General features: G+C 73.3%; 50 protein-coding genes, 1 pseudogene and 1 riboswitch (2 of these 52 cut by a window edge). Of the genes and pseudogenes, 14 read left to right on the top strand and 37 right to left on the bottom strand.

Features of this window, described 5'->3' with window-relative positions; all coding sequences use genetic code 11:
• Nucleotides 1-1,349 carry the 5' portion of a gamma-aminobutyraldehyde dehydrogenase gene (locus ABZ920_RS17155; RefSeq protein ID WP_361504839.1) on the bottom strand. Its footprint begins 190 nt before the window's first position, so only the first 1,349 of its 1,539 coding nucleotides appear in the window; its start codon is at nt 1,347-1,349; the stop codon falls past the left edge of the window.
• A gap of 212 nt (nt 1,350-1,561) precedes the next feature.
• Here ABZ920_RS17155 and ABZ920_RS17150 point away from each other — a divergent pair, with 212 nt between their 5' ends.
• Nucleotides 1,562-2,164, top strand: a complete 603-nt coding sequence (locus tag ABZ920_RS17150) for an NADAR family protein (RefSeq protein ID WP_361504836.1) — start codon at nt 1,562-1,564, stop codon at nt 2,162-2,164.
• Between the two features lie 52 nt (nt 2,165-2,216).
• Here the strand turns inward: ABZ920_RS17150 and ABZ920_RS17145 are convergent, their stop codons facing one another.
• A complete protein-coding gene (locus ABZ920_RS17145) occupies nt 2,217-2,675 on the bottom strand; it encodes a DUF4190 domain-containing protein (RefSeq protein WP_361504834.1) in 459 nt (152 codons plus the stop codon).
• Nucleotides 2,676-2,850: 175 nt separating this feature from the next.
• Nucleotides 2,851-3,606: a DUF4190 domain-containing protein gene (locus ABZ920_RS17140; RefSeq protein WP_361504831.1), complete on the bottom strand. Its 756-nt coding sequence runs from the start codon at nt 3,604-3,606 to the stop codon at nt 2,851-2,853.
• Nucleotides 3,607-3,884: 278 nt separating this feature from the next.
• Here ABZ920_RS17140 and ABZ920_RS17135 point away from each other — a divergent pair.
• Both ABZ920_RS17135 and ABZ920_RS17130 read left to right on the top strand, forming a co-directional pair.
• Nucleotides 3,885-5,014, top strand: a pseudogene (locus tag ABZ920_RS17135) (adenosine deaminase).
• A gap of 71 nt (nt 5,015-5,085) precedes the next feature.
• On the top strand, nt 5,086-5,769 hold the full coding sequence (locus ABZ920_RS17130; protein WP_361504828.1) for a glycerophosphodiester phosphodiesterase: 684 nt from the start codon (nt 5,086-5,088) through the stop codon (nt 5,767-5,769).
• A 751-nt stretch (nt 5,770-6,520) separates the two neighbouring features.
• Here ABZ920_RS17130 and ABZ920_RS17125 read toward each other — a convergent pair.
• Nucleotides 6,521-7,960, bottom strand: coding sequence for a gamma-aminobutyraldehyde dehydrogenase (locus ABZ920_RS17125; RefSeq protein ID WP_361504825.1), 1,440 nt, complete (start codon nt 7,958-7,960; stop codon nt 6,521-6,523).
• A gap of 204 nt (nt 7,961-8,164) precedes the next feature.
• Between ABZ920_RS17125 and ABZ920_RS17120 the strand changes: the two genes are divergently transcribed.
• The 6 genes from ABZ920_RS17120 to ABZ920_RS17095 all read left to right on the top strand — a co-directional run bounded on the left by ABZ920_RS17120 (nt 8,165) and on the right by ABZ920_RS17095 (nt 14,269).
• Entirely contained in the window at nt 8,165-8,680 is a 516-nt protein-coding gene (locus tag ABZ920_RS17120) for an Lrp/AsnC family transcriptional regulator (RefSeq protein WP_361504822.1), read from the top strand.
• Nucleotides 8,665-10,047, top strand: a complete 1,383-nt coding sequence (locus tag ABZ920_RS17115) for an aspartate aminotransferase family protein (RefSeq protein WP_361504819.1) — start codon at nt 8,665-8,667, stop codon at nt 10,045-10,047. Before ABZ920_RS17120 ends, ABZ920_RS17115 begins: the two co-directional genes overlap by 16 nt.
• 355 nt (nt 10,048-10,402) lie before the next feature.
• Entirely contained in the window at nt 10,403-11,143 is a 741-nt protein-coding gene (locus ABZ920_RS17110; protein ID WP_361504817.1) for an ATP-binding cassette domain-containing protein, read from the top strand.
• Complete coding sequence (locus tag ABZ920_RS17105) at nt 11,125-12,612, top strand: hypothetical protein (protein ID WP_361504814.1); 1,488 nt, start codon at nt 11,125-11,127, stop codon at nt 12,610-12,612. The genes ABZ920_RS17110 and ABZ920_RS17105 overlap by 19 nt, the downstream gene beginning before the upstream one ends.
• 141 nt (nt 12,613-12,753) lie before the next feature.
• Nucleotides 12,754-13,161, top strand: a complete 408-nt coding sequence (locus ABZ920_RS17100) for a VOC family protein (RefSeq protein WP_361504812.1) — start codon at nt 12,754-12,756, stop codon at nt 13,159-13,161.
• Nucleotides 13,162-13,531: 370 nt separating this feature from the next.
• Nucleotides 13,532-14,269, top strand: coding sequence for an LAETG motif-containing sortase-dependent surface protein (locus tag ABZ920_RS17095; protein ID WP_361504809.1), 738 nt, complete (start codon nt 13,532-13,534; stop codon nt 14,267-14,269).
• 497 nt (nt 14,270-14,766) lie between these two features.
• Here the strand turns inward: ABZ920_RS17095 and ABZ920_RS17090 are convergent, their stop codons facing one another.
• The 4 genes from ABZ920_RS17090 to rlmN form a co-directional block, all read right to left on the bottom strand.
• Complete coding sequence (locus tag ABZ920_RS17090; RefSeq protein WP_361504806.1) at nt 14,767-15,786, bottom strand: ABC transporter ATP-binding protein; 1,020 nt, start codon at nt 15,784-15,786, stop codon at nt 14,767-14,769.
• Nucleotides 15,787-17,493, bottom strand: coding sequence for an iron ABC transporter permease (locus ABZ920_RS17085; RefSeq protein ID WP_361504803.1), 1,707 nt, complete (start codon nt 17,491-17,493; stop codon nt 15,787-15,789).
• Nucleotides 17,469-18,566, bottom strand: coding sequence for a thiamine ABC transporter substrate-binding protein (locus ABZ920_RS17080; protein WP_361504800.1), 1,098 nt, complete (start codon nt 18,564-18,566; stop codon nt 17,469-17,471). The genes ABZ920_RS17085 and ABZ920_RS17080 overlap by 25 nt, the downstream gene beginning before the upstream one ends.
• A gap of 90 nt (nt 18,567-18,656) precedes the next feature.
• A riboswitch (TPP riboswitch) is annotated at nt 18,657-18,764 on the bottom strand.
• Between the two features lie 55 nt (nt 18,765-18,819).
• Nucleotides 18,820-19,926 (bottom strand): 23S rRNA (adenine(2503)-C(2))-methyltransferase RlmN, encoded by a 1,107-nt coding sequence (gene rlmN / locus ABZ920_RS17075; protein ID WP_361504796.1) that lies wholly within the window; start codon nt 19,924-19,926, stop codon nt 18,820-18,822.
• Between the two features lie 415 nt (nt 19,927-20,341).
• On the opposite strand from rlmN, the gene ABZ920_RS17070 reads away from it, so the two are divergent.
• Nucleotides 20,342-21,544, top strand: coding sequence for a PP2C family protein-serine/threonine phosphatase (locus ABZ920_RS17070; protein WP_361504793.1), 1,203 nt, complete (start codon nt 20,342-20,344; stop codon nt 21,542-21,544).
• 126 nt (nt 21,545-21,670) lie between these two features.
• Here ABZ920_RS17070 and ABZ920_RS17065 read toward each other — a convergent pair whose 3' ends face one another.
• From ABZ920_RS17065 to rpsB, 5 genes are all read right to left on the bottom strand, one after another.
• Nucleotides 21,671-22,891, bottom strand: coding sequence for a phosphatidate cytidylyltransferase (locus ABZ920_RS17065; RefSeq protein WP_361504790.1), 1,221 nt, complete (start codon nt 22,889-22,891; stop codon nt 21,671-21,673).
• Nucleotides 22,891-23,448, bottom strand: coding sequence for a ribosome recycling factor (gene frr, locus ABZ920_RS17060; RefSeq protein WP_361504787.1), 558 nt, complete (start codon nt 23,446-23,448; stop codon nt 22,891-22,893). The genes ABZ920_RS17065 and frr overlap by 1 nt, the downstream gene beginning before the upstream one ends.
• Nucleotides 23,449-23,629: 181 nt before the next feature.
• Nucleotides 23,630-24,388, bottom strand: a complete 759-nt coding sequence (gene pyrH / locus ABZ920_RS17055) for a UMP kinase (protein WP_361504784.1) — start codon at nt 24,386-24,388, stop codon at nt 23,630-23,632.
• Between the two features lie 200 nt (nt 24,389-24,588).
• The gene (gene tsf, locus ABZ920_RS17050) at nt 24,589-25,425 is read right to left on the bottom strand and encodes a translation elongation factor Ts (RefSeq protein WP_361504781.1); all 837 of its coding nucleotides are present in this window, start codon (nt 25,423-25,425) and stop codon (nt 24,589-24,591) included.
• A 155-nt stretch (nt 25,426-25,580) separates the two neighbouring features.
• On the bottom strand, nt 25,581-26,483 hold the full coding sequence (rpsB, locus tag ABZ920_RS17045; RefSeq protein ID WP_361504778.1) for a 30S ribosomal protein S2: 903 nt from the start codon (nt 26,481-26,483) through the stop codon (nt 25,581-25,583).
• Between the two features lie 493 nt (nt 26,484-26,976).
• Between rpsB and ABZ920_RS17040 the strand changes: the two genes are divergently transcribed.
• A complete protein-coding gene (locus tag ABZ920_RS17040) occupies nt 26,977-27,480 on the top strand; it encodes a M23 family metallopeptidase (protein WP_361504884.1) in 504 nt (167 codons plus the stop codon).
• Between the two features lie 278 nt (nt 27,481-27,758).
• Here the strand turns inward: ABZ920_RS17040 and ABZ920_RS17035 are convergent, their stop codons facing one another.
• The 17 genes from ABZ920_RS17035 to ABZ920_RS16955 form a co-directional block, all read right to left on the bottom strand.
• Nucleotides 27,759-28,316 carry a helix-turn-helix domain-containing protein gene (locus ABZ920_RS17035; protein ID WP_361504881.1) on the bottom strand — a complete coding sequence of 186 codons (558 nt, stop codon included), beginning with the start codon at nt 28,314-28,316 and terminating at the stop codon, nt 27,759-27,761.
• Between the two features lie 172 nt (nt 28,317-28,488).
• The gene (gene whiG, locus ABZ920_RS17030; RefSeq protein WP_361504775.1) at nt 28,489-29,331 is read right to left on the bottom strand and encodes an RNA polymerase sigma factor WhiG; all 843 of its coding nucleotides are present in this window, start codon (nt 29,329-29,331) and stop codon (nt 28,489-28,491) included.
• A 271-nt stretch (nt 29,332-29,602) separates the two neighbouring features.
• Nucleotides 29,603-30,754: a DNA-processing protein DprA gene (gene dprA, locus ABZ920_RS17025; protein ID WP_361504773.1), complete on the bottom strand. Its 1,152-nt coding sequence runs from the start codon at nt 30,752-30,754 to the stop codon at nt 29,603-29,605.
• Between the two features lie 416 nt (nt 30,755-31,170).
• Nucleotides 31,171-32,796, bottom strand: a complete 1,626-nt coding sequence (locus ABZ920_RS17020) for a YifB family Mg chelatase-like AAA ATPase (protein WP_361504770.1) — start codon at nt 32,794-32,796, stop codon at nt 31,171-31,173.
• Nucleotides 32,796-33,188 carry a YraN family protein gene (locus tag ABZ920_RS17015; protein WP_361504767.1) on the bottom strand — a complete coding sequence of 131 codons (393 nt, stop codon included), beginning with the start codon at nt 33,186-33,188 and terminating at the stop codon, nt 32,796-32,798. The genes ABZ920_RS17020 and ABZ920_RS17015 overlap by 1 nt, the downstream gene beginning before the upstream one ends.
• Nucleotides 33,189-33,287: 99 nt before the next feature.
• Nucleotides 33,288-33,596 carry a DUF2469 domain-containing protein gene (locus ABZ920_RS17010; protein WP_056791138.1) on the bottom strand — a complete coding sequence of 103 codons (309 nt, stop codon included), beginning with the start codon at nt 33,594-33,596 and terminating at the stop codon, nt 33,288-33,290.
• Nucleotides 33,597-33,652: 56 nt separating this feature from the next.
• Nucleotides 33,653-34,186: an NUDIX hydrolase gene (locus ABZ920_RS17005; protein ID WP_361504764.1), complete on the bottom strand. Its 534-nt coding sequence runs from the start codon at nt 34,184-34,186 to the stop codon at nt 33,653-33,655.
• The gene (gene lepB, locus ABZ920_RS17000; RefSeq protein ID WP_361504761.1) at nt 34,176-34,949 is read right to left on the bottom strand and encodes a signal peptidase I; all 774 of its coding nucleotides are present in this window, start codon (nt 34,947-34,949) and stop codon (nt 34,176-34,178) included. Before lepB (ABZ920_RS17000) ends, ABZ920_RS17005 begins: the two co-directional genes overlap by 11 nt.
• A 133-nt stretch (nt 34,950-35,082) precedes the next feature.
• Nucleotides 35,083-35,997, bottom strand: coding sequence for a signal peptidase I (lepB, locus tag ABZ920_RS16995; RefSeq protein ID WP_361504758.1), 915 nt, complete (start codon nt 35,995-35,997; stop codon nt 35,083-35,085).
• A complete protein-coding gene (gene lepB, locus ABZ920_RS16990) occupies nt 35,930-37,072 on the bottom strand; it encodes a signal peptidase I (protein ID WP_361504755.1) in 1,143 nt (380 codons plus the stop codon). Before lepB (ABZ920_RS16990) ends, lepB (ABZ920_RS16995) begins: the two co-directional genes overlap by 68 nt.
• A complete protein-coding gene (gene lepB, locus ABZ920_RS16985) occupies nt 37,065-37,805 on the bottom strand; it encodes a signal peptidase I (RefSeq protein ID WP_361504752.1) in 741 nt (246 codons plus the stop codon). Before lepB (ABZ920_RS16985) ends, lepB (ABZ920_RS16990) begins: the two co-directional genes overlap by 8 nt.
• Nucleotides 37,806-37,850: 45 nt before the next feature.
• Nucleotides 37,851-38,201 carry a 50S ribosomal protein L19 gene (gene rplS, locus ABZ920_RS16980; protein ID WP_086730257.1) on the bottom strand — a complete coding sequence of 117 codons (351 nt, stop codon included), beginning with the start codon at nt 38,199-38,201 and terminating at the stop codon, nt 37,851-37,853.
• Between the two features lie 137 nt (nt 38,202-38,338).
• Nucleotides 38,339-39,172, bottom strand: a complete 834-nt coding sequence (gene trmD / locus ABZ920_RS16975) for a tRNA (guanosine(37)-N1)-methyltransferase TrmD (protein ID WP_361504749.1) — start codon at nt 39,170-39,172, stop codon at nt 38,339-38,341.
• Nucleotides 39,173-39,829 carry a ribosome maturation factor RimM gene (gene rimM, locus ABZ920_RS16970; RefSeq protein WP_361504746.1) on the bottom strand — a complete coding sequence of 219 codons (657 nt, stop codon included), beginning with the start codon at nt 39,827-39,829 and terminating at the stop codon, nt 39,173-39,175.
• 119 nt (nt 39,830-39,948) lie between these two features.
• Nucleotides 39,949-40,188, bottom strand: coding sequence for an RNA-binding protein (locus ABZ920_RS16965; protein ID WP_030612780.1), 240 nt, complete (start codon nt 40,186-40,188; stop codon nt 39,949-39,951).
• A 4-nt stretch (nt 40,189-40,192) separates the two neighbouring features.
• Nucleotides 40,193-40,612, bottom strand: coding sequence for a 30S ribosomal protein S16 (gene rpsP, locus ABZ920_RS16960; protein ID WP_361504743.1), 420 nt, complete (start codon nt 40,610-40,612; stop codon nt 40,193-40,195).
• 322 nt (nt 40,613-40,934) lie between these two features.
• A complete protein-coding gene (locus ABZ920_RS16955; protein WP_361504740.1) occupies nt 40,935-41,531 on the bottom strand; it encodes a hypothetical protein in 597 nt (198 codons plus the stop codon).
• Nucleotides 41,532-42,331: 800 nt separating this feature from the next.
• On the opposite strand from ABZ920_RS16955, the gene ABZ920_RS16950 reads away from it, so the two are divergent.
• Nucleotides 42,332-43,273: an SAM-dependent methyltransferase gene (locus ABZ920_RS16950; RefSeq protein WP_361504737.1), complete on the top strand. Its 942-nt coding sequence runs from the start codon at nt 42,332-42,334 to the stop codon at nt 43,271-43,273.
• A gap of 43 nt (nt 43,274-43,316) precedes the next feature.
• On the opposite strand, the gene ftsH is transcribed toward ABZ920_RS16950, so the two are convergent.
• From ftsH to ABZ920_RS16920, 6 genes are all read right to left on the bottom strand, one after another.
• Complete coding sequence (gene ftsH, locus ABZ920_RS16945) at nt 43,317-45,257, bottom strand: ATP-dependent zinc metalloprotease FtsH (RefSeq protein WP_361504734.1); 1,941 nt, start codon at nt 45,255-45,257, stop codon at nt 43,317-43,319.
• Between the two features lie 92 nt (nt 45,258-45,349).
• Entirely contained in the window at nt 45,350-46,900 is a 1,551-nt protein-coding gene (gene ffh / locus ABZ920_RS16940; protein WP_361504731.1) for a signal recognition particle protein, read from the bottom strand.
• Between the two features lie 361 nt (nt 46,901-47,261).
• The gene (locus tag ABZ920_RS16935) at nt 47,262-49,715 is read right to left on the bottom strand and encodes a [protein-PII] uridylyltransferase (protein ID WP_361504728.1); all 2,454 of its coding nucleotides are present in this window, start codon (nt 49,713-49,715) and stop codon (nt 47,262-47,264) included.
• Nucleotides 49,716-49,737: 22 nt separating this feature from the next.
• Nucleotides 49,738-50,076 (bottom strand): P-II family nitrogen regulator, encoded by a 339-nt coding sequence (locus tag ABZ920_RS16930; RefSeq protein WP_361504725.1) that lies wholly within the window; start codon nt 50,074-50,076, stop codon nt 49,738-49,740.
• Entirely contained in the window at nt 50,073-51,413 is a 1,341-nt protein-coding gene (locus ABZ920_RS16925; protein ID WP_361504722.1) for an ammonium transporter, read from the bottom strand. Before ABZ920_RS16925 ends, ABZ920_RS16930 begins: the two co-directional genes overlap by 4 nt.
• A 344-nt stretch (nt 51,414-51,757) precedes the next feature.
• A complete protein-coding gene (locus tag ABZ920_RS16920) occupies nt 51,758-53,233 on the bottom strand; it encodes a hypothetical protein (RefSeq protein ID WP_361504719.1) in 1,476 nt (491 codons plus the stop codon).
• Between the two features lie 447 nt (nt 53,234-53,680).
• Between ABZ920_RS16920 and ABZ920_RS16915 the strand changes: the two genes are divergently transcribed.
• Nucleotides 53,681-54,343, top strand: coding sequence for a bifunctional DNA primase/polymerase (locus ABZ920_RS16915; RefSeq protein ID WP_361504716.1), 663 nt, complete (start codon nt 53,681-53,683; stop codon nt 54,341-54,343).
• 233 nt (nt 54,344-54,576) lie between these two features.
• On the opposite strand, the gene ftsY is transcribed toward ABZ920_RS16915, so the two are convergent.
• Nucleotides 54,577-55,788: a signal recognition particle-docking protein FtsY gene (gene ftsY / locus ABZ920_RS16910; RefSeq protein WP_361504713.1), complete on the bottom strand. Its 1,212-nt coding sequence runs from the start codon at nt 55,786-55,788 to the stop codon at nt 54,577-54,579.
• A gap of 215 nt (nt 55,789-56,003) precedes the next feature.
• On the opposite strand from ftsY, the gene ABZ920_RS16905 reads away from it, so the two are divergent.
• On the top strand, nt 56,004-57,434 hold the 5' portion of the coding sequence (locus ABZ920_RS16905; RefSeq protein WP_361504710.1) for a cytosine permease. The gene runs 45 nt beyond the window's last position; the window shows 1,431 of its 1,476 coding nt (coding positions 1-1,431); it begins with the start codon at nt 56,004-56,006; its stop codon lies off the right edge, out of view.

Here is a 57,434-nt window from a genome sequence, read left to right as displayed (position 1 = left end):
CAGCCCGCCTTGATCTCGCGGGTGGCACGGTTGGCCCGGTAGACGTCGCGGCTCCAGGCCGAGGCCGCCAGGCCGTACGGGGTGTCGTTGGCCAGCCGGATGCCCTCGTCGTCGGTGTCGAACGGCAGGACGGCCAGCACCGGGCCGAAGATCTCCGACTGGACGATCTCGCTGTCCTGCGCGGCGTCGGCGATCAGGGTGGGCCGGTAGTAGGCGCCGCGCGTCAGCTCGCCCCCGGGAGCCTCGCCGCCGGTGACCACGCGCGCGTAGCCGCGGGCCCGGTCGACGAAGTCCGCCACCCTCTCGCGCTGCGCGTGCGAGACCAGCGGGCCGAGGTCGGTGCCGGGGGCGAAGGGGTCGCCGAGCCGGACGGTGTCCATCAGGGCGGCGGTCCGCGCGACGAACTCCTCGTACAGAGGCCGCTGCACGTAGGCGCGCGTCGCGGCCGTGCAGTCCTGCCCGGTGTTGATGAGCGCGCCCGCGACCGCGCCGTGGACGGCGGCCTCCAGGTCGGCGTCGTCGAAGACCACGAACGGCGCCTTGCCGCCGAGCTCCAGGTGGAGGCGCTTGACGGTGGCGGTGGCGATCTCGGCGACGCGCCGGCCGACGGCGGTGGAGCCGGTGAACGAGGTCATGGCCACGTCGGGGTGACCGACCAGGTGCTCCCCGGCCTCCCGGCCGGCACCCGTGACGATGTTGACCACGCCGTCCGGGATCCCGGCGTCGGTGGCGGCCTGCGCGAACATCAGCGAGGTCAGCGGGGTCAGCTCGGCGGGCTTCAGCACGACGGTGTTGCCCGCGGCGATCGCCGGGAGGATCTTCCAGGCGGCCATCTGCAGGGGGTAGTTCCACGGCGCGACGGAGCCGACGACGCCGATCGGCTCGCGGCGCACGTACGAGGTGTGGTCGCCGGAGTACTCGCCCGCGGACTGCCCCGCCAGGTGCCGGGCGGCGCCCGCGAAGAAGGAGGTGTTGTCGATCGTGCCCGGCACGTCGAACTCCCGGGTCAGCTTCAGCGGCTTGCCGCACTGGAGCGACTCGGCGCGGGCGAAGTCCTCGGCGCGCCCGGCGAGTACGGCGGCGAAGCGGTGCAGCGCCTCCGAACGCTCCACGGGCGTGGCGCCCGACCAGCCTGGGAACGCCTCGCGCGCGGCGGCGACCGCCGCGTCCACGTCCTGGGGTCCGGCCAGCTCGTAGGTGTACACCTCCTCGCCGTTGGCGGGGTCCACGACCGCGTGGGCGCGGCCGGAGGTGCCCTGGCGCAGACGGCCGGCGATGTACTGCGCGCCGTCCGCGAAGCGCGCCTGTGCGGGGAACCGTTCCGGGGTGGCGTTGCCCGGGTTGTGCATGTCGCTCTCCTCCGCCGTCAGCCCGCCGTGAACGGGGTGGATGGCGTAGCTCCAGCTCGATGTGAGTGCCGATCCTGACAGAGCAAGTGCACTCCAACAAGGGATTCCGTTGTTTCCTTTTGGTTACGCGACGGAATCTGTCGACCGAGTGTCGAGCCGGAGCGGAAAAGAGCCGGGACGGCTGTCGGTGGTGCGTGCCAGACTCGCCCGCCATGGGGACGAGCGATTCGCGGGAGGCCCTGATCAGGGCGGTCCGCGCGGGGGCGAGGATCAGGTATCTGTATTTCTGGGGGCACCGCCCGCGGCCGGACGGCCGGGTGGGCGCGAGCTGTCTGAGCCAGTGGTGGCCGTCGCCGTTCACGGTGGACGGGGTGACCTACGCGACCGCCGAGCACTGGATGATGGCCGGCAAGGCGCGGCTGTTCGGGGACGCCGAGGCGGAGCGGCGGGTGCTGGAGGCCGGGCATCCGGCCGAGGCGAAGAAGGCCGGGCGGCTGGTGCGCGGCTTCGACGAGCCGACGTGGGAGCGGGAGCGCTTCCGGATCGTGGTCGAGGGCAGTGTCCACAAGTTCGCGGCGCACTCCGGGCTGCGCGCGTTCCTGCTGAACAGCGGTGAGCGGAACAAGGTGGGGGTCCCCCCGGCCGAGGGCTGGGGGAGGGTGCTGGTGGAGGCCAGCCCGGTGGACCGTGTGTGGGGCATCGGCCTGGCCGCGAGCGACGAGGCCGCGGCGGACCCGGAGCGCTGGCGGGGCCTGAACCTGCTGGGGTTCGCGCTGATGGAGGCCCGGGAGCGGCTGCGGACGGGCGCGGGGTGAGGGAAGGGGCCGGGCTCCCGCCCGGCCCCTCGCCCGCTGCCGCGCACCCCGCTCAGAACGTGCTGGCGCTGCCCATGAGGCCGGCGAAGACCAGCAGGCCCAGCAGCGGCAGCACCACGGTGGCCAGGATGCCGCAGACCAGGCCGCCGGTCGCCGCGCCCTTGTTGGTGGCCTCGCCGCGGTTGGCCTTGCCCAGCCCGACGGCGCCGAAGATGATCGCGAGGATGCCCAGGACGACGCCGAAGATCCACAGGAAGAGGGTCAGGCTGCACACCAGGCCGATGATGCCCAGCACCAGGCCCGTGGTGCCCATGCCGTTGCTCGGCTGCATCGGCATCGCGTAGCCGGGGGCCTGCGGATAGGCCACGGGAGGCGCGACCGGATGGGCCGGGGGGGTCTGCGGGTAGCCGTAGCCCGGGCCGGCCTGCGGATACCCGTACCCCGGCGCCGGCTGCTGCGGCGGCTGGGACGGCGGCCCGAACCCGCCGGGGGCGGGATGGGTGTCGGACATGAAGTGTTCTCCCCTCCGTTGACGTGCAGCAGCGTAGTGGCCCGGACGCCCGGGGGGAGGCGGTCCCGGCAAGCCGCCGCGGGACCGGACACGTCGTCCGGGCCGGGCCGGGGCGGGCCGGAGGGATGCGGCCCGGACGGGAGCGGGCTGTGCGGGCCGGCGGGCGGCGGTGGGGTCAGCGCTCGGCCAGGACGCTCACCGACGTACCGGTGGCGCCGTAGTACGGGTCCTCGTCCGTCTGCCGGTTGCGCTCGTCGTTGATGGCGAACGTGATGCCGACGGCGATCAGGATCAGCACCACCACGCCGAGGATGAGGCCGATGACGCCGGTGATCAGCCCGGCCTGGGCCTGCCCGTGGTTGTCCGCCTCGCCCCGCTCGGCCTTCCGGCGCCCCTTGACGCCGAAGACGATGGCGAGGATGCCGAGCACCACGGAGACCACGCCGTACAGGCAGAACAGGCAGCAGGACAGGATGCCGAGCACCATCGCCGCCGTGCCCATGCCGTTCTGCCGGGCCATCGGCATGCCGGGCCAGCCGTAGCCCTGGGGATAAGCGGGGTAGCCGTACCCGCCGGGGGCGGCGGGACCGGTGGGGGCGATGGGCGGGGGCGGCACGGCGGACTCCCCAGCGGGCGCTCCGAAGGCCGGCGGCGGGAAGCCGGCCGTCGATATCGAGGCCATCGTGGCCTGGTCGTGCACGGACGGCGGCGGGAACGCGGGCGGCTGGTCCTGCGCCGGCGGCTGCGCGGGGGCGGACGGCTGGTCCCACGCCGGGGGCTGCTGGGGCGGGGGCGGCGCCTGGTACTGCGGCGCCGACGGCCGGGGCGCGGGCTGCCGCGGGTTCTTGGCGAGCGAGGGGCGGCTCTCGGGCGGGGCCCAGGGGTTGTCGCCGGCCCCGGCGTCGCCGGCCGACTGCGTTCCGTCCGTCATGTCGCGCTCCCCCTCATCGATCGTCCCGCCATGCTAAAGCGTGGTCGTCGCGGCCCCTCCGCCCGGTCCGCCACAGCAGCCACCGCGCCGGGGTCGGGCCCCGGACCCGCCGGTGCGTCCCGCCCGCCGTCCGCCCGGACCCGCCGGTGCGTCCCGCCCGCCGTCCGCCCGGCCTCCCCGGCGATCACCGTCCCACCGCCCCGCCGCCCTCCCCCCGGCCCGCCCGGCCGCCGGGACGGTGGCGGGCGACGGCCGGCGCGGTGGACCGGCCGCCTACGATGTGCGTGCCACTCGATCAGCCGATCACCCGCGCCGCGCCCCGAGCGGCCCGCGGCGCCGTTCCCGGGGAGGGATCCCTTTGACCGACCAGCGCGCACCCCGCGATCTGCACGCCTTCATCGCCGGACTGCCCAAGGCCGAACTGCACGTGCACCACGTCGGCTCCGCCTCTCCCCGCATCGTGTCCGAACTGGCCGCCCGCCACCCCGACTCGAAGGTCCCGACCGACCCCGAGGCCCTGGCCGACTACTTCACGTTCACGGACTTCGCGCACTTCGTCGAGGTGTACCTGTCGGTCGTCGACCTGGTCCGCACCCCCGAGGACGTGCGGCTGCTGACGTACGAGGTGGCCCGTGACATGGCCCGGCAGCAAGTCCGCTACGCCGAGCTGACGATCACGCCGTTCTCGTCCACCCGCCGCGGCATCGACGAGCGTGCCTTCATGGACGCGATCGAGGACGCCCGCAAGTCGGCGGAGGCGGAGTTCGGCACCGTGCTGCGCTGGTGCTTCGACATCCCCGGCGAGGCGGGCCTCGAAGCGGCGGAGGAGACGGCGCGGCTGGCCACCGACGACCGGCTGCGGCCCGAGGGGCTCGTGTCGTTCGGCCTCGGCGGGCCCGAGATCGGCGTGCCCCGGCCCCAGTTCAAGCCGTACTTCGACCGGGCGCTGGCGGCCGGGCTGCGGTCGGTGCCGCACGCGGGCGAGACGACCGGCCCGGAGACCGTCTGGGACGCGCTGAACGACCTGCGCGCCGAGCGCATCGGGCACGGCACCAGCTCCGCCCGGGACCCGAAGCTGCTGGCGCACCTCGCCGAGCGCCGGATCCCGCTGGAGGTGTGCCCCACCTCCAACATCGCCACCCGCGCGGTCCGCACCCTGGACGAGCACCCCCTGCGGGAGTTCGTGCGGGCCGGGGTCGTCGTCACGATCAACTCCGACGACCCGCCGATGTTCGGGACCGACCTCAACAACGAGTACGCCGTGGCCGCCCGTCTGCTGGACCTGGACGAGCGGGGCCTGGCCGAGCTGGCCAGGAACGCCGTGCGGAGCTCCTTCCTCGACGAGGCCGGCAAGGCGCGCATCGCGGACGAGATCGACGCCTACACCGCGGCGTGGCTCGCGCCCTGACCCCGTCCGCCCCCGGCACCGGGCTTGCGGCTCCCGGTCGGCCGCCGGACGCGCTGAAGCACAATGAGGCCATGCAGACCCTGACGGCCGTGGCGCACCGCGGCGATCCCTACCGCGTCCGCGAGAACACGATCGGCTCGCTGCGTTCCGCGCTCGACCAGGGTGCGGACGCCGTGGAGATCGACGTCCGGCTCACCCGGGACGGGGTGCCCGTGCTGCTGCACGACGACACGCTGGGCCGGCTGTGGGAGCACGACCGGCCGCTGCGGTCGCTGTCGGCGGACGAGGTGCGCGGACTGACGGCCGGTCAGGTGCCCACGTTGGAGGACGCCCTGGCCGCGACCGACGGCAGCCGGGTCATGGTCGACCTTCCGGGCGGGCCCGGCCTGCCTGCGGTGCGGCGGATCGTCGGAGTGGTCCGGGACTGCGGGGCACAGGACCGCGTGTACTACTGCGCGGGTCCGGAGACGATGCTCGCGGTGCGCGCGGCCGACGCGTCCGCCGAGATCGCGCTGACCTGGACGACCCTCGCCCCGCCGCGCGCCGGTCTGCTGGCCGCCGTCCGCCCGCGCTGGCTCAACTACCGCTTCGGCCTGGTGACCCGGGACCTGGCGGCCCGGGTCCACCGCGACGGGTACCTGCTGTCGGCCTGGACGCCCGACACGCGCCGCTCGATGCGGCGCCTGATCGAGGCCGGTGTGGACTCGATCACCACCAACCGTGTGGACGCATTGTGCGCGGTCCGCGGCCACTGAGGCGGGACGTGGGCCCCCGCCGGTGACGGGGCAAGCCGTGCCCGCCGCGGCCGGCCGGGGGTGCGTCCCGGCTGCGTCGGTCACGGCCGTGGCCGCGTCCCCGGTCCGCCGGGCGCCCCGGTGGAGGCCGTGGACTCCGTCGACAGCGGGCGAGGGCCTGCCGGGGCCGTCGCCGCGGGGCGTGGCCACCGTTCCGCGTGGTGGGGCGTGGCCGCGCCCCGCGTGCCCGCGCGACAGCCGGGGCTTCCCCGGACTGCCCCGCAGGGCTCAGCGCCGCGCACGACCGCTACCCCGCGGTGCCGCCGCGCCGACCACGGGCCGACCGGTGCGCGGCCGCCGCACCCCCGGCTGGCGCACGGGTGTGCGCTACGGCCGCGTCCGGCTCGGGAACGCGGTGTCGGCCCCGGGCCGCGACTGCGACCGCTGCTCCGGCGGCGACACCGGCGTCGCCGACCGCTCCCGGGTGGGAACGGCCGGGCTGCTCGTCAACCAGCGCACCGCGAGCCACCGATCGGCCGCCCGCACACGGCGGCTTGGGCAGCCCGCACACGGCGGCAGCCGGCGGCCCGGACGCACCGCGGCCCCGGACGGTGTGGTCACCGTCCGGGGCCGCGAAGGGAGACGGGTCGCCGGCCCGGGGGAGCGCACCCCTGTCGCCCGGCGCGCCGCGACCGCGTGGGGCATCGCGCGGGTGCCGCGCGAGGCATCGCGCGGGTGCCGCGCGGCAGAGGCCGCGCGGCACCCCCGCGCGTCACGCGTCCAGCGACGTCATCACGTGCTTGATGCGGGTGTAGTCCTCGAAGCCGTACGCCGACAGGTCCTTGCCGTAGCCGGACTTCTTGAAGCCGCCGTGCGGCATCTCGGCGACCAGCGGGATGTGGGTGTTGATCCACACGCAGCCGAAGTCGAGCTTCTTGGACATCCGCATGGCGCGGCCGTGGTCCTTGGTCCACACCGAGGACGCGAGGGCGTAGTCGACGCCGTTGGCCCACTCCACGGCCTGGTCCTCGTCGCGGAAGGACTGCACGGTGATGACCGGGCCGAAGACCTCGTTCTGGATGATCTCGTCGTCCTGCTTCAGGCCCGAGACCACGGTCGGGGCGTAGAAGTACCCCTGGTCGCCGACCTGGTGGCCGCCGGCCTCCACCTTGGCGTGCGCGGGCAGCCGCTCGATGAAGCCGGCGACCTGCTTGAGCTGGCTGGGGTTGTTCAGCGGGCCGTACAGGACGTCCTCGTCGTCCGGCCGCCCGGTCTTGGTCCCGGCGGCGGCCTTGGCGAGCGCGGAGACGAACTCGTCGTGGATGGACTCGTGGACGAGGACGCGGGTGGCGGCCGTGCAGTCCTGGCCGGCGTTGAAGAAGCCGGCGACCGAGATGTCCTCGACGGCCTTGTCGATGTCGGTGTCCTCGAAGACCACGACGGGGGCCTTGCCGCCGAGCTCCAGGTGGACGCGCTTGAGGTCCTTGGAGGCGGACTCGGCGACCGACATGCCCGCGCGCACGGAGCCGGTGATGGACGCCATCGCCGGCGTGGGGTGCTCGACCATCAGGCGGCCGGTGTCGCGGTCGCCGCAGATGACGTTGAAGACGCCCTTGGGCAGGATCGAGCCGATGATGTCGGCGATCAGGACGGTGGACGCCGGGGTGGTGTCCGACGGCTTCAGGACGACCGTGTTGCCCGCGGCGAGCGCCGGGGCGAACTTCCACACGGCCATCATCATCGGGTAGTTCCAGGGCGCCACCTGCGCGCAGACGCCGATCGGCTCGCGGCGGATGATCGAGGTCATCCCGTCCATGTACTCGCCGGCCGACCGGCCCTCGAGCATCCGCGCCGCGCCCGCGAAGAAGCGGATCTGGTCGACCATCGGCGGGATCTCCTCGGAGCGGGTCAGCCCGATCGGCTTGCCCGTGTTCTCCACCTCGGCCGCGATGAGCTCCTCGGCGCGCTCCTCGAACGCGTCCGCGATCTTCAGCAGGGCCTTCTGGCGCTCGGCCGGGGTGGTGTCGCGCCAGCCCGGGAAGGCCGCGGCGGCGGCCGCCATGGCGGCGTCCACGTCCGCCTGCCCGGACAGCGGCGCGGTCGCGTACGCCTCGCCCGTCACGGGGTTGACCACCTCGGTGGTCCGTCCGTCGGCGGCGTCCCGGAACTCACCGTCGATGTAGTTGCGCAGACGACGCAGCTCGGTGCTCACTGCCGGCCCTCCTGTCAGGTTCTGGCTGCTTGTGAAGGTCTCTCGGGCGGGTTCGGGGTGTCCACGCACTGAGACATGCCCACCCTAGTCGGCCGGCCGACGTTTTCAACACCCCCACTCGGACTCGGGCTGCGAAATCCGCAGGTCTCACTATCGTAAACAACGAATTTCATCGCCGCCGCCTTGCGGAACTATCGATACGTCGTGCACAGTGAGGTGGTGGCCAGTCGAAGCGCAGACCAGAGGGACCTCCGCGAGTCCAGGCACGGCAACCCCCATCTGGACGCCGTCTCCCTCGCGATCATCGAGCAGCTCCAGGAGGACGGCCGCCGGCCGTACGCCGCGATCGGCAAGGCCGTCGGCCTGTCGGAGGCGGCCGTGCGCCAGCGCGTGCAGAAGCTGCTCGACCAGGGCGTGATGCAGATCGTCGCCGTCACGGACCCGCTCACCGTGGGTTTCCGCCGGCAGGCGATGGTCGGCGTCAACGTCGAGGGCGACGTGGAGTCCGTGGCCGACGCGCTGACCGGCATGTCGGAAGTCGAGTACGTGGTGATGACCGCGGGCTCGTTCGACATCCTCGCCGAGATCGTCTGCGAGGACGACGACCACCTGCTGGACGTCATCAACAAACGCATCCGGGCCCTGCCCGGCGTGCGCTCCACCGAGAGCTTCGTCTACCTCAAGCTCAAGAAGCAGACCTACATGTGGGGAACCCGATAACCGTGAGTACCAAGGACCTCAGCCGTACCGCGTACGACCACCTGTGGATGCACTTCACCCGGATGTCCTCGTACGAGAACTCCCCCGTGCCGACGATCGTCCGGGGCGAGGGCACCTACATCTACGACGACAAGGGCAAGCGCTACCTCGACGGTCTCGCGGGCCTGTTCGTGGTCCAGGCCGGGCACGGGCGCACGGAGCTCGCCGAGACCGCGTACAAGCAGGCGCAGGAGCTGGCGTTCTTCCCGGTGTGGTCCTACGCCCACCCCAAGGCCGTGGAGCTCGCGGAGCGGCTGGCCCACCACGCGCCGGGCGACCTGAACAAGGTCTTCTTCACCACCGGCGGCGGCGAGGCGGTCGAGACCGCCTGGAAGCTCGCGAAGCAGTACTTCAAGCTGGTCGGCAAGCCCACCAAGCACAAGGTGATCTCCCGCGCGGTCGCCTACCACGGTACCCCGCAGGGCGCCCTGTCCATCACCGGCCTGCCGGCCCTGAAGGCCCCGTTCGAGCCGCTGGTGCCGGGCGCGCACAAGGTCGCCAACACCAATATCTACCGCGCCCCGATCTTCGGCGACGACCCGGAGGCCTTCGGCCGCTGGGCCGCCGACCAGATCGAGCAGCAGATCCTCTTCGAGGGCCCCGACACGGTCGCCGCGGTCTTCCTGGAGCCGGTGCAGAACGCCGGCGGCTGCTTCCCGCCGCCCCCCGGCTACTTCCAGCGGGTCCGCGAGATCTGCGACCGGTACGACGTGCTGCTCGTGTCCGACGAGGTCATCTGCGCCTTCGGCCGCCTCGGCACGATGTTCGCCTGCGACAAGTTCGGCTACGTCCCGGACATGATCACCTGCGCCAAGGGCATGACCTCGGGCTACTCCCCGATCGGCGCCTGCATCATCTCCGACCGCCTGGCCGAGCCGTTCTACAAGGGCGACAACACCTTCCTGCACGGCTACACCTTCGGCGGCCACCCCGTCTCGGCCGCGGTGGGCCTGGCCAACCTCGACCTGTTCGAGCGCGAGGGCCTGAACCAGCACGTGCTCGACAACGAGTCCGCCTTCCTGCAGACGCTGCAGAAGCTGCACGACCTGCCGATCGTCGGCGACGTCCGCGGCAACGGCTTCTTCTACGGCATCGAGCTCGTGAAGGACAAGAACACCAAGGAGTCCTTCAACGAGGAGGAGACCGAGCGCGTCCTGTACGGCTTCCTGTCCAAGGCCCTGTTCGACAACGGCCTGTACTGCCGTGCCGACGACCGCGGCGACCCGGTCGTCCAGCTCGCCCCGCCGCTGATCTCGAACCAGGAGACCTTCGACGAGATCGAGCAGATCCTGCGCGCGACGCTGACGGAGGCCTGGACCAAGCTGTGACACCCCGGCGGGTGACCGGCCCGGCGTGACGCGCGCGCCGGGCCTCGCACGGCGCCTGGGCAGTCGGCGGCCTCCCGCCGGCCGTTCTGGCGGCGGCCTCCCGCCGCGGCCCGCGCGCCGGCCGCACGGTCATCGCCGGCGGCCGCACGGAGGGGCATACCTCCGATCAGATGATCAATACCGGCCCCGGAGCCGCCCGTTCGAGTGAGAAACGGGCACCCGGGGCCGCGTGCTTCTCGGCCCCCGGCCCTCGGCTGCCTAGCGTGCAGTGACCGATCGGCTTCGCCTTCGTTCCCCCGGATGGGGGAATTCGCGGATCGCGCACGGCATTTCCGATGTGAACGAGGTGTACGCCATGGTGGCCCCGCCGGACAGCGACGTGCTCTGGGCACGCGCCCTGCACTTCACCCACAACGACGGCTCGCCCGCGCTCAGCGGTGTCTCGCTCGGCGTCCGCCAGGGCGAGATCCTCGCCGTCGGCGGCCCGAGCGGCAGCGGCAAGACGACCCTGCTGCGGTGCCTGTCCGGACTGGTGCGCATCCGGCGCGGCGAGGTGTGGTTCAACAGCACGGCGGTCCACACCATGGGCCCCCTCGCCCGGGAACGGCTGCGTCGCGACCGCTTCTGCTGGATCGATCCTGCTCCCGTGCTCGTCCCCGAGCTGAACGTCTGGGAGAACACGGCCCTGCCCCTGATGCTGCGCGGCACCGACCGGCGGCGGGCCCGCAGAGCGGCCCAGGAGTGGCTGGAACGCCTCGACATCGGGGACCTCGCCCGCCGCCGCCCGCACCAGCTCCGCCAGGCCGAACGGCAGCGGGTCTGCATCGCCCGCGCGCTCGCGCCCGCCCCGACGGTGCTGTTCGCCGACGAGCCCACCGCGCCCCTGCACCGTGCCGACCGCGCCCACGTCCTGCGCACGCTCACCACGGCGGCCCGCTCGCACGGCATCACCGTCGTGCTCGCCACCCACGACGCCGAGACCGCGGCGCTCGCCGACCGCACGGTGTCCCTGCTCGACGGGCGGTGCGTGAAGACGGTGCACCTGCCCCCGGTGGGAGACACGGAAGGCCGGCCGGCGTGCTCGCTCTCCGTCTGACCCGCCTCGCCCGGCCCGCCGTCCAGCTGCGCCGGCTGACGGTCTGCGCGGCCTCGGCGGGCACGGGCTTCCTGCTGCTGTGCGCCCTCGGCTACGCCCTCGCGCACCCCGCCATGCCCGCCGCCGCCGTGCTGCGCCTGTGCTGGTGCGCGGTGCCGCTGGCCGCCACCGTCTACCTGGCGGTCGCCGTGGCCCGCACCGATCCCGGCACCCGGCCCCGCCCGGGCCTGTCCGCGGTCGGTCTCGGCCCGGGCCGGCTGCTGGCCGTCTCGGCGGCCACGACGGCGCTGAGCTGCGGCTTCGGCTCGGTGGCGGCGCTGATCGCCTTCCTGCGCCTGCGCGGCGACCTCGGGGGCGGGCCACTCACCGGCACGAGCGCGGAGTTCCTGGCGCCCGGCGGGCCGCTGCCGGTCCCGGCGATGCTGACCCTGCTCTGCCTGGTGCCGGCGGCCGCCTCCCTGGCGGTGGCCGTGGCGCTGCGGCCCCGGGACCCCCGGCCGCCCGCGGCGACGCGGGCAGCGGGGCGCGGGTACGGACGCTTCGGGGCGTACCCGCGCACCGGGGCGCGGGAGACGTTCGGGGCGTACGGGCGCTTCGGGGCACGGTGGAAGGCCGTGGCCCGCCCGGAGCCGTCCGACGGGCCGGACGGCGGCGCCGGCCGGCCGGCACCGCGGACGGCCGGCGCGCGGGCCGCGGCCGGCGCCGGGGACCGTCAGGGGGCCGCGACGTCGCGGGTGCCGGGCCACCCGGCCGGTGCGCGGGCGGCGGCCGGTGCCCTGGCCACCGCGGAGGAGCGGCCCGACCCCCGTACCGGCCCCGGGCAGGAGCGGGACGGCCTCGATCCGGACCGCCCGCCGGCGCCCCGCAAGACTCCCGGCGGCCTGCCCTGGGGCATCGCCGTCCTGGCCGCCGGGCTCGCCGCCGAGGCGTACGCGAGCCGCACCGCCCCTGCCTCCTCGCCCGCCCTGCCCGGTGGCCTCGCGGTCGGCTCGGCCGCCGTCCTCGTCGGCTGGCTGCTCACCGCCGTCGGCCTGGCACTGGCCGGGCCCGGCCTCACCCATCTGTGCGGGCGCGTGCTCCAGTCGGTGGGTCCGGGCGCGCTGCGCCTCCTGGCCGGCCGGGTCCTGATGGAGGAGGCGGGCCGTATCGGCCGCCCCCTGGGGCTGCTCTGCGCGGTGGCCTCGGGGACGTACGCCATGCTCACGCTGTCCGGCGGCGCTCCCGACGTCGGCCCGCTGACCTCCCTCGGCACGCTCCTGGTGGCCGGCTGCGCGCTGGCCACGCTGCTGACGACCGCCGTGGAGGCGCGGCAGGCACGCGCCGAGACCGTCGCGGCCCTGCTGCGGCTGGGCGCGCCCGCGACGATGCTGCTGGCCGCCGCCGCCCTGCGCGTCACGGCCGTGCTGGTCCTGTTCACCCCGCTGACCCTGGCGGTCGCCCACCTCGCCGCCCTGCCGCTCACCGGCTGACCCGGCACGGGCGGCGGCTGCCCGGACGCACGGGGCCGGCCCGCGGGACCGGGCGGGGAAACGGCCGCCGTTCGCCCGATGAGTTCCGCGCGGCCCCGGGGTCTATTCCCCCGAACGCACCGACCCGATGGGAGACAGCGCATGTACCAGCAGATGATCTTCGTGAACCTGGCCGTCGGCGACGTCGACGCCTCGAAGAAGTTCTTCACCGAGCTCGGCTACACGATCAACCCGCAGTTCACGACCGACGACTGCGCCTGTGTCGTCATCAGCGACACGATCGTCGCCATGCTGCTCTCCCGGCAGCGCTACGCCGACTTCACGAAGAAGGAGATCGCGGACCCCACGAGGACCAGCGAGGTCCTGCTGTGCCTGAGCGCCGAGAGCCGCGAGAAGGTCGACGAACTGGTCGACCGGGCGATCGCGGCGGGCGGTTCGGCGACCGGCGAGCCCCAGGACCACGGCTTCATGTACGGGCGCGCCTTCGACGACCTCGACGGCCACACCTGGGAGATCATGTGGATGGACCCGGCGGCGGTGCAGGGCTGAGCCCGTCGCGGTCGGCCGCCCCGCACGGCGCGGGCGGGTGCGCCCGCGCCCGCACCGTGCCGTGCGCGGGTCCCGGCCGCGGGACCGCGCCGCCCCCGGCGCGTGCGGGACGCCGTCCCCGCGCCAGCCCGCTTCCACGCCGGGCCATTGAGGTGACGGGGGCTCTGACGCTCCGTCCGAGGCGTTGAAACCTCCGGCCGGTTAACGAGTGTGCAAAGTCAACACCCCTGGGCCGCCAGTGCGTTGACACTTCTTATGGAACGCTTATAGACCTGTGATTCACCCGGGGGTGCTGGGGTGTGCTTTCGTCGTCGCCCCAACTCCCCCGCCACCCCCCGCACTGCACATCCCGAAGGGCACAGTGTCCATCTTGTCGATATCACGCCGTACCGCCCGAACCACGCGCGTCCTCGGTGTCGCCTCCGCCTCGGCCGCACTCGCGATCGGTGTCGCGGGCAACGCGCTCGCCTGCAGCATCAAGGATTTCTCCGCCGAAGCCAAGTGCGACGGGAACAAGGGCGTCATCGTCGTCACCGACGTCGACCCCGCCGGCACCCCGGCCGAGGTCACCGTGTTCCTCGAGAACAACGGCGCCGACGCCAAGCAGGTCGGCAAGCAGACGGTCGCGGGCACCCGCGAGGGCGCCACGGCCACCTTCGTCGAGGACTGGCAGCCGAACGCCGTCTACCGCGTCCACGTCAAGGCCACCAAGAAGACCGGTACCAAGGTCAAGGTCCTCAACGCCGACATCACGCCCAACCTGACCACGCCCTCCACGGCCTGCTCGGCGGAGGCGAGCCCGAGCCCGTCGGCCGGCGCGTCCTCGCCCGCCACCTCGCCGGCGCCGACGGAATCCGGCACTCCGGCACCGTCCGCCTCGCAGAGCAGCACCGCTCCGGAGGGCAGCACCGCCCCGGCGGGCACCTCCGCCCCGGCGGGCGCCCCGAGCAACGCCCCGTCGCCCGCGGCCGGCGAGTCGAACCTCGCCGAGACCGGCGCGGGCTCCAGCACCGGCCTGATCGCCGGTGCCGCGGTGGCCCTGGTCGTGGCCGGCGGTGCCGCGGTCGTCTTCGGCCTGCGCCGCCGCGGGGCGAACGGCCGCCGCTGACACCTCCGTACCCACCGCGGGGCCCGTCCTCGCACCGGGGCCCGTCCCTGCTCCGGGGGCGGGCCCCGGTGCGCGCCGGGCGCCTGTGAGCGGCCCGCGCGGAGCGACCGCCGCCCGCTCGCGCCGCGGCAACCGGCCCGGCCAGACGCCCGGTGCGCACCGGGCGCCACCTCGGGGTCCGTTCTCGAAAGCGTCCGGGCCCAGCGTGCGTCAGATCCGCCGCAGCCGGCGGACCGCGAGGGCGTCCGGCCGTCCCCGGCTCGGTCGCACGACGCTCACGCCGGAGCAGGCACTTCGGCTGGTCCCGCTCGCCCCTCCCCCGACGTCACACGCCCCGCACGGGCATCCGTCCGGGCAGGACGAGCGGCACGGAGGGGAGCGGCCCGCGCGGAGCGACCGCCGCCCGCGCGCGATCCTCGGCGGCCTCGACGACCTCCCCGCCTCCGGTGCCGGACGTGCCCGAGCAGGTCGTACCGCTCACGCCGAACGGGCGGCCATCAGCCCAGGAGGACGACGTCGGCCACGTCGAACACCACGCCGGCCTCGGCGCCGACCTCCGGTGCCGCCCCGAGCACGCAGGCCGCCTCCAGCGGCGGCGCGTCCTGCGGGCGGAGGCGGACGGCGACGTGGGTGCCCTTGAAGGTGCGGGCGGCCACCCGGCACCGCAGGCCCTCGTCGGCGCCGACCAGGCGGACCCCGGCGGGCCGGACGAGGAGCGTGCGGGTGCCCTGCGGCGCGCCGTCGGGCACCGGCACCTTGCCCCAGGGCGTGACCGCGGTGTCGCCGTCGACGGTCGCCTCGACCACGTTCTCGAAGCCGAGGAAGCGGGCGACGAAGGCGTCGGCCGGGCGCTGCCACACCTCGAGCGGCGTTCCGGACTGGGCGATGCGCCCGTCGCGCATCACCACCACCCGGTCGGCCAGCGCGAACGCCTCGCCCTGGTCGTGGGTGACGGCGAGGACGGTGGTCCCGAGCCGCCCGAAGAGCTCCCGCAGCTCGACGACCAGCCGCTCCCGCAGCGCACGGTCCAGCTGACCGAGCGGCTCGTCCAGCATCAGCAGCCGGGGCCGCGGCGCCAGCGCCCGGGCCAGCGCCACCCGCTGCTGCTCGCCGCCGGAGAGGGCGACCACGGGCCGGGGCCCGGCGCCGGGCAGCCCGACCAGGTCGAGCAACTCGCCCACCCGCTCGGCCCGTTCATCCTTGGGGGTGCCGTGCATGCGCAGCCCGAACGCGACGTTGCCGGCCACGTCCCGGTGCGGGAAGAGCTGGTGGTCCTGGAACATCAACCCGACCTCGCGCCGGTGCGGCGGCACTCCCGCCTGGTCCCGCCCGTCGAGCAGCACCCGGCCGGAGTCGACCGGCTGGAGCCCGGCCACCGCCCGCAGCAGCGTCGACTTGCCGCTGCCGCTGGGTCCGAGGACGCACACGATCTCGTGCTCGGCGACCTCCAGGTCGACGGCGTCGAGCACGGCCCGTCCGTCGAAGCGGACGGTCGCGCCCCGCAGCGTGAGCAGCATCTAGAACTCCCCGCTCCGGTCGAGGGACGTCTCCCCGGCCACCTGGGTCCGGGACCGCAGGAGCAGTCGCTCCAGCACCAGCAGCGCCACCGCGCACACCACCATCAGGATCGTCGACAGGGCCATCGCCTGGCCGTAGTTGAGGTCGCCGGGCCGCCCCAGCAGGCGGGCCACGGCGACCGGCAGGGTCGGGTTGTCGGGCCGCGCGATGAACACGGTGGCGCCGAACTCGCCGAGGGACACCGCGAAGGCGAACCCGGCGGCGATCAGCAGCGCCCGCCGCACCAACGGCAGGTCCACCTCCCGCCACACCCGCCACGGCGAGGCGCCGAGCACGGCCGCGGCCTCCCGCAGCCGCGCGTCGACCGCCCGCAGCACCGGCAGCATGGTCCGCACGACGAAGGGGACGCCGACCAGGGCCTGCGCGAGCGGCACGAGGATCCACGAGGACCTGAGGTCAAGCGGCGGCTCGTCCAGCGCGATCAGGAACCCGAAGCCGACCGTCACCGCGGACACCCCGAGCGGCAGCATCAGCAGCGCGTCGAAGCCGCGCACGATCCGGCCCGCGTCCCGGCGGGTGAGGGCCGCCGCGGCCAGCCCGCCGATCACCACGGCGATCGCGGTGGCGGCGGCGGCGTACGACAGGGACGTGCCGACGGCGTGGATCGGGGCGACCAGGAAGGTGCCGCCGTCCGGGTCGGTCAGCGCCCGGTAGTAGCCGAAGCCGGGCGCGTCCAGCGACCGCTGCACGAGTACGGCGAGCGGCAGCAGCAGGAGCAGCAGCACGGTGGCGAGGACGCCGGCGAGCAGCGCCCACTGCCCGGCCCCGCGCGGGGGCCGGGCGGTCGTGGAGGCGTCGGTCAGCCGCAGAGCGGTCTCGCGCCGCCGTACGGTCCAGGCGTGCACGGCGAGGATCGCGCCCACCGCGAGGAACTGGACGATCGTCAGGACGGCGGCCGTGGACAGGTCGAAGATCTCGGAGGTCTGCCGGTAGATCTCCACCTCGAGGGTGGCGAAGGTGGGGCCGCCGAGGATCTGCACGACCCCGAAGGAGGTGAAGGTGAACAGGAAGACCATGAGCGCGGCGGCGGCCACGGCGGGCGCGAGCGCCGGCAGCGTGACCTTGCGCCACGCGGTCAGCGGGGAGGCGCCGAGCATGCGCGCGGCCTCCTCCTGCCGCGGGTCGAGCTGCGCCCACAGTCCGCCGACGGTGCGGACGACGACGGCGTAGTTGAAGAAGACGTGCGCGAGCAGGATGGCCCACACGGTCGTGTCGAGCCGCAGACCCCACAGCTCGTCGAGGAGTCCGCCACGCCCGACGAGGGCGAGGAACGCCGTCCCGACGACGACCGTGGGCAGCACGAAGGGCACGGTGACGACCGCCCGCAGGACCTGGCGGCCCGGGAAGTCCAGGCGGGCGAAGACGTAGGCCGCGGGCAGCGCGATCACCAGTGTGAGGGCGGTCGAGGCGGCCGCCTGCCAGGTGGTGAACCACAGCACGTGCCGGATGCCGCTCTGCCCGAGCACGTCCGCGATCCGCCCGGCCTGCCAGACGCCGTCGACCCGCAGGCCGCGCGCGACGATCGCCGCCACCGGGTAGGCGAAGAACACGGCGAAGAACGCGACCGGCCCGAGCATCAGCCCGAGCCGTGCCGCGCTCCCCGCCCGGCCCCTGCGCGGGGCTACTTCAGGACGAGCGACGTCCACGCCTTGACCCACTCGTCGCGGTGGTCGGCGATCTCGCCGGGGGCCATGGTCTGGGGGCTCCTGGCGGCCGGGCCGTACTGGGTGAACTCGGCGGGCACGGCCGCGCCCTCGGTCACGGGGTAGACGAACATGTTGAGCGGCATGTCCTCCTGGAACCGCCGGGAGATCAGGAAGTCGATGAGGGCCTTGCCGCCCTCGGTGTTGCGGGCGTTCCTCAGCAGTCCGGCGAACTCGATCTGCCGGAAGCAGGTGCCGGCCGCGACCCCGGTGGGGGCGGTCTTCGGCCTCGGGTCCGCGAAGACGACCTCGGCGGGCGGCGAGGAGGCGTACGAGACGACGAGCGGCCGGTCGCCCTTGGCCTTCCGGCCGCCGGCCGAGCCGGAGAACTCCTCGTTGTAGGCCTGCTCCCAGCCGTCGACGACCTTCACGCCGTTGGCCTCGAGCTTCTTCCAGTAGCCCTGCCAGCCGCCCCCGGCGGCGTCCCCGTCGCCGTACTTCGCCGCGCTGCCGAGGAGGAAGCCGAGGCCGGGCGAGGAGGTGGCGGCGTTCTCGGTGACGAGGAGGTTCTTGTAGGCCGGCTTGGTGAGGTCGTCGAAGGTCTGCGGCGGGGCCAGTCGGTGCCGGCTGAAGTACGCCTTGTCGTAGTTGACGCAGATGTCGCCGTAGTCGACCGGCGTGACCCGGTGCCTGCCCCGGTCGAGCTGGTAGGCCGCGCCGACCTTGTCGAGTCCCTCGGCCTCGTACGGCTGGAACAGCCCGTTGCCGAGCGCCCGCGACAGCAGCGTGTTGTCGACGCCGAAGAACACGTCGCCCTGCGGATGGTCCTTGGTGAGGACGGCCTTGTTGACGGCCTGGCCCGCGTCGCCGTCCTTGAGGACCTTGACGGTGTACCCGGACTCCTTCTCGAACTCCTTGATGACGTTCTCGGACACGGCCCACGAGTCGTGGCTGACCAGGGTCACGGTGCGGGAGTCGCCGCCGCTCCCGTCCGCGGAGCCGTTCGACGACCCGCAGGCGGACAGCGTGACGAGGCCGAGCCCGACCGCCACGGCCACGAAGGTCTTGGTGTGCACTTACTTCCTCCTGGAGTGACCAGGAAGAGACGCGGCCCTGCCCGGGGGCCCGCGGAGAAGGTCCGCGGGCCCCCGGGCAGGGCGCAACAGCTCGAGTGATGACCGATCTCCCTACCCAGAATGACCTGGGCGAGGTTCAGAGGGTCTGCGGCCTGTGTGCCGCACTCTCAGCGCTGTGGCGCTCCCCTGTCGGAATATGAAGATGTACGGATGTGAAGACGAGTCGAGTATGCGGTTCTGGGACCGCCTCAGACTACCTCTCGGTCGCCGCGAGCTGACCACACGCCCCGTCGATCTCCTGGCCCCGGGTGTCCCGGACGGTCACCGGGACCCCGTGGGCGGCGATCGCCTCGACGAACGCCTTCTCGTCCTCGGGCCGCGAGGCGGTCCACTTCGAGCCCGGCGTCGGGTTCAGCGGGATGAGGTTGACGTGCACGGGCCTGTTCTTGAGCAGCCGGCCGAGCCGGTCGCCACGCCACGCCTGGTCGTTGATGTCCCGGATGAGCGCGTACTCGATGGAGAGCCGGCGCCCGGACCTGGCGGCGTACTCGAACCCGGCGTCGAGCACCTCGCGCACCTTCCAGCGCGTGTTCACCGGCACGAGGGTGTCGCGCAGTTCGTCGTCGGGCGCGTGCAGGGAGATGGCGAGCCGGCACTTGAAGCCCTCGTCGGCGAACCGGTGGATGGCCGGCACCAGCCCGACCGTCGACACGGTGATCCCGCGCTGCGACAGCCCCAGCCCGTCCGGCTCGGGGTCGGTGAGCGCCCGGATGGCGCCGACGACGCGCTTGTAGTTCGCGAGGGGCTCGCCCATGCCCATGAAAACGATGTTGGACAGCCGCGCCGGACCGCCGGGCACCTCGCCGTCGCGCAGGGCCCGCATCCCGTCGACGATCTGGTGCACGATCTCGGCGGTGGACAGGTTGCGGTCCAGGCCCGCCTGCCCGGTGGCGCAGAACGGGCAGTTCATGCCGCAGCCCGCCTGCGAGCTGATGCACATGGTCACCCGGTCCGGGTACCGCATGAGCACCGACTCCACGAGCGTCCCGTCGAACAGCCGCCACAGGGTCTTGCGGGTGGTGCCCTGGTCGGTCGACAGGTGCCGGACGACGGTCATCAGCTCGGGGAGCAACGCCTCCCGCAGCCTGGCCCGTGAGCCGGCGGGGATGTCGGTCCACTGCTCGGGGTCGTGCGCGTACCGCGCGAAGTAGTGCTGCGAGAGCTGCTTGGCACGGAACGGCTTCTCGCCGATCTCGGCGACGGCCTCCTTGCGCTCGGCAGGCGTGAGGTCGGCAAGGTGCCGCGGCGGCTTCTTGGCTCCGCGCGGGGCGACGAAAGTGAGTTCTCCGGGCTTAGGCATGGCTGTACCAGTGTCGCAGATCGAACAGCGTGACCTGGGGCCTCGGCCTGCGTGACGGTCGCCATCGGCCCTTCCGGCCGGCCCCGGCCCTCCCCGGGCGGCCCGACCGGTTCGCCCCGGGTGTGTGGACCCGCAGGTCACGGCCCTCTTCCACTTGGCGGCCGACCGGGCGCACGGCCCCGCACGCGGTACACCCGAGGACGCCTCCGAGCACCGGGAGCCTCCCCCGCGGCGCGTACGGGTGGGCGCGCCGTCGGCTGCGGCCCGCATCCGCGGGCGCGGCAGGCGGGGAAGAGGGACCGTCCGGGTCGTGTACGGATTGGGGACCGAACGGCCCTTGCCGGTGGCGTTCCGTGCCCGTTGCCTGAGAGGGAGATTCGGGATGCCGGGAAGACGGGCACCGGAGGTGGTCGGAGTGCGAGACGTCCGCGGCTGGCTGTCGTGCGCCGGCTTCCGGGGCCGTCCCGCGACGCTCACGCTGGCGCTGGCCCTGCTCCCGGTGGTCCTGCTCGTGGTGGACGCGCTCACCCCGCCGGACATCCGCCTCGGTCCCCTCATGGTCGCGGCTCCGACGTTCGCGGCCGTCCTGTGCAGCACGCCCTGCGTCATCCTGGTGTGCGTCGTCGCCCTGACCTGCGCGGTGGTGGCCGCCGGCGTGAACGCCCAGCTGGACACCGCGAACTTCGCGGTGCAGATCGGCACCATCGCACTGATCAGCGTGGCCGCCGTGGCGGCCAGTGCCGTGCGGGTGCGCAGGGAGCGGGAGCTCGCCCAGTCGCGCTGGGTGGCCGAGGTCGCCCAGCGGGTGCTGCTGCACCCCCTGCCGCGCCGGACCGGGCCGTTCGACCTGGCGTCGCTGTACATGGCGGCGGACGAGGAGGCCGCCATCGGCGGGGACCTCTACGCGGCCACCCGCAACGGGCCGTGCGCGCGCATCCTGCTCGGGGACGTGCAGGGCAAGGGACTGGCCTCGCTGGAGATGGTCAGCTGCGTGGTCAACAGCTTCCGGCAGTCGGTCCGGCACGACAGCCCGCTGGTGGAGGTGGTGCGGGAGCTGGAGGCGACCTTCGTGGAGGACGTCGAGGAGCTGTCCGCCGCGGCGAACGCCGATCCCCGCTCGGGCAGTCCCTACGGCGACGAGGCCTTCGTGACCGCGGTCGTGCTGGAACTGCCCGACGAGGGCCCGATGCGCCTGGCGAACCTGGGCCATCCGCCGCCGCTGCTCATCAACGAGGGCACGGTCGCCGCCCTGGAGCCGACGGTCCCGGAACTCCCGCTGGGCCTGGGGATGCTGGACGGGCAGGAGGTCATGGTGGACCAGGCCGACCTCCCGCCGGGGGCGACTCTGCTGCTGTATACCGACGGTGTCACCGAGGCCCGCGGCCCGTCCGGCGCGTTCTACCCGCTCGCCGAGCGGCTGGAGCGCTGGGCGTCGCTGCCCCCGGACGCCCTGCTGGCCGCCGTCCGGGGCGATCTGCGCGACTACGTGGGTGCCCGGCTCGCCGACGACGTGGCCATGGTGGCGGTACGGCGCTCCCCCGCCCGGGTCGCGCCCCCGGCCCGTGCCGACCGCCGGACCCGCTCCGACGAGCTGACCGAGGCCCGCGGGGCCGCCTGACCGGCGCCGGCACCGCGGACGCGGACCGGACACGTCGCGGACGCGGACCGGACACGGGAAGGGACCTGCCGCGCCGTGTGGCGGCAGGTCCCTTCCCGTGTGTCCCGCCTCGGGGCGGCCCTTCCGTCAGCCGCCGACGAAGATCACCAGCAGCAGCCAGACGACCGGCGCGGTGGGCAGCAGGGAGTCCAGCCGGTCCATGATGCCGCCGTGGCCCGGCAGCAGGGTCCCCATGTCCTTGATCCCCAGGTCGCGCTTGATCATGGACTCGCCGAGGTCGCCCAGCGTGGCGCTGGCGGCGACCGCGAGGCCGAGCACCAGGCCCTGCCACCAGCGGCCGCCGTCGATCAGGAACTGCGTGCACAGCGCCCCGGCCACCATGGCGAAGGCCACCGCCCCGAACAGGCCCTCACGGGTCTTGCCGGGGCTGATGCGCGGCGCGAGCTTGTGCCTGCCGAACCGCCAGCCGACCGCGTACGCCCCCGTGTCGCTGACCACCGTCAGCACCAGGAACGTCAGCACCCGGAACGGGCCGTCGCCGGCGGTGAGCATCATCGCGACGAACGTGGCCAGGAACGGCACGTAGAAGGCCGCGAACACACCCGCCGTGACGTCCTTGAGGTAGTTCTCGGGTGGCTCCGTCATCCGCCACACCAGGACGGCCAGCGTGGTCAGGGCCATCGCCACCCAGGCGCCCTCGGCACCGCTGACATAGCCGGCGACCACCATGGCCGCGCCGCCGAGCGCCAGCGGCACGAGCGGCGCCCTGATGCCCTTGCGTTCCTCCAGCCGCTTCGTCAGCTCCCACAGCCCGACCACGACCGCGACCGCGATCACGCCGACGAACACGGCCTTGACGACGAACAGGGAAGCGATGATCACGACGCCGAGTCCGACGCCGACTCCTATGGCCGCGCCCAGGTCGCGGCCCGCGCTCTTCTTCTGCGGGGCGCTCGCCGGCTGCGGGGCGTCGGGCATGGGCTCCGGATTCTGCTGTGCCGGCCCGTCGGCGGGCGGCGGCTGTGCCGTGTCGTAGGGCCATGGGTGCGGCGGGTCGTCGCGCCGGGTCTGCGACGCGTCGTGAGACCGCGTCGACGGCGTCTCGTGAGACCGCGTCGGCGGCGCGTCGTCGCGGAACAAGGGGCCGCTCAGCCGAGCGGCCCCCCGGTCGTCCTCCTGGTTTCCGCCGTGGTCGGGTACGTGGGGCACGAAGGGCATCGGGCGAGTCTGCTGGGCGTCATGCGCGTCGTGAGCGGAACTCGCCGGCGCGGCCCCCGGGACGGGGTCCCGGTCCGCGGGCCCCCAGTACCCGGCCTGCTGCGGCGCCCCCCAGGAAGAGTCGTTCATCAGACCTCGAGAAGCTCCGATTCCTTGTGCTTGAGGAGCTCGTCCACCTGCGTGACGTACTTCGCGGTGGTGTCGTCGAGCTCCTTCTCCGCACGGCGGCCCTCGTCCTCGCCGACCTCGCCGTCCTTGATCAGCTTGTCGATGGCCTCCTTCGCCTTGCGGCGCACGGAGCGGATCGAGATCTTGGCGTCCTCGCCCTTGCCCTTGGCGACCTTGATGTACTCGCGGCGGCGCTCCTCCGTGAGCTCGGGGAACACCACCCGGATGATGTTGCCGTCGTTGCTCGGGTTGACGCCCAGGTCCGAGTCACGGATCGCCTGCTCGATGTTGCGCAGCGCGCTCTTGTCGAACGGGGTCACGACCGCCATGCGCGGCTCCGGCACGGAGAACGAGGCCAGCTGGTTGATCGGCGTCGGCGCGCCGTAGTAGTCGGCCACGATCTTGTTGAACATCGCCGGGTGCGCACGGCCGGTGCGGATCGCGGCGAAGTCCTCCTTGGCGACCACGACGGCCTTCTCCATCTTCTCCTCGGCCTCGAGGAGGGTCTCTTCGATCACCACTTGCTCCTGCGTGTCTTGAGTAGGCCCGGCTGCGGTTCCTCATCGGGGCCGTCGGCCGGCTGCGTCGCGTCTTCTGCCTGCACGGTTCCCCACCGGCAGGACATTGTCCATCCCCCGGCCCGGCTCCGTCCCGTCCGTCCCCCGGACAGTGGCGTGCGCGGACGGGGTGGTGCACCGGTCAGTCCCGGCTGCCTTGGTCACCCACAAGCGTGCCGATCTTCTCACCCTTGACGGCCCGGGCGATATTGCCCTCCGTCAGGAGCTCGAAGACGACGATCGGGAGCTTGTTGTCGCGGCACAGTGTGATGGCCGTGGCGTCGGCGACCCGCAGGTCGCGCGTGATGACCTCGCCGTAGCCGAGCGCGTCGAACTTCACGGCGTCCGGGTTGGCCTTCGGGTCGGAGTCGTAAACGCCGTCCACACCGTTCTTGCCCATGAGCAGCGCCTCGGCGTCGATCTCCAGGGCGCGCTGGGCGGCGGTGGTGTCGGTGGAGAAGTACGGCATGCCCATGCCGGCGCCGAAGATGACCACGCGGCCCTTCTCCAGGTGGCGCACGGCGCGCAGCGGGATGTACGGCTCGGCCACCTGGCCCATGGTGATGGCCGTCTGGACGCGGCTGTCGATGCCTTCCTTCTCCAGGAAGTCCTGCAGGGCGAGGCAGTTCATCACCGTGCCGAGCATGCCCATGTAGTCGGAGCGGGCGCGGTCCATGCCGCGCTGCTGGAGTTCCGCACCGCGGAAGAAGTTGCCGCCGCCGATCACGACCGCGATCTGCGCGCCGTCCCGGACGACGGCCGCGATCTCGCGGGCGATGGCGTGCACCACGTCGGGGTCGACGCCCAGGCCCCCGCCGCCGGAGAAGGCCTCTCCGGACAGCTTCAGCAGAAACCGGCCAGGTACTTTGCCGTCGTCGCTCTTCTGGGCCTTGGTGGTCATGGAGATCCCGCCTCTGTTACGTGGTGCACATACGAAGAAGGCCATCGCCGGTGGGGTGTGTTTCGCATCCCATACGCGGCAATGGCCTCCTCGTCAGATCTGCTGTCGTCCGTCACGCGCGCGTGCGCGGCGGCCTGCGCGTGCGACATGGACGACTGCTGTCGACCCTGTCCGGGCCGGGTGTCCGTCGCGGTGCGGACTCAGATGCCGACCTTGATGCGCGTGAAGCGCTTCAGGGTGACACCGGCCTCGTCCAGCACCTTCTGGACGGACTTCTTGTTGTCCAGCGCGTAGGGCTGGCCGAGCAGCGTGGCGTCCTTGAAGAAGCCGTTGAGGCGACCCTCGACGATCTTCGGCAGGGCGGCCTCGGGCTTGCCCTCGGCGCGGGTGGTCTCCTCGGCGATGCGACGCTCCGCCTCGACGACCTCGGCCGGCACGTCCTCCTTGGAGAGGTACTTGGGCGCGAAGGCGGCGATGTGCTGGGCGATGCCCTTGGCGACCTCGGAGTTCGGCTTGTCCAGCTCGACCAGGACACCGATCTGCGGGGGCAGGTCGGGCATCGTGCGGTGCATGTACGCGGTCACGAAGCCGTCGGCGAACTGCGCGAAGCGGTCCAGGACGATCTTCTCGCCGAGGTTGGCGTTGGCCTCGTCCACGAACGCCTGGACGGTCTTGCCGGGCTCGATCTCGGAGGCGAGCAGGGCCTCGATGTCGGCCGGGGAGGTCTTGGCGACGTGCTCGGCGATGGCCTTGGCCACCGTCTGGAACTTCTCGCCCTTGGCGACGAAGTCCGTCTCGCACTTCAGCTCGACGAGGACACCGGAGGAGTTGTCGTCGGCGATGATCGAGACCACGGCGCCGTTCTCGGCGGAGCGGCCCTCGCGCTTGGCGACGCCCTTCTGGCCCTTGATGCGCAGCGCCTCGACGGCCTTCTCGACGTTGCCCTCGGCCTCGTCCAGCGCCTTCTTGCAGTCCATCATGCCGGCGCCCGTGAGCTCACGGAGCTTCTTGACGTCGGCGGCGGTGTAGTTCGCCATGAGTCTGTGAATCTTTCTCGAAGTCTGGAAGATCGAAGATCAGCGGGTGCGCGGTCCTGAGGGAACCGGAGGCCGCCGGCACACCGCTGACCTACGGGTGAACGGCGGGAGCGGAGTTCATGTCACCGCTCCCGCCGTCAACGGACGCTGACGGGTCAGGCCTGCTCGGCCTCGGCGACCGGAGCCTCGGCCGGAGCCTCGGCGACCGGGGCCTCGGCGGCCGGAGCCTCGGCCGGAGCCTCGGCGGCGGGGGCCTCGGCCGCGGCCGGCGCCTCCTCAGCCTTCTTCTCGCCCTCGAGCAGGTCGCGCTCCCACTCGGCGAGCGGCTCGCCCGCGGCCTTCTCGCCCTTGCCCTCGGTCGCGACGCCGGAACGGGCGATCAGGCCCTCGGCGACGGCGTCGGCGATGACACGGGTGAGCAGGGTGACGGAGCGGATCGCGTCGTCGTTGCCCGGGATCTTGTAGTCGACCTCGTCGGGGTCGCAGTTCGTGTCGAGGATGGCGACGACCGGGATGTTGAGCTTGCGGGCCTCGCCGACCGCGATGTGCTCCTTCTTGGTGTCCACGATCCAGACGGCGCTCGGCACCTTCTGCATCTCGCGGATACCGCCGAGGGTCTTCTCCAGCTTGGCCTTCTCGCGGGAGAGGACCAGGAGCTCCTTCTTGGTCAGACCGGAGGCCGCGACGTCCTCGAAGTCGATCTGCTCGAGCTCCTTCAGGCGCTGCAGGCGCTTGTAGACGGTCGAGAAGTTGGTGAGCATGCCGCCCAGCCAGCGCTGGTTGACGTACGGCATGCCGACGCGGGTGGCCTGCTCGGCGATGGCCTCCTGCGCCTGCTTCTTCGTACCCACGAACATGACCGTGCCGCCGTGGGCGACGGTCTCCTTGACGAACTCGTAGGCGCGGTCGATGTACGACAGCGACTGGAGCAGGTCGATGATGTAGATGCCGTTGCGCTCGGTGAAGATGAAGCGCTTCATCTTCGGGTTCCAACGACGGGTCTGGTGACCGAAGTGGACGCCGCTCTCCAGCAGCTCCCGCATCGTGACGACGGCCATGGCCGCTCTCCTTGAATTTCTCGGTTGTGCCGCGAGCGCCGGATGACACTCGCGCCTGACGCCCGCGGTGCGCCGTGCCACGAAGGACCGAGGGGCGCTGACACCGGCCGTTGCCGGCCCGGGTGCCGGGGCGTGCGAAGTCGACCCGGTGGCCCGGGTCGCCATCAGCAGTGTACGGGACCGCCGGGGCCCCGGGTGACGCCGCCGTCCACAACCGGGCGGTTGTCCACAGATCGAGTGGGTGATCGGCGGCGTGCGGGACCGTGGGCGCAGGGTGCGGACGCGAGGGGAGCGAGGGATGCGCGCTACGGGGGTACGGCCGGAACGGCCGCCGGGGCCTTGCCCGCAAGTGCGCCGGGGACGGCGGCTCGCCATGGTGCCGGTACTGCTGACGGGCGTGGTGCTCGGGTTGCTGCCCGCCTCGGCGGCCGGCCGCGGAGCGCCGGCCGCCCGGACGGACGGCCCCGCTCCGTCGGCCGTGGCGGTGGCGGACATGGCCGGAATGAGCCCCTCCGGCGCCCGGAGTCCCGTGCCGGCCGCGGGCCGGGCCTGGCCGGTGGGCGGGCGGGGGGCGCGTCCGCGGGTACTGCGCGGCTGGGAGCCCCCGGCGACCGCGTACGGCCGGGGGCACCGCGGGGTGGACCTGGCGGCTGCGGCGGGCGCTCCCGTCCGCGCGGCGGCGCCGGGACGGGTGCTGTTCGCGGGCCGGGTGGCCGGCCGCGGCGTGATCTCCGTAGCGCTGACCCGGACGGGCGACCCGCCGCTGCGGACCACCTACGAGCCGGTGCGGGCCTCGGTACAGGCGGGCGACGAGGTGGCGGCGGGCGAGGTGATCGGCACGGTGGAGGCCACCGGATCACACTGCGCGGCGACGTGCGTGCACTGGGGGCTGCTGCGAGGCGACACCTACCTGAACCCCCTGGCGCTGCTGCCGCCCTGGCTGCTGAACGGGGGCCCGTCGAGGCTGCTGCCGGTCCTCGGGGTGCCGTTGCCCTGAATGCTTCGCTCACATCAGGCCGGAAGACGGCGGCCGGGCCGGATCGGACCCGGAGCTGAACGGTCAGGCCGGGATCGAGGAAGGGTCAAGCACGACCGGGAAGGCCGGACCGGCCAGGAAGGGTCAGGCCGGAGCGGGTCCTGAGGCGGAGACCGGTCGGAACGCTCGCGTCTCTCCGGCGTCGCTGCCCCGGCCGGCGCCGGGAGCGGGCTTGAGGCAGCGCACCTCGGCGCCTGTCCGGGCCCGCCCGCGCACGAGGCCGGGAAGCCGCCAGGGGGTCAGCCCCGTACGCCTCGCAGGGCCATGGCGACCGCCGCCTCCGTGATGCGGGCCGGGTCCTCCGCCGCACCCAGTTCGATGCGCCGGACCGCCACGTCGACGACGCCCTGGAGCAGCATCGCCGCCAGCCGGGGCTGCGGATGCCCCAGGTCCCCCAGCGCCTCGACGATCATCGCGACCAGTCCGCCGTGCGCGGCCCGGATCTTCTCCCGCGCTCCCGCGTCCAGCTCGCTCGCGGAGATCGCCACCACGGCCCGGTGCCGCCGGTCGCCGACGAGGGCGAGCTGCCCGCGCACGTATGCCTCGACCTTGGCCTCGGGTCCGCCGGCGCGGGCCATCGCCGCCTCGACCTCGGCGGCCCACACCGGGAAGTCGACCCTGCACAGCTCCTCGACGACCGCGGCGCGCGAGCGGAAGTACTCGTACACGGACGACCGCGCCAGTCCCGTCCGCTCGGCGAGGGCCGGGAAGGTCAGCGCCTCCGTCCCGCCCTCGGACAGCAGGGTCCGTGCCGCGTCCAGCAGGGCGGCACGCTGCATCGACCGGTGCTCGGCCACGGAGGCCGCTCTGATCCTTGGCACGGCGTCCACTGTACGGACGCGGCAGCAGCGGCGGGAGCGACCACGGCCGGTCCCCCGTCCCGCCGGTCCGCCGTTCGGCCGAACCCTCCGTTCGGCCGGTCCCTTCGGCCGATCCGCGCGTTCGGCCGCCGTCCCGCCCTGGCGCGGGTCACCGACCGAAGCCGGCCAGCTTCGCCCGGAGCTGGAGCACCGACTTGGTGTGGATCTGGCTGACGCGGCTCTCGGTCACCCCGAGCACGTTGCCGATCTCGGCGAGCGTCAGTCCTTCGTAGTAGTAGAGAGTGACGACCGTCTTCTCGCGGTCGGGCAGGGTGTTGATCGCCCGCGCCAGGAAGCGCCGCAGTTCGCGGTCCTCCGCCACCTCCACCGGGTTGTCGGCGGCGGTGTCCTCCAGCGTGTCCATGAGGCTCAGCCGGTTGCCGCCCTCGCCGCCGACGTGCAGCAGCTCCTCCAGGGCCACCACGTTGGCGAGTGACAGCTGGCTGAAGACCGCGTGCAGTTCGTCGACCGCGATGCCCATCTCGGCGGCCACCTCGCTCTCCGTCGGGGTGCGCCGCAGCCGGGCCTCCAGCGCGGCGTAGGCCCGTTCGACGTTCCGCGCCTTCTGCCGCACCGACCGCGGGATCCAGTCCAGCGCCCGCAGCTCGTCGATCATGGCGCCCCGGATCCGCGTGATCGCGTACGTCTCGAACTTGATCTCCCGGTCGATGTCGAACTTCTCGATCGCGTCGATCAGCCCGAACACTCCCGAGGACACGAAGTCGGCCTGTTCCACGTTGGGCGGCAGCCCCACGCTCACCCGTCCCGCCACGTACTTCACGAGGGGCGAGTAGTGCAGGATCAGCTGCTCCCGCAGCCGCTCGTCCCCCGTCGCCTTGTACGACCGCCAGAGCTCGTCGAGCGTCGAGGGAGCGGGCGGCCGCACGCTGCCAGAGTCGCGGGCGGCTGGGGGGATCGCCGCCCGGTCGGACCCTGAGGTGTGCTGGGGCATTCGTCGCCTTGTGCCGTTCTGCAGTGGAAGGGGGGTGCCTGGGTGAGCTGTCGGTCTGGTGTCGAGATCCGGCGTCTGTGCCGGAATCCTCGTGAGCGTAGCGTGACTGCGCCGTCGCGGTGCGCGAACGGCGAGGCGCGATGCGTGCGCAGATTCGTTCCGCTCGGCGCCCCGCCGGGTCACGGCCGTCACCCGGCGTGACGGACGGTCCGCCCGACAGCGGTAATTCCCAGAGGGCCCGGCCCGGCCACGGACGGCCGAACACTCTCGGTCAGCATTCGGCCCGGCCGGCCCGTGCGCAGATCACTGCCCGGCGTGTCAACCTCCATCCGTCGTCGTGTCGTTCGGCGTAACCAAGTGCTCGGAGTTCGTACAGCCTCGCGACGGCGTCGTCCTCCGTCGTCCGCGCCCCGCGTGCGATCTCGGCCGCCGTCGCCGCGCGTCCCCCGGGGATCGCGGCCAGGACGTGCCGGACGGCGGGTGGCAGCAGATCGTGGGGCAGTACCGGGCCACGCCGCTCGGGGGCCAGCTCACCCATCTCGCCCACCAGCTCGACGACCTCGGCCGCGTCCGTGACCAGGACGGCCTCCTCGCGCAGCAGACCGTGGACGCCCGCGGACAGCGCGCTGGTGGCGGGACCCGGCACACCCATGACGAAGCGGCCCAGCCGCTGCGCCGCCCGGGCCGTGACCAGTGACCCGCTGCGGTGGGCGGCCTCGACGACCACGGTCCCGCGGGTGAGTGCGGCGATGACGCGGTTGCGCACGAGGAAGCGGCTCGGCGTGGGGTGCTCCCCGGGCGGCAGCTCCCCCACCACCAGCCCCTGGCCGGCGATCCGCGTGATCAGCCCGGCGTGCCCGCGGGGATAGGGGCGGTCGACGCCGCAGGCCAGGACGGCGACGGTGGCACCGCGGGCGCCGAGCGCACCCCGGTGGGCGGCCCCGTCGACTCCGTAGGCGCCGCCGGACACCACCACCCAGCCGCGTTCGGCGAGGCCGGCGGCGATCGTGGCGGCCATGTGGGCGCCGTACTCGGTGCAGGCGCGGGCGCCGACGACCGCGACCGATCTCAGGGCCCACATCCGCAGGCCCGCACCGCCGCGCACCCACAGACCCGTGGGGCGGGCGTCCCCGAGGTCGTCCAGTTGCGCGGGCCACTCGGTGTCGCCCGGGCGCACGAACCGTACGCCGGCGTCCCGCGCGAGCGCGAGGTCGCGCTCGGGCTCGGCGAGGGCGGCCCGGTCCCGCAGTCCCGCCCACCGTTTGTCCGACACGCCGCCGAGCCGCGGTCCGCCCTCGCGCAGGCGCCGCGCCACCTGCTCGGCCCCGAGCTCCCGAACCCACCGCCCGACGGTCGCGTCACCGGGCTCGACGACCCGGCTGAGCAGGACGCGGGCCAGCAGTTCGCCGTCGTCCCGTTGCACGCCGTCGCCCCGTTGCACGCCGTCGCCCCGTTGCACGCCGTCGCCCCGTTGCACGCCGTCGCCCGGTGGCACGCCGTCGTCCGGTGGCACGCGGGCGTCCGGCCCCCGGTCGCCGCCCCGCGGGACGTCCCCGTCCCGGGGTGCGCCCCCGGACCACCGCGCCCCGTCCGCCCGCCGCGCTCCGCCGCCCGGCCGCGGGCCCTCGCCTCCCCCTTCGCCGTCGTCCCGCCACACGTCGCCGTCCCCGCGCGTGCCGCCGGGCCGGCCGTCACCCCGGTCCAGTCCCCCGCCGTCGGCCGGCCGGCCGGTGCGGTGCACCGGCCCGTCATCGCCCGGCCGCCCACCGTCCGGCCGGCCCTGGTCGTCGCCGGGCCGGGCGTCGCGGCGCCCCTCCGCTCCCTCTCGCCGCGCCCCGCTCATGCCGGTGCCCCGATGGTCATGGGCACCCCGCGCGGCACTCCGGTGCGCAGGTGCAGTGCCATGGCGACGTCCGTCGCGTCGGGCCGGTCGTGGCCGACGAGGTCCGCGATGGTCCACGCGACACGCAGGACCCGGTCGAGGCCGCGGGCGGTGAGGACACCGCGCTCCAGGCTCCGTTCGGCCTCGTCCAGGGCGCCGGCCGCGGCATGCCAGCGGCTGCGCAGTTCCCGGCCGGGTACTTCGCTGTTGGTGCGCCACGGCGTGCCCGCCAGCCGCGCCGCCGCCCGCTCGCGCGCGGCCCGCACGCGGTCGGCGACGGTCGCGGTGGACTCCCCCCGCGCGCCGCGCCGTGTCAGCTCCGACCGGGTCACCGGGTCCACCTCCACCCGGAGGTCGACCCGGTCCAGCAGCGGTCCCGAGAGCCGGGCCTGGTAGCGGCGGATCGCCGACGGCGGGCACTCGCACAGGGTGTCCCGCCGGGAGTAGCGGCCGCAGGGGCACGGGTTGGCCGCCAGGACCATCAGGAACTGCGCGGGGAACCGCACGACGCCCGCGCTGCGGGCGATCACCACGTGCCCCGCCTCCAGGGGCTGGCGGAGGGCGTCGAGGGCCCGGCCGCTGAACTCGGGCGCCTCGTCGAGGAACAGGACGCCCCGGTGGGCGAGCGAGACCGCGCCGGGCCGGGCGACGCCGTGGCCGCCGCCGACGAGCGCCTGCATCGTGGCCGAGTGGTGCGGCGCGCAGTAGGGCGCGACGTCGATCAGCGGCTTGTCCGGCGGCAGGAGCCCGGCCACCGAGTGGACCGCCGTGACCTCCAGGGACTCATCCCGGCCGAGCCGGGGCAGCACGGCGGGCAGCCGCTCCGCGAGCATGGTCTTGCCGGCGCCGGGCGGCCCCTCCAGGAAGAGGTGGTGCCCGCCGGCCGCGGCGACCTCCACCGCCGTGCGCGCCGACGTCTGGCCCACGACGTCGGCGAGGTCGTGTCCCTCGTCGTGCTGTGCCGCGCCGCCGTGGTGCACACCGGCGGCCGCGCCGGCGCCGGGAACCCGCAGGCCGCCGAGGAGTGGTTCCGGCCGTCCCTGTTCGTCCGGCTCCTCCTCGGGCACGGGCTCGTCGGTCAGCACGGCGACGAGCTGGCGCAGGCTGCGGACGCCCAGGACGGAGACGCCGGGCACGAGCGCCGCCTCGGCCGCCGCGCACTCCGGTACGACCACCTGTTCGTACCCGGCGTCCGCCGCGGCGAGCACCGCGGGCAGGATGCCCCGGACGGGCCGCACCCGGCCGTCCAGCCCGAGCTCCCCGATCATCACGATGTCGGCGAGCACCCGCGGGTCGATCCGCTCGGCCGCGCCGAGCACGGCGCAGGCCACCGCCAGGTCGAAGCCGCTGCCGGCCTTGGGCACCGAGGCCGGGCTGAGCCCCACCGTGAGCTTCTTCTGCGGCCACTCACCGCCGGAGTTGACCACCGCGGCCCGTACCCGGTCCCGGCTCTCGCTCAGGCTCTTGTCCGGCAGGCCCACCAGGGTGAACGCCGCGACACCCGGTTCCAGGTCCGCCTGGACCTCGACGACCACGCCCTCGACGCCGGCCAGGGCCACGGAGCACGTCCGCGCGAAGCCCATCACGCCACCCCCCGGGCGTGCTCGACCAGGGCGGCCCCGCGCCGGGGCAGCACCACGCCGACCAGGTCGATGCGCACCCCGCCGGGCGGTGCGCCCCCGTGGGTCTGGATCCAGCGTTCGGCCAGGTCGCGCAGCCGCTGTGCCTTCCGTGGCGTGACCGCGGCCATCGGGTGCTCGAAGGCGCCGCGCCTGCGGGTCTTCACCTCGCACACGACCAGGACGTCGCCGTCCCTGGCCACGATGTCGATCTCGCCCGTCCTGCCGCAGCGCCAGTTGCGCTCCACGACGGCCATCCCGGCCTCGGTCAGCCGGCGGACCGCCAGCTCCTCGCCGTACCTGCCGATCGCACCTCGTGCGTCCATGTCGGCACCACCTCCGGCGCCAACGGTCACGCATCCGGCCCGACCCGGTCGATCTTGGTGGGCTACTCGGCGGTTGTGGACAACCGCGTCACCCGCAGGGGTGAGGGACGCGGGAGGTACGCGCGGTCGTCAGCTGCCCGGAAGCTCGAGGTCGCTCTTGTTCAGCTCCTCGATGTTCACGTCCTTGAAAGTGAGGACCCGGACCTGCTTGACGAAGCGGGCCGGCCGGTACATGTCCCAGACCCAGGCGTCCGCCATGGACACCTCGAAGAACACCTCTCCCTGCACCGAGTGCACCTGCATCTCGTAGTCGTTCGTGAGGTAGAAGCGCCGCTCGGTCTCGATCACGAATTTGAACAGACCGACGACATCGCGGTACTCCCGGTAGAGCTTCAGCTCCATCTCGGTCTCGTACTTCTCGAGGTCCTCGGCGCTCATGGCATGTTCCCCTTCAGCCGTGCGGTCCCACCATTGTGCGCCAGTTCCGGCAGGCCCTAGACGATTTCCGTGTCCAGGGTCACCGGGGCGGCCGGGGGACCTTCGTCGAGCAGCGTGCGCAGCAGCCCGGCGAGTCTGGTCGGATACACCGTCTCATGCGACCGGGACAGTTCCCGGTACGTCCACCAGCGCGCTCCGGCGACACTGCGCCGCTCCAGCTCGGTCAGCGCCAGGGGCCGGGTCGCGGTCCGGGAGGTACGGGCGAGGTAGTACCACTCGTCCTGGTCCCAGCGGCGGCCCGCGAACGGGAACGAGCACCTGCGCCGCCACAGCACCGGGCCGAGTTCGACCTCGGTGATGCCGGTCTCCTCCGCGAGTTCCCGCAGCGCGGCCTGTTCGCGCGTCTCGTCGCCCTCCAGGCCGCCACCGGGGGTGAACCACCAGTCGTCGGCCGGATCACCGGGCTCGTGGCCGTGCAGGAGCAGGATGCGGTCCTCGGGGTCGAGCAGGACCACCCGGGAGACCCGGCGCGGCCCGCCGTCCTCCCGCACGTGCCCGTCCAGGCCCGTGTGCGCGGCCTCATCGGGCACCGGCGGGCTCCGTCCGTGAGCGGGAGCGGCTGCGGGAGCCGCCCAGCACCTTGGCGACCGGCCCGTAGGCGCCGCCGCCCAGGACCAGCACGGCGCCGACGACGATCATCAGGACGATCGTGCGCAGCGGACCGGGCTGGGAGAGGGGCCCGAGCGCCTCGAAGCCGGTGGGCCGCTCCAGCATGCCCTTCGACGGCCAGATCACGGCGTCGACCCGGGCGGTGACGGCGCCGCGCGCGACGGTTCCGCCGGCCGCGTCGGTGAGGTGGGCGGTGGAGTCCAGGGAGCCCTGGCGTTCGTCGCCGAGGAGGAACAGGCGTCCCTCGGGCACGGTCACGGTCGGGAAGTCAGTGATCTCCGCCGCGCTGCCCTCGGGCAGGTACGGCTCGTCGATCTGCTTGCCGTTGACCGTCAGTCTGCCCTGCTCGCAGCAGGAGACCCGGTCACCGCCGACGGCCACGACGCGCTTGACCACGGGCGCGTTGGTCACCCAGGCCTTGTCGCGGAAGACGACGACGTCACCGCGGCGGACGTCCGCGCCGTCGACGCGCTGCGCCAGCACCCGGGCACCCGCGTCGATGGTCGGCGTCATCGAGGAGGTGGGCACGGTGTACGGCCGGTAGACCACCGCCGCCCACGCGAAGCCGCCGAGGAACAGCACCAGGCCCAGCGCCACCGCCAGGCCGGAAAGCCGCTGTCCGGCCCGGCCGCTGCCCGTGCCGCCGCCGCGCGGGGCCGTACGCGTCGTGCTCTCGCCACCCATGGACCCGCACCCTACCGGGCGGTACCGGGGCCGGGCAGCCCCTCGCCCCCGACGAGGTCACAAGCTCCACGAGGGTTGCACCGCGCTCACGGGGGCGGGCGGTGCGAGGGGACCGGCCGGGCGGTCAGCGGCCTCAGCGGCGTCCGGCCGTCACGGTCACCGCCGCGCCGCCGGTGCCCGTGCCGGCGTACCGCCGGCGCCGCCACAGCACCACCGGCACCATCCCGGCGAGGGCGACGCCGTCCGGGGCGGCCGTCAGGGCACCCGCGGCCGAGGACTGCTCGCCCAGGCCGGGCTGGTCGAAGGTGTCCGGCACGGGCAGCGTGCCCCAGCGGTTGACGGGCCAGGCGCGCACGATGGCGCGGCCGACGACGTCGTCCACGGGGACCATGCCGTGGTTCTCGTCGTTCTGGTTGTAGCGGGAGTCGCGCGAGTTCTGCCGGTGGTCGCCCATGACCCAGATGAAGCCCTCGGGCACCTGCACCTTGAACTGCCCGCCCTCCTGGTCGACGCTGCAGGGCGTGTTGCCGGGGTAGACGTACGGCTCGTCGAGCGCCTTGCCGTTGACCACGAGCGGGCCGGTGCCCTGGCACTCGACGGTGTCGCCTCCGACGCCGATGACGCGCTTGATCAGGTCCTTCTCCTCCGCGGACGGCATGAGGCCGATCCAGCTCAGGAAGGTCTGCAGGGCGTTGGGGCTCGCGATCGGCTCGCCGGCCAGCCACTGGTCCGGGTCGTGGAAGACCACGACCTCGCCGCGGTCGGGCTCCGAGCCGAACCACGGGGTCAGCTTGTCGACCAGGACCCTGTCGCCGCGCTGCAGGGTGTTCTGCATCGAGTCGGACGGGATCGAGAACGCCTGCACGAGGAACGTCTTGATCAGCAGCGCCAGCACCAGCGCGATACCGACCAGGATGGGCAGTTCCTTCCAGAAGGAGCGCTGCCTCCTCTGCTGCGGGGCCGGGCCGGCCGCCCCCTGGTCATCGTTCCGGTTCTGCTCCGTCACCGTGCCATCCTCGGGTCCTCCGGAGTCGTTCCCGGAGGTCACGCGTCCGTCCGCGACGGGGGCAGACGCGCCCTGGGGGCGTCCGCGGTTCTCCTCGCCGTCGCTTCCTGACCGTGCGCCAACCGCCACATCCCCCACGCCAACTCCTTACTCCTTGCCGCCGCCTGCCGCATATGCGGCGCAGGCCCACCACTCCCATAACGAGCGGGAGTTCCGCAGGGGTCGGGAGCCGAACCGATCCGTCGGGATCGTCGAAGCCAACCCTATGCGAGATGCGGGGGGCAGCGGTCGACCCGGACGCCGCGTCGGTCACCGAGGCGAAGGTTTTGGGCTCGTTCAGCGTGTTCCAGTGGCCGAGGGGCCAGGCGATGACCATGGCGCGGCCGACGACGGAGTCCTCCGAGACCGTACCGCCATAAGGGGTGTCCCGGTGGGCGCGGGAGTCCGCGGAGTTGTCCCGGTGGTCGCCCATCACCCACAGCCGTCCCTGGGGGACGGTGATGTCGAAGGGCGTGTTCGAGGGCGCGTTGCCGGGATACAGATAGCCGCCCTCGTCGAGGGGGACGCCGTTGACGGTCACCCGTCCCTGCGCGTCGCAGCACTTGACGTGGTCCCCGCCGACACCGACGACCCGCTTGATGAGGTCCTTGTCGTTCTCGGAGGGCAGCAGGCCGATGAAGGTGAGGGCCTCCTTGACCTGCTTGACCACGACGGGGTCGTTCTTCGGGGTGGTCTGCTCGCCGGCCAGCCAGCCGCCCGGGTCCTGGAAGACGACGACGTCCCCGCGCTGCGGCCTGGAGCCGAACCAGGGCGTGAACTTGTCCACGAGGACGCGGTCGCCGATCTGGATCGTCTGCTCCATGGACCCCGAGGGGATGACGAAGGCCTGCAGGAGGAAGGTCTTCAGCACGAGCGCGATGAGGACGGCCACGCCGACGAGGAGGGGGATCTCGCGGACGGTGGAACGCCTGCGCTTGCGCTTCACCTTGCGCTGCAGCTTGCGCCGCTCGGCGCGGGTACGGCCGCCGGCGGGCCCGGTGGCGCGCCGCGCCCCGGTGGGCAGGAGGTTCTCCGCGGGCCCGGCGGGGACGCCGCGTGGTTTGCCGCGGTTACCCATGGGCGCCGTCCGTCTTCTCCGGTCCGGCCGCCCCGGGGGCGGGCACGCGCGCGTAGCCACCGGGACGGTCCAGGTGGGTCCAGTGACCGGCCGGCCAGACGATCCAGTCGGCCCGCCCGACGACGTCGCCGACCGGGATCATGCCCCCGCCGGGCGAGCCCAGGTGGTCGCGGGAGTCGCTGGAGTCGCTGCGGTGGTCGCCGAGGACGAACAGGGTGCCGTCGGGCACCGTGACGTCGAAGGGCACCGTGGACGGGCTGTCGCCGGGGTACAGGAATGTCGACTCGTCGACCGACCGGCCGTTCACCCGGATCCTCCCCTCCTTGTCGCAGCAGACCACGTGGTCTCCCCCCACACCCACAACGCGTTTGATGTAGTCGGCGTCCCCGAAGTACCCGGTGCCGTCGAAGACGACGACGTCCCCGCGGCGCGGCTCGGCACCGAAACGGTACGCCACCTTGTTTACGAGAACGCGGTCCCCGATCCTCAATCGCTGTTCCATGGACCCGCTCGGGATCTGGAACGGCTGGGCCACGAACGTGCTGAGGAGCAGCAGAAACACCAGGCAGGTCAGCAGGGTGAACGTGATCCGCCCGCCGGGGAGCCAGTCCGTGATCCGCGCCACCAACGACGAACGCGACCGGCCCTCCGGCCCCTCGGTGTCCGGGATCGCTGCGGATCCGGGAGGGGTGGAGGAGCGGTCGCGCTCCGTCGGCTGTTCTTCGGTGTCCATCGGGGCCAGATGCTATCCGCCCCCGCGGCGGACCCCGGGAGGCGCTCAGCTCTCGCGCTTCTCCTTGATCTTCGCCGCCTTGCCGCGCAGCTCACGCAGGTAGTACAGCTTGGCGCGGCGCACGTCACCACGGGTGACCAGCTCGATCTTCTCGACGATCGGGGTGTGCACCGGGAAGGTGCGCTCGACGCCGACGGAGAAGGAGACCTTGCGGACCGTGAAGGTCTCGCGCACGCCGGAGCCCTGGCGGCGGATCACCACGCCCTTGAACTGCTGCACACGGGAGCGGTTGCCCTCGATGACGCGGACGTGGACGTTGACGGTGTCGCCCGGGCGGAAGGCCGGGACGTCGTCGCGGAGCGACGCGGCGTCGACGGTGTCGAGCAGGTGAGACATGTCGTCTGCTTTCTTCGCTGATGCCACAGGTCATCAACGGGAACTAGATGTTCGAAAGGGGATGGCCGTGCGTGTCGGGGCGGGCGTCGTGTCCCCCTGTGGCAGGGGCGCACGCCGGACGGGCACACAACAGCGGCCTATTCTTCCACGGCGTCGGTCCTGCGCCAAAATCGGCCGTGCGGCTCGCCCTCCGGGTCCGGGGTCCAGCCCAGGATGGACAGCATCTCGCGGTCCTTCTTGTCGAAGGCCGCCGGCGCGCAGCGTTCTATGAGGTCGGGCCGGTTGGCCGTGGTGCGGCGCAGCGCCTCGTCGCGGCGCCAGCGGGCGATCTTCCCGTGGTGGCCGCTGAGCAGCACCTCCGGGATGTCGCGGCCGCGCCACCGGGGCGGCTTGGTGTAGACGGGGCCTTCCAGGAGGCTGGCCATGGCGCCGGGCGCGAAGGAGTCGTCCCGGTGGGACTCGGCGTTGCCCAGGACGCCGGGCAGCAGCCGGGCCACGGCCTCCGTGACGACCAGGACGGCCGCCTCGCCGCCGGCGAGGACGTAGTCGCCGATGGACACCTCGTACACGGGCACGCGGGTCGCGTACTCGTCGACGACGCGCCGGTCGATGCCCTCGTAGCGGGCGGGCGTGAAGATCAGCCAGGGGCGCTGGGACAGCTCGACGGCGAGGTCCTGGGTGAACGGGCGGCCGCTGGGGGTCGGCACGATGAGCGCCGGCCGGCCGACGCCGCTCTCGTAGCCCTCGGCCAGGACGGAGTCCAGGGCGTCGCCCCAGGGCTCGGTCTTCATCACCATGCCGGGGCCGCCGCCGTACGGCGTGTCGTCGACCGTGTTGTGGCGGTCGTACGCCCAGTCCCGCAGGTCGTGCACGTGGACGTCGAGCTGCCCGCGGGCGCGGGCCTTGCCGACCAGGGAGACGTTCAGCGGTTCGAGGTACTCGGGGAAGATCGTGACGACGTCGAGCCGCATCTACGCCTCGTCCCCGGACGGCTCGTCCCCGGCTTCCCGGGCGGCCGGGGCCTGCCCGGCCCCCGCGGCCCGGCGCGGCTGCTCGTCCTCACCGGCCCGTCCGGTCTCCCCCGCCTGCTCGGCCTCGCGGGCGGACGCGATCACCGCGCGGTCGTCGACCAGGCCGGGCGGCGGGTCGACGACCGCGCGCTGCTCCTCCAGGTCGATCTCGGTGACGATCTCCTGCACGAACGGGATCATCACCTCGGTCCCGTCCGGGCGCTCCACCACGAACAGGTCCTGCGTCGGCAGGTGCGAGATCTCGGTGATCCGGCCGATCTCCACCCCGTCGACCGTGACCACGTCCAGGTCCATGAGCTGGTGGTCGTAGTACTCGTCCTCGCCCTCGGGGAGCTCGTCCGGGTCGACCTCGGCGATCAGCAGGGTGTTGCGCAGGGCCTCGGCCGCGTTGCGGTCGCCGACGCCGGCGAAACGCAGCAGGAGGCGTCCGCTGTGGACGCGGCCCGTCTCGATGGTCAGCGGTCCGGCCGAGGCCGGGTCGGTCGCCAGGACGGCGCCGGGGGCGAGCCGCAGCTCCGGCTCGTCGGTACGTACCTCGACGGTGACCTCGCCCTTGATGCCGTGGGCGCGGCCGATCCGTGCGACTACCAGCTGCACTGTAAGTAGATCTCCTGTCGTGTGCCCACGGCGTGACGTCGTGGACGACTACGGGCCGGACGACCACGGGCCGGGGACGGCCCAGTGGCCCTCCCCGGCCCGAGCCGGTGCGATCAGCGTCAGCGGACGTCGTCCACGTCGACCAGGTCGACACGGACGCCGCGGCCGCCGATGGCGCCCACGACGGTGCGCAGGGCACGCGCGGTACGGCCGTTGCGGCCGATCACCTTGCCGAGGTCGTCCGGGTGGACCCGGACCTCGAGCACGCGTCCGCGGCGCAGGTTGCGCGAGGCGACCTGCACATCGTCAGGGTTGTCGACGATGCCCTTCACGAGGTGCTCAAGCGCCTCTTCGAGCATGCTGTCAGGCCTCGGCCGACTCGGACTCGGCAGCGGCCTCGTCCTTCTTCTCGGCCTTCTTCTTCTGGGTGATCGCCTCACCCTTGCCCTCGTCGTCGCCACCGAGGGCCTCGAACGACGGACGCGCGGCCTTCTCCTCCGGCTGCAGCAGCGGCGCGGGGGCGGGCTCGCCCTTGAACTTCTGCCAGTCGCCGGTCTTCTTCAGGATGGCGAGCACGGGCTCGGTCGGCTGGGCGCCGACGGAGAGCCAGTACGCCACGCGCTCGGCGTCGACCTCCATGCGCGAGGGGTTCTGCACCGGGTGGTACAGACCGATCTCCTCGATGGCCCGGCCGTCACGGCGGGTACGGGAGTCGGCGACGACGATGCGGTAGTGAGGCGAACGGATCTTGCCCAGACGCTTCAGCTTGATCTTGACTGCCACGGGAGTGGGTTCTCCTGGAATTGACGTGGTTGGGCACGGCGGAGCTGCCGCGTGGGGTTGCGGTACCCGAGTGCCCGATGGACGCGTCAGCCGGAGGAGAGAGGGGTCCTGTGCGGCTGTCGAGTACAGCTAGCCATTGTGCCACACCCGGGGGATCGCCTCGGCCGGGGGTGCGGGACGGCGTGCGGGCATGACTGAGCGGCGCCCGGTGCCACGGGCGCCGTGCGGGTGGGTGCGCTACCCGGCGGTGCGGGGTGCCCGGGAACGGCACCCCGCCGTGCTCCGCGTACCGCGCCCGGCATCCACGAGATGCCGGAGGCGGTCAGCCGGCCGCAGCGCCCACCACTTCGGGGATCCGGAACGGCTTGCCGCAGCCCCCGCACACGATCGGGGCCTGGGCCAGGACCGACGGGACCACCCGTACGTTGCGGCCGCAGTCGCAGACCGCCTTGACCCGCACCCCGCCGCCGGAGGACCCGTGCCGGGCGGCCGGGCCCCGGAAGGCGCGGCCGGCGTCCTCGGAGGTGGCCGCCGTGTGGGCCTTCAGGGCGCGTTGCAGGCGTTCGATCGTCGGACGGTAGCGCCGCTTCGCCTCGGGACTGAGCGTGACCAGCGAGAAGCCGCTGCTGGGATGCGGCTCCTCGGGGTGGTCCAGGCCCAGTTCCTCGGCGATCGCGAGGAAGCGGCGGTTGTGGTAGCGGCCGGCGCGGGAGGTGTCACGCACCCCGCGCGCGGCGGCGATGCCGTGGACTGCTTCATGGAGCAGTCGCTCGAAGGAGAGTTCGTGCCCGCAGGCGGACGACGACTCTCCGATCAGGGACTCTGGCGCGGCAAGGTCAGGCAGCTCGGGGTGGTACCGCTGAATGTCGGCCCACGCCTGTGCCAGCTCTGCGGCGAGAACAGGTGGTGTCGTGCTCACGTAATGACAACGAGCCGGACCGCCGCTGTGTTCCGATTCCGGGGCATCCCAAATAATTTGCACGTACCCGTCAGTTGCCACTGATGCATGCTGACGAGGGCGGGTGCGCTGAACTGCGGAGAAGCCTCACAGGTCGCACCAAGCCGGTGCGTAGTCCGTGGTACGGGCCCCGGCCCGGGCCGTCCCCCCGCGCCCGTGCGCGCCGGTCCGGGGGCGCGCAAGAGGCCTTTCGGCCATGTCCCGCCCGGTCGCGGTACCCGACCGGCGTGCGGCGCACCGGCGACGTTACCGGGTGCGCCCGCCCCCTCGGGAACCGGCCCGTCCCCGGCGGCCGAAGGCCGGCCACGCGGCCGTCGGCGCTCCGGGCCGGCGGACCGCGCCCGACGTGCGCGGACGGCGCGGACGCAGAGGCCCGGCCCTCCGCCCGGCCGGTCGGCGCACGAGCGATCCTGGCCGGAACTGGCTGTTCCCCCAGCCCGGAAGGGCCGCGAAGAGCTGTTCCGGCGCCGGCCCCGTACTCGCCACCCGTTGTCATCGCCGGCGACACGATCAGGCCACCGCCCGGTCAACGGCAGGGCTCACCCTGGCACATGCCGTCGCCATGACCCGTCGGCAGGCGCACGGGGGCGGGGGCGGAAAAAAGCCGCCTTCGGGCCCGCACGGGCGGCATGAGGGCCCCGCGACCCCTGGACGCGATGGGGAGCGCGGAGTTACCTGGCATACGGGAGTGCGGGCGCACTGTACGGGGGCCACGGAGAAGGAGCACAGCGGCAACTCACGGCTGATTGGGGCACTGATCCATGACACCTACGCTCGTGCGGCAGCACGTACGGCACGCCGGACAGGGCTCCCGCGTCGATCTGCGTGCACGCGCGCGTGACTGGTCCGAGATCCAGGAGCGGATGCTCGTCCCGCTCTACGAGGCCGTCTACGAGCGACTGGAAGTGGGCTCCGGCACGCGGCTGCTGGGGCTCGGCTGCGGTTCCGGGCTCGCCCTGCTGCTGGCGGCCACCAGAGGCGCGGCGGTCACCGGTGTCGACGCGGCCTGCCCCGAGCGGCTCGCCCTCGCGCGGCAGCGGCTGGTGCCGGCGCGGTGGGGCACGCGCGCGCCTGCGGGGGCCCGGAGCGTGGACGCAGCGCCGCCCGCCCGGCGTGCGCGGGGTGCGCCCCCCACCGTTCGCGGCGCCGGGGAACCGGCCCCGCGCATCGTCGAGGGCTCGCCCGAGGACGTGGCCGCCGGCGCCGCCGCGCCCGCGTTCACCGTGGTGACGGCCTTCGAGCCGATCGGGTGCCTGGCCGGCGACGCGGACGGGCTCGGCGAGCTGCTCGCCGCCGCAGCGCCGCTGGCCGCGCACGGGGCGCCGGTGGTGCTGGCCGGCTGGGGGCCGCCGGAACGGTGTGCCACCTCCGCGGTGCTGCGGATGGCGACCGGGCTGGCCGATCCGCTGCGCAGCCCCGGAAGCTGGCGTCCCGCCCTGCGCGACGACCTGGAGGAGGTGGCCCGGCGCGCCGGTCTGCGGCCGGACGGGTCGGGGCGCGTGGCCTGTCCGTTCGGGTACGCCGACATGGACACCGCGGTGCGGGGACTGCTGTCGACGGGGCTGTTCGACGCGGCCGTCGAGGCGACGGACCAGGTGCAGGTCGACAAGGAGCTGGCGGAGGCGCTCGCCGGGTACCGGCGGCCGGACGGGACGGTGTGGATGCCGAACGTCTTCCGGTATCTGATCGCCCGCACGCCGTAGACCGGTCCGGGCCCGGCCTGGGCGGCGGGGCGGGCGGGGCGGCTCAGGCTTCCGCCTCCTTCCGCAGGCGCGTGATCCCGGCGATCCGGTAGGCGTCGTGTTCGTCGAGCGTCTCGTTGTCCAGCAGTGCCTGCGCGAGCGCGTCGAGCTGGCCGCGGTGCCGGCTCAGCTTGCGGCACGCCTCGTCGTAGCACTCGTCGACGATGCGCCGCATCTCGGTGTCGATCACGTCGAGCGTCTGCGGGGCCGCCGACAGGCCGTACGCCTGCTGCGCGTCGCCCGGAAGGGCGGACAGCCGGCCCACCCGTTCGCTCATGCCCCAGCGGCCGACCATGCCGCGGGCGATGCCGGTGACCTGTTCGAGGTCGCTCTCGGAGCCGGTCGTGACGACGCCGTAGACCACCTGTTCGGCGGCCATGCCGCCCAGCGCCCCGATGATGCGGCCGCGCAGGTACTCCTCGGAGTGCGCGTACCGCTCGGACTCGGGCGTCGACAGGGTCACGCCGAGCGCGCGGCCCCGCGGCACGATGGTGACCTTGCGGACCGGGTCGGCGCCGGGCTGCAGCATGCCCAGCAGGGCGTGCCCGCTCTCGTGGTAGGCGGTGCGCCGGCGATCCTCCAGGGACAGGACGAGCGTGCGTTCGGCGCCGAGCTGCACCTTCTCCAGCGCCTCCGACAGGTCGGCCTGCGTCACCGCCTCCTTCTTGCGCTTGACGGCCAGCAGCGCGGCCTCGTTGGCGAGGTTGGCCAGGTCCGCGCCGGTCATGCCCGGGGTCGTCCGGGCCACCTGGGCAAGGTCCACGTCCGGGGCGAGCGGGATGTCGCGGGTGTGGATGGCCAGGATGGCCTCGCGTCCATTGCGGTCCGGCGGCAGGACGTTGACCACCCGGTCGAAGCGGCCCGGCCGGGTCAGGGCCGGGTCGAGGATGTCGGCGCGGTTCGTGGCGGCGATGACGATCACGCCCTCCGAGCCGGAGAAGCCGTCCATCTCCGTGAGGATCTGGTTCAGCGTCTGCTCGCGCTCGTCGTGGCCGCTCACCGACGCCCCGCCGCCGCGCACCCGGCCGATGGTGTCGATCTCGTCGATGAAGACGATCGACGGCGCGACCTTGCGGGCCTCGGCGAACAGCTCGCGGACCCGGGAGGCGCCCACGCCGACGATCATCTCGATGAACTCCGAGGCGGAGGCCGAGAAGAACGGCACCCCCGCCTCGCCCGCGACCGCTCGTGCCAGCAGCGTCTTGCCGGTGCCGGGCGGACCCGCCAGCAGGACGCCGCGCGGCATCTTCGCGCCCATCCTGCGGTAGGCGTCGGGGTGCTCCAGGAAGCCGACGACGTCGTCCAGCTCGCCCTTGACCTCGTCGATGCCGGCCACGTCGGCGAACGTCGTGCGCTGGGTGCCGGGCCGCAGTTCCACCGGTCTCGGCGGCTCCTTGCGGCCGAACACGCCGCCCGGACCGCCGCCGATGCCCGGGCCGATCCGCCGTACGAAGAAGATCCAGACCGCCACCAGGATCACGAGCGGCACCAGCGAGATCAGCAGGTTGGCCAGGAAGCTCCGCTCCTGCACGACCGGCTGCGCGGTGACCGTGACGCCGTGGCTGCTCAGGTTCTGCCAGAGCCGGTCGTCTGCGAAGGCCGGGCGCTGCGTCCGGAACTTGGTGTAGTCGCCGCCGCCCTCGGGGTCGTCGCGAGGCTGCTTGAGCTGGCCCTGGATCGCGTCGCCCTTGGAGTAGATCTTGCTGACGTTGTTGTCCTGGACCTGCCGGCTGAACTCCGTGTAGGAAATCGTCGGCTCATCGCCCTTGCCGAGGTAGGTCAGGCCCAGGTAGGCCCCCAGGAAGACGACCACCGCGGCGACGAGCAGTCCCCACCACCCGCCGCGTACTCTCCGGCCGCCGGGCCGCCGGGGCGGCTCGCTCGGCGTTCCCTCGGTGCGCCACGGCTGGTCGGGGTCCGTGCGTGGTGGCGCGGCGTTGCTCATACCTGGACGTTACGGCACGGACCAGGCCCCGGCATGCGCTGGGGGCGCCCCTCGGGAAGAGGGGCGCCCCCGGCGGGTGACGGTCGGATGCGTCAGCCCATGAACTTCTTGAACTCGTCCGGCAGCTCGAAGTCCTGACCGCTCTGCTGCGGCAGCCCGAAGGCGCCTCCGGCCTGGGCCGCGGCGGCGCGGCGTGCCGCCTCCTCCTGCTCCTGCTGCTTGCGCTTCATCGGGTTGCCGGAGCGCTGCTTGCCCTTGGCCTTCTTCTGCTGCTTCTTCTGCCGGCCGGGGCCGCCGCCCATGCCGGGGATCCCGGGCATGCCGGGCATGCCGCCGCCCTGGGCCATGCGGGACATCATCTTGCGGGCCTCGAAGAACCGCTCGACGAGGTTCTTCACGGCGCTGACGTCGACACCGGAACCCTTGGCGATACGGGCGCGGCGCGAGCCGTTGATGATCGTCGGGTCCTGGCGCTCGCCCGGCGTCATCGACTTGATGATCGCGGCCGTGCGGTCCACGTCACGCTCGTCGATGTTGTTGATCTGGTCCTTGATCTGGCCCATGCCCGGGAGCATGCCGAGCAGCTTGGAGATGGAGCCCATCTTCCTGACCTGCTCCATCTGGGCCAGGAAGTCGTCGAGCGTGAAGTCCTGGCCCTTCTTGGAGGCCAGCTTGGAGGCCATCTTCTCGGCCTCGGCCTGGCTGAAGGTCTTCTCCGCCTGCTCGATCAGGGTGAGCAGGTCACCCATGTCGAGGATGCGGGAGGCCATCCGGTCCGGGTGGAAGGCGTCGAATTCGTCGAGCTTCTCGCCGTTCGACGCGAACATGATCGGCTTGCCGGTGACCGACGCGATCGACAGGGCGGCACCACCGCGGGCGTCACCGTCGAGCTTGGACAGGACGACGCCGTCGAAGCCGACGCCGTCGCGGAACGCCTCCGCCGTGTTGACGGCGTCCTGACCGATCATCGCGTCGACGACGAAGAGGATCTCGTCCGGAGAGACGGCGTCGCGGATGTCCGCGGCCTGCTGCATCATCTCCTGGTCGATGCCGAGGCGGCCGGCGGTGTCCACGATCACGATGTCGTGGACCTTGGTCCTGGCGTAGTCGATGGAGTCCTTGGCGACCTTGACCGGGTCGCCGACGCCGTTGCCCGGCTCGGGCGCGTACACGGCGACACCCGCGCGCTCGGCGACGACGCTGAGCTGGTTGACGGCGTTCGGACGCTGGAGGTCACCGGCGACCAGCAGCGGGGAGTGGCCCTGCTCCTTCAGCCACCGGCCGAGCTTGCCCGCGAGGGTGGTCTTACCGGCACCCTGCAGACCCGCGAGCATGATCACGGTGGGCGGCTGCTTGGCGAAGCGCAGGCGCCGGGTCTCGCCGCCCAGGATGGTGACGAGCTCGTCGTTGACGATCTTGAGGACCTGCTGGGCGGGGTTCAGGGCCCGGCTGACGTCGGCGCCGAGGGCCCTCTCTTTCACGTTCTTGATGAAGGAGCGGACCACGGGCAGGGCCACGTCCGCTTCGAGGAGCGCGATGCGGATCTCGCGCGCCGTGGCGTCGATGTCCGCCTCGGAGAGCCTGCCTTTCCCGCGGAGGCTCTTGAAAGTCGCGCTGAGGCGGTCGGAGAGGGTGTCGAACACGGCGGCGTCGGTCCTCGGAGTCGGGGTCGTTTCGGGCTGCCCTCCAGGGTATCCGGCCGCGCGAGCAATTCGTCCCCGCCCGCCGGACACGGACACCGGGCGCGCGGACGGCACCGGGCGTCGGGGCACCGTGCGGGGCGCGCCGCGCGCGGGCGGGGTCGAGCGCGCGCTGGGCCGCACACCGGTCCCGGCCCACCGCGCACGGGCCGAGTCCGCACGACGCGGGCCGGACGGCGGTGACCCGACCTCGGGCCGGAAGCCGGCGAGGACGGAGGCCCGGAGGCCCGGGGGGCCGGACGGCCGCGGGCCGGCGCCGGACGCCCGGGTCGGGCGCCGGCGGTGGCCGGGTGCCGGGCGCCCGTCACCCACGCAGGGTCTCCTCCAGCTTTCGTGCCACGGACGCCGCCTCCTCGCCCGGCAGCGAAGCGCCCGTCGCCGTGGTGACGTAGAAGGCGTCCACCGCGTTCGCGCCCAGCGTCGACACGTGCGCGCTGCGCACCCGCACCCCGGCGTCCTCCAGGGCCCGCCCGATCCGGAACAGCAGACCCGGCGCGTCCTGCGCGCGGACCTCGATCACGGTCGCGTGCCGGGAGGCGGCCGGCGCGACCGTCACCCGGGGCGGGGGCGCCACCACGCCCCGGCGGCGCGGGTGGGCGGCGTCGCGCTCGGCGAGACGGCCCGCGACGTCGAGGGAGCCGTCGAGAGCGCGGACGAGGTCGGCGCGCAGCCGGGCGGCCTCGGGCAGGGAGCCGTACTCGGCGGCCACCCGCCAGTCGAGCAGCAGGACCGCGCCGTCGTCCACGCCGTCGGGCAGCTCCAGGACGTCCAGCTCGGCCGTGCGCACGGTCAGCCGGTGCACGGCGAGCACCCCGGCCACCGCGGGCAGCACGCCCGGCTGGTCGGGCACGGCGATCAGCAGCTCCACGCCGAGCGGCTCCGGCTCACCGGAGGACGGCTGCTCCCGCACCGGCGGCTCGGTCCGGGCGTGCAGGGCGAGCACCGGGCCGCCCGTGCGGAAGGCCTCCACGGCCAGCCGTTCCTGTTCGGCGGTGGGCGCGCCGGCCACGCGTTCGCCGGGCGCGTCGCCGGCCAGGACCGCGGAGACCCGCCGGACCAGTTCCGCGACCAGGGAGCCCCGCCAGGAGGACCAGGCGGCCGGTCCGGTGGCCAGCGCGTCGGCCTCCGTCAGGGCGTGCAGCAGTTCCAGGGTGCCCTGGGCGCCGACCGCGTCGGCGACCGAGCGGACGGTGACCGGGTCCTCCAGGTCCCGGCGGGTGGCGGTCTCCACGAGGAGCAGGTGGTGCCGTACGAGGGTGGCGAGCACGGCGGCGTCGGCGCCGTCGAAGCCGATGCGGCCGGCGACGTCCTTGGCGATGATCTCGCCGGCCACACTGTGGTCGCCGGGCCAGCCCTTGCCGATGTCGTGCAGCAGTGCGGCGACCAGCAGCAGATCGGGGCGGCTGACGCGGCGGGTCAGCTCCGCGGCGCGCACGGCGGTCTCGATCAGGTGCCGGTCGACGGTCCAGACGTGCACGGCGTTGCGCTGCGGGCGGCAGCGCACCCGTTCCCAGTCGGGCAGCAGGCGGGTGACCAGCCCCTCCGCCTCCAGCGCCTCCCAGACGTCGACGGTCGGGCGGCCCGAGCCCAGCAGGGTGACCAGTTGTTCGCGGGCCTCGGCGGGCCAGGGCGTGGGCAGGGGCCGCACGGTGGCCGCCATGCGCCGTACGGCGTGCAACGACAGCGGCAGGCCGGCCTGTGCGGCGGCGGCCGCGGCGCGCAGCGGCAGCACCGGGTCGCGTTCGGGGCGCGCGGTGCGGGCGAGCACCACCTCCCCCTCCTGCTCGACCACGCCCTCGGCGAGCGGGCGGCGCTCGACGGCCGGCCGCCCCGCGCCGAGGAGGGCGCGCAGTCTCGGCCGCACGGCGCGCGACCGCAGTACGCGCCCCACCTCCCGCCAGGTGACGTCGCCGGCGTACGCGATGACGCGCGCCGCCTCGTACACCTGCCGCAGGAGCGCGTCGGCGTCGAGCAGGCCCAGCCCGGCGGCCACCTGGTCCTGCTCCTGAAGGGCGAGCCGGTCGGTGGCGCGGCCCGTCGCCAGGTGCAGCGCGTCGCGCACGTCGAGCAGGCGCCGCCGGGCGTCGGCGAGGCCCTCGCGCGGGGCGTCGGCCAGCCAGGAGGCGGCGACCGCGCGCAGGGCGGTGGCGTCGCGCAGGCCGCCGCGGGCCTCCTTCAGGTCCGGCTCCAGCAGGTACTGCAGCTCGCCCTGCCGGGCGGCCCGTTCGGCGCAGAGCTCGCGGAGTTCGGGGAGACGTTTCGGCGCCTGGTTGCGCCAGTCGGCGAGGATCGCGGTGCGCAGGCCCGCCGTCAGCCCCAGGTCGCCCGCGAGGTGCCGGGCGTCCAGCAGTCCGAGCTGGACCTTGAGGTCCTCCCCCGCGGTCCTGCGGGCCTGGGCCGGCGTGCGGACCGAGTGGTCGAGGGCGAGGCCGAGGTCCCAGACCGGGTACCAGATCCGGTCGGCCAGGGCGGCGACGGCCGACGGGTCGCCGCCGTCGTGCAGGAGCAGCAGGTCGAGGTCGCTGCGCGGGGACAGCTCGCCGCGCCCGTAGCCGCCGACGGCGACGAGCGAGACGCCGCGCGACCCGCCGGCCGCCGCGCCGAACAGGCCCGCCAGCCAGTCGTCGGTCAGCCGGGACAGGGCCGAACGGCGCGGCGGCCCGGACCGCGCCTCCTCGGTGAGGAGGCGCAGCCGGGCCGCCGCGTAGCCGCTGGGTCCAAAATCCCCTGTCCTGTGTCCGGCGTCCGTGCGCGTCACCCGGCGACTCCCGTCCTCGTGCTCAGAGCGCGTCCGGTCCGCGCTCGCCGGTGCGGACCCGGACCGCGGTCTCCACCGGGAGGGACCAGACCTTCCCGTCGCCGATCTTGCCGGTGCGGGCCGCCTTGACGACGACGTCGACCAGCTGCTCGGCGTCCTCGTCCTCCACCAGGACCTCGATGCGGATCTTGGGCACCAGGTCGACGGTGTACTCGGCGCCCCGGTAGACCTCGGTGTGTCCCCGCTGGCGGCCGTAGCCGCTGGCCTCGGTGACCGTCAGGCCGTGGACGCCGAAGGCCTGCAGGGCCTCCTTGATCTCGTCGAGCCGGTGCGGCTTCACGACGGCGGTGATGAGCTTCATGCGTCCACCTTCTTGCTCTGCGTGACGGCCTGGGCCGGTGCGGCGGCGGTGCCGATGACGCCGCCGCCCGCGCCGCTGAAGTCGTATGCGGTCTCGGCGTGCTCGGCCTGGTCGATGCCGGAGACCTCCTCCTCCTCGCCGACCCGCATCCCGATGGTCCTGTCGAGCAGGAAGGCGAGGACCGCGGAGGCCACCAGGGAGTAGGCCAAGACACCGAAGACCCCGGCGCACTGCTTCCAGAACTGGTCGAGGCCGCCGCCGTAGAACAGGCCCTTGACGTCGGACTGGCCCGTGCCGCTGGCGAAGAAGCCGACGAGCAGGGAGCCGGCGATACCGCCGACCATGTGGACGCCGACCACGTCGAGGGAGTCGTCGTAGCCGAACCGGTACTTCAGGCCGACGGCCAGGGCGCACAGGACACCGGCGACGGCGCCGACCGCCATCGCGCCGAGCGGGGAGACCGCACCGCCGGACGGCGTGATCGCGACCAGTCCGGCGACCGCGCCGGAGGCGGCGCCCAGGGTCGTGCACGCGCCGTGGCGGATCTTCTCGTAGGCGAGCCAGGCGAGCATGGCCGCGGCGGTGGCGATCTGGGTGTTGACGAACATCAGCGGGCCGACGCCGTCGTCGTTGCCGAGCCAGGAGCCGGCGTTGAAGCCGAACCAGCCGAACCACAGCAGTCCGGCGCCGAGCATGACCAGCGGGAGGCTGTGCGGGCGCATCGGGTCCTTCTTGAAGCCCACGCGTCTGCCGATGACGAGGATCACGCCGAGCGCGGCCGCACCGGCGTTGATGTGCACCGCCGTACCGCCGGCGAAATCGATCACTCCGAGGTCGAAGGCCCAGCCGCCGGTGCCCCAGACCCAGTGGGCGACCGGGAAGTACACGATCGTGACCCACAGCACGAGGAACAGCGACCAGGCGGTGAACTTCACGCGGTCGGCCAGCGCGCCGCTGATCAGCGCGGGCGTGATGATCGCGAACATCAGCTGGAAGACGGCGAAGACGAAGGTCGGGACGGTGTATCCCGGCCACAGGTCCGCCTTGTCGATGCCGCCGAAGCCGACGAAGTCGGAGCTCCACCCGATCAGGGAGCCCTTGTCGGTCCCGAAGGCGACCGAGAACCCGTAGAGCACCCACAGGATCGTGACGAGTCCGAGGCTGATGAAGCTCATCATCAGCATGTTCAGGGTGCTCTTGACGCGGACCATGCCCCCGTAGAAGAAGGCCAGGCCCGGGGTCATCAGCATGACCAGGGCGGAGCAGATCAGCATGAAGCCTGTGTTGGCGGACGACAGTCTGGGTGCGTCCGCCGCGAGCATGATGGCTGGTGCCATCGGCGTCTCCTCGTCGTTGGGTACGGCCCCGTGCGGGCGAAGCCGGGAAGCGGCCGGTCGGTGAGGGGCGGGCCGGTATGCGCCAAGAGCCTGGCGCAGCGCCGTTTCGGTCGGCGCCCCTCGCTGTTTCGCCGCGGTGACGAAGGAGCCCTGTGTGTTACGCGCCGGTGAAGTGCGGGAGGTGCGGCCGCGCGGTCGTCGTCGTGGCGCGGCCTTCCCCGGGCCGGCGGACGCGCCGTTGCCCCGAGGGCGCACAGGCCGGCCGCGGCGGCCTTCCGATGACCTGGCTGGGGGAGCCGAGTCGGGCAGTTCGGGAGGGCCGGCCGCGGCCGGGGTCGGTGGGATCAGACCGCCTCGGCGGTCTCGGGCAGCTCGGTGGCGAGCTGCTCGGTGAGGCTTACGACCTCGGCGAGGTCGCCGTAGTCGCGGACGGCGTTGTCGACCGTCTTTCGGATACGGGTGTTCACACGCTCGGAGCGGACCTTCTTGGCCACCCGCAGGGCCCGCACGGCGTACTCGGTGCTCCGCCCGGGCTCGCGCCGCAGCAGGTGCACCGTGGCCATCCCGATGAGGTTCAGCGCGTAGGAGCGCTGGTGCTCGTGGTCCTCGGCGAACAGCTGGACGGCCTTCTCCATCAGCGGCTCGGCCAGCGAGGCGTACGCCGGGCTGCGTCCGGCCACGTAGGCGAGGTCGCGGAAGGAGTGGGAGTTCTCCGCGTACAGCTCGGCCTCGGAGAAGAAGCGGATCCAGTCGGGGTCCGGCTCGTCCCGGTCCCCGACGTCGGCGAAGGCGTCCTCGGCCATCCGCACGGCCCGCTTGCACTTGCCGGGCTGGCCCATGTTGGCGTACGCGCGGGCCTCCATCGCGTACAGCATGGACTGGGTGCGCGGGCCGGCGCAGTCGCGGCTGCCGTACTGGGCGAGGTGGATGAGTTCCAGCGCGTCGTCGGGCCGGCCGAGGTGGATCATCTGGCGGCTCATGCTGGAGAGGATGTACGAGCCGAGCGGCTTGTCACCGGCTTCCTTGGCGGCGTGCAACGCGAGCACGAAGTACTTCTGCGCGGTGGGCTGCAGGCCCACGTCGTAGCTCATCCAGCCGGCCAGCTCGGCCAGCTCGGCGGCGACCCGGAACAGCCTGCGGGTGGTGGTCTCGGGCTGGGACTCCTGGAGCAGGTCCGTCACCTCGTGCAGCTGGCCGACGACCGCCTTGCGGCGCAGGCCGCCGCCGCACTGGGCGTCCCACTGCCGGAACATCACGGCGGTGGACTCCAGCAGCTCGAGTTCGGGGCGGGAGAGCCGGCCGGGGCGCCGGCCGGCGGCCGGCGGCTCGGGGGCGGCGGCCGGGGGCGCGGGGACGAGCCAGCGCTGCAGCGGCTCGATCAGGGACGGGCCCGCGGACAGCGCCAGCGACGTCCCGAGGAAGCCGCGCCGCGCCAGCATCAGGTCGCTGCGCGAGAACTCGCTGAGGTGAGCCACCGTCTGCGGGCCCGTCCAGGGGAGGTCGACGCCGGTGGCGGACGGGGCCTGCCGGGCCGTGCGCAGGCCGAGGTCCTCCACGGAGACGACGCAGCCGAAGCGCTCGGTGAACAGCTCCGACAGGATGCGCGGGATCGGCTCGCGCGGGTTCTCCCCGTCCAGCCAGCGCCGGACGCGGGAGGTGTCGGTGGAGATGTGGTTGGCCCCGAGCTGGCGGGCCCGGCGGTTGACCTGGCGGGCGAGCTCGCCCTTGGACCAGCCGCTGCGCACGAACCACGAGGCGAGCAGTTCGTTGGGGCGCTTGTCCGCACTCGCAGCGTTCGTCCCGCCGCCGTTGCCGCTCACTGGAACGCCCCCATTCCTGGAACCACTAGTCGCTGAGTGCGCCAAGCCCTATCAGAATGCCGGTCAATACGGCCGCCCGTCCTCTGGTTCTCACTCTTCGAACGCGAGGTCGACTTGCCTCCGGCATACCCACGAGTGCATGTGCCCCCAGGACCCGCACACTCACAGTAATCCCACGATCACCGCTCCGGCCACGGGCATCCGGGAAACGCCACCATTCGCCACCCCTTCGAATGAACTCTCTGTGGCCTTCGCGCGATTCACTTGACACAGGACAGTCAGACGCGGGCGGAGCGGTGCGTTGGAGGGCGTGCGTCCGCGAGTGCACCACCTCGGATGCTTCCGGGCGCCGCCTGAAACGGGCGCCGCCGGGACACGACCGGAACAGAGAGTCACGATTCGCGTGCGGGTCGTAACCATCGAGGTGCCGGCACCGTTGGAGGGGGCATGGGGTTCACGATCGGCGGCAATCGCGAGATCCGCTCCGGCGCGCGGCGGCGCGGCCGGTCGTCCCGCTCGCCGGAGTGCACGGCCGTGGCCGAGTACACCGGGCTGTGGGGCTGGGACGTGGTGCGCGGGGCGCGGGCCGTCGGCGGCGCGTGCTCCTGCGGCCGCCGCGACTGCCCCGCCCCCGGCGCCCATCCCCTCGACTTCGCCCCCGGCATCCCGGCGGGCGCCACGCTCGACGAGGCCACCAGGGCGTGGACGGAGATGCCCGGCGCCGCGGTGATGCTGGCGGTCGGGCATGCGTTCGACGTGATCGAGGTGGCCGAGCAGGTGGGGCGGCGCGCCCTGGTGCGCCTGGAGCGCATGGGCGTCCCCCTCGGTCCGGTGACCGCCACCCCCGAGGGCCGCGCGCACTTCTTCGTCGCCCCGGGCGCTGCGGCGGACCTGCCCGGGCTGCTGTACCGCATGGGCTGGGACGACCCCGCCTCCCTCGGCCTGCGCGGTCTCGGCGCGGGCACGCACATCACCGCCCCGCCCTCCGACCGGGGCGGCCTCGGCCCGGTCCGCTGGCTGCGCCCGCCCGCTCTGGACACGGCGACGCCCCCGGAGGCGCGCCTCCTGCTCGGCACGCTGGCCTACGTGGCGCACCGTTCCGGGGTCTGAGACCTGCGGCAAAGGCGGCCCCGGTCGGCCGCCCGCCGCCGGAGGGCAGGGGGGCGGGACCGGTCGTCCGCAGGCGCCGCAGCCCTCACCCCACCGTCCGGGTCGTTACGGCCGGCCTCCGTCTCCCGCGGGACTGTCGCCACGCGCGCCCGCGGGGACGGTGACGTCCCGGAAAGACGCCGGCGCCCGTCCCCCGGTACTGGGGACGGGCGCCGGCGAGGGGTGATGAGCGGTCACTCGCCGATCAGCGCGTCCACGAACGCCTCCGGCTCGAACGGGGCCAGGTCGTCCGCGCCCTCGCCGAGCCCGATCAGCTTGACCGGTACGCCCAGCTCGCGCTGGACGGCGACGACGATGCCGCCCTTGGCCGTGCCGTCGAGCTTGGTCAGCACGATGCCGGTGATGTTCACGACCTCGGCGAAGACCCGCGCCTGCACCAGGCCGTTCTGCCCGGTCGTCGCGTCGAGCACGAGCAGCACCTCGTCCAGCGGGGCGTGCTTCTCGACGACGCGCTTGACCTTGCCCAGCTCGTCCATGAGGCCGGTCTTGGTGTGCAGCCGGCCGGCGGTGTCGATGAGGACCACGTCGGCCCCCATCTCCTTGCCCTCCTTGACCGCGTCGAAGGCCACGGAGGCGGGGTCGCCGCCCTCCGGACCGCGCACGGTGTAGGCGCCGACCCGCTCGCCCCAGGTCTGCAACTGGTCGGCGGCGGCGGCACGGAAGGTGTCGGCGGCGCCGAGGACGACGCTGCGCCCGTCGGCCACCAGGACCCGGGCGAGCTTGCCCGTGGTGGTGGTCTTGCCGGTGCCGTTGACCCCGACGACCATGACGATGCCCGGCTTGTTGGTCGCGGGCTCGGTCTTCACCACGCGGTCCATGTCGGTGCCGACGAGGGTGAGCAGCTCCTCGCGCAGCAGGCCGCGCAGCTCCACGGGGGTGCGGGTGCCGAGCACGCGGACGCGCTCGCGCAGGCGCTCGACCAGTTCCTGGGTGGGCTGCACGCCGACGTCGGCGGTCAGCAGCGTGTCCTCGACCTCCTCCCAGGTCTCCTCGTCGAGGTGCTCACGCGACAGCAGGGTGAGCAGGCCCTTGCCCAGGGCGTTCTGCGAGCGGGAGAGACGGGCGCGCAGCCGGACGAGCCGGCCCGCGGTGGGCTCCGGAACCTCGATCTGCGGTACCGGGAGCTCTTCGATGAAGGGCGGCTCCTCGACGACGACGGGGCCGGAGGCGCCCGGTAGATCCACCTCCTCTATCGTTCGCCGCGGCTCTTCGCGCGGCGTCTCGGCCTCTTCGCCGACGTGCGGCTCGGCCGGAGGGGCGGTGATGTCGGGCGCTGCGGGGGGCGGGGGAGGCAGCGGCTTCTTCCGCCGGCTGCCGACGATGAGCCCGCCGAGCGCGCCGAGCACGACCACGGCGATGACTACAGCAAGGATGACGATTTCCATAACGCGTCCAGTATCAGCCATGGGCTGGGGCCGGAGCCCGGTTGCGGCTGCCGCGGGAGCACAAAGGCCGCTGGAAGCAATAAGACGGATCAAAGTACGATGGACGACCTTGTCCGGACACGCACAGCACGACCGGCTCGCCCGTCCCCCGAGGACCGGCCCCTCCCCCGCTTTCCGCTCGCTCCCCCCACGACCGAGGCACGGACCCCTTCTTCATGAGCAAGACCGCCGAGACCGAAGGCTCCCTGGAGACCCGCGGCATCGAACAGGTGCCCGACAACGAACGCACCGCGAGGACCCGCGAGCTGTTCCCGACCTGGGTCGGCGCGAACATCAGCGTGCTGCTGCTGACGATGGGCGCGAGCCTCGTCGTGGCCTACCACCTCAACGTCTGGCAGGCGCTCGTCGTCGCCACCGCCGCCCCGGTCGTGTCGTACGGCCTGGTCGGGCTGATCGGCATCGCCGGCAAGCGCGGCGGGGCCCCCGGCATGGCGCTGTCGCGCGCGGTCTTCGGACAGCGCGGCAACCTGCTGCCCGGTGCCCTGATCTGGGTCGCACGCTGGGGCTGGGAGACGATCAACGCGGTGACCGGCGCCTACGCGGTGCTCAGCATCCTGGACATCGTGTTCGGCGTCCGGGCGAACGGCGTACTGGACCTGGTGACGCTGCTGGCGTTCGTGGTCGCGACGTTCGCGATCTCCGGACTCGGCATCAACGCCGTGCGCACGTGCAACACCTACGCGACCTACCTCTTCGCCGTCTTCTCGGTGCTGGTGCTGGCCCACCTGGTGGCCGCCACCGACTGGTCGGCGGTGTTCGGCCGGTCCGCCGGGTCCCCGGCCGCGGTCATCGCGGGCATCGGGCTGATCGCGGCGGGCGGTGTCAGCTGGATCCCGTCCGCGCCGGACTTCACCCGCTACCTGCCGCGCACCGCGTCGTCCCGGGGGATCGTGGGGGCGACGGTCGGCGGGGCCGGCATCGTCGTGCTGCCGATGGTGCTGATGGGCACGGTGATGGCGGTCTCCACGCCGGACCTGGCCTCGGCCTCCGACCCGGTGTCCTTCCTCGGCGAGATCCTGCCGACGTGGATCGCGGTGCCCTACCTGCTGATCGCCCTGATCGGCATGCTGCTGATCAACTCGATGTCGATGTACTCGGCGGGCTTCACCGCGCAGACCCTCGGCTTCCGGGTGCCGCGGCACTGGGCGGTCTCGGTCAACGCCGTGATCTCGCTGGTCTTCGGCGGCGTCGTGATGCTGGTGGCGACCAGCTTCCTGGGCTCGTTCATCGCCTTCCTGTCGCTGCTCGCGGTCGCGTTCTCCGCCTGGGTCGGCGTCTTCGGCTCGGACGTGCTGCGGCGGAAGGAGTACGACGGCCGGGCGATGGCCGACACCACCCGCGCCAGCGCCTACTGGTACCGGGGCGGCTTCTCCCCCGCGGCGGTCGCCGCCTGGGCGGGGGGCCTCGGCGCGGGTCTGATGTTCACCACCTCGGACTGGTTCACCGGCCCGCTCGCCCGGAACAACGTGATCGGCGAGTACGGCCTGGGCTGGGTCGCCACCGTGGTGATCTCCGGCCTGCTGTACACGGTGCTGCCGAAGCCGGCGGTGGCTGCGCCGGCGACGCCCGCGGAGCCCGCCGGGGCC

The organism is Streptomyces sp. NPDC046831, from assembly GCF_040645305.1.
Lineage (GTDB): Bacteria > Actinomycetota > Actinomycetes > Streptomycetales > Streptomycetaceae > Streptomyces.
The sequence above is the reverse complement of the archived record's forward strand: the minus strand, read 5'-3'. Positions and strand labels throughout refer to the sequence as shown.

Bases quoted from the DNA above. Each gene is read 5' to 3' on its own strand.
- ABZ920_RS17150 (WP_361504836.1), top strand. From the start codon at position 1,562: ATGGGGACGAGCGATTCGCGGGAGGCCCTGATCAGGGCGGTCCGCGCG.
- ABZ920_RS17145 (WP_361504834.1), bottom strand. From the start codon at position 2,675: ATGTCCGACACCCATCCCGCCCCCGGCGGGTTCGGGCCGCCGTCCCAG.
- ABZ920_RS17140 (WP_361504831.1), bottom strand. From the start codon at position 3,606: ATGACGGACGGAACGCAGTCGGCCGGCGACGCCGGGGCCGGCGACAAC.
- ABZ920_RS17130 (WP_361504828.1), top strand. From the start codon at position 5,086: ATGCAGACCCTGACGGCCGTGGCGCACCGCGGCGATCCCTACCGCGTC.
- ABZ920_RS17110 (WP_361504817.1), top strand. From the start codon at position 10,403: ATGGTGGCCCCGCCGGACAGCGACGTGCTCTGGGCACGCGCCCTGCAC.
- ABZ920_RS17100 (WP_361504812.1), top strand. From the start codon at position 12,754: ATGTACCAGCAGATGATCTTCGTGAACCTGGCCGTCGGCGACGTCGAC.
- ABZ920_RS17090 (WP_361504806.1), bottom strand. From the start codon at position 15,786: ATGCTGCTCACGCTGCGGGGCGCGACCGTCCGCTTCGACGGACGGGCC.
- rlmN (WP_361504796.1), bottom strand. From the start codon at position 19,926: ATGCCTAAGCCCGGAGAACTCACTTTCGTCGCCCCGCGCGGAGCCAAG.
- ABZ920_RS17065 (WP_361504790.1), bottom strand. From the start codon at position 22,891: ATGAACGACTCTTCCTGGGGGGCGCCGCAGCAGGCCGGGTACTGGGGG.
- pyrH (WP_361504784.1), bottom strand. From the start codon at position 24,388: ATGACCACCAAGGCCCAGAAGAGCGACGACGGCAAAGTACCTGGCCGG.
- tsf (WP_361504781.1), bottom strand. From the start codon at position 25,425: ATGGCGAACTACACCGCCGCCGACGTCAAGAAGCTCCGTGAGCTCACG.
- rpsB (WP_361504778.1), bottom strand. From the start codon at position 26,483: ATGGCCGTCGTCACGATGCGGGAGCTGCTGGAGAGCGGCGTCCACTTC.
- ABZ920_RS17040 (WP_361504884.1), top strand. From the start codon at position 26,977: ATGGCCGGAATGAGCCCCTCCGGCGCCCGGAGTCCCGTGCCGGCCGCG.
- whiG (WP_361504775.1), bottom strand. From the start codon at position 29,331: ATGCCCCAGCACACCTCAGGGTCCGACCGGGCGGCGATCCCCCCAGCC.
- ABZ920_RS17020 (WP_361504770.1), bottom strand. From the start codon at position 32,796: ATGGGCTTCGCGCGGACGTGCTCCGTGGCCCTGGCCGGCGTCGAGGGC.
- ABZ920_RS17010 (WP_056791138.1), bottom strand. From the start codon at position 33,596: ATGAGCGCCGAGGACCTCGAGAAGTACGAGACCGAGATGGAGCTGAAG.
- lepB (WP_361504761.1), bottom strand. From the start codon at position 34,949: ATGGGTGGCGAGAGCACGACGCGTACGGCCCCGCGCGGCGGCGGCACG.
- lepB (WP_361504755.1), bottom strand. From the start codon at position 37,072: ATGGGTAACCGCGGCAAACCACGCGGCGTCCCCGCCGGGCCCGCGGAG.
- lepB (WP_361504752.1), bottom strand. From the start codon at position 37,805: ATGGACACCGAAGAACAGCCGACGGAGCGCGACCGCTCCTCCACCCCT.
- rplS (WP_086730257.1), bottom strand. From the start codon at position 38,201: ATGTCTCACCTGCTCGACACCGTCGACGCCGCGTCGCTCCGCGACGAC.
- trmD (WP_361504749.1), bottom strand. From the start codon at position 39,172: ATGCGGCTCGACGTCGTCACGATCTTCCCCGAGTACCTCGAACCGCTG.
- ABZ920_RS16965 (WP_030612780.1), bottom strand. From the start codon at position 40,188: ATGCTCGAAGAGGCGCTTGAGCACCTCGTGAAGGGCATCGTCGACAAC.
- ABZ920_RS16950 (WP_361504737.1), top strand. From the start codon at position 42,332: ATGACACCTACGCTCGTGCGGCAGCACGTACGGCACGCCGGACAGGGC.
- ftsH (WP_361504734.1), bottom strand. From the start codon at position 45,257: ATGAGCAACGCCGCGCCACCACGCACGGACCCCGACCAGCCGTGGCGC.
- ABZ920_RS16930 (WP_361504725.1), bottom strand. From the start codon at position 50,076: ATGAAGCTCATCACCGCCGTCGTGAAGCCGCACCGGCTCGACGAGATC.
- ABZ920_RS16925 (WP_361504722.1), bottom strand. From the start codon at position 51,413: ATGGCACCAGCCATCATGCTCGCGGCGGACGCACCCAGACTGTCGTCC.
- ABZ920_RS16915 (WP_361504716.1), top strand. From the start codon at position 53,681: ATGGGGTTCACGATCGGCGGCAATCGCGAGATCCGCTCCGGCGCGCGG.
- ftsY (WP_361504713.1), bottom strand. From the start codon at position 55,788: ATGGAAATCGTCATCCTTGCTGTAGTCATCGCCGTGGTCGTGCTCGGC.